General features: G+C 72.1%; 51 protein-coding genes, 3 tRNA genes and 1 pseudogene (2 of these 55 only partly in view). 38 read left to right on the top strand and 17 right to left on the bottom strand.

Annotation, left to right across the window (positions count from 1 at the left end):
* Window positions 1-22: transfer RNA gene (locus tag MOPEL_RS09145), tRNA-Arg, on the bottom strand; it reaches 54 nt to the left of the window's first position.
* 98 nt (window positions 23-120) lie between these two features.
* Entirely contained in the window at window positions 121-1,287 is a 1,167-nt protein-coding gene (locus MOPEL_RS09140; RefSeq protein ID WP_009482610.1) for a sulfite oxidase, read from the bottom strand.
* 331 nt (window positions 1,288-1,618) lie between these two features.
* Between MOPEL_RS09140 and MOPEL_RS09135 the strand changes: the two genes are divergently transcribed.
* The 4 genes from MOPEL_RS09135 to MOPEL_RS09120 all read left to right on the top strand — a co-directional run bounded on the left by MOPEL_RS09135 (window position 1,619) and on the right by MOPEL_RS09120 (window position 8,704).
* Entirely contained in the window at window positions 1,619-2,557 is a 939-nt protein-coding gene (locus MOPEL_RS09135) for a PfkB family carbohydrate kinase (protein ID WP_009482609.1), read from the top strand.
* Window positions 2,558-2,958: 401 nt separating this feature from the next.
* Window positions 2,959-4,359, top strand: a complete 1,401-nt coding sequence (locus tag MOPEL_RS09130; protein ID WP_009482608.1) for a phosphodiester glycosidase family protein — start codon at window positions 2,959-2,961, stop codon at window positions 4,357-4,359.
* A gap of 104 nt (window positions 4,360-4,463) precedes the next feature.
* Entirely contained in the window at window positions 4,464-8,465 is a 4,002-nt protein-coding gene (locus tag MOPEL_RS09125; RefSeq protein WP_141631268.1) for a PDDEXK-like endonuclease domain-containing protein, read from the top strand.
* Window positions 8,462-8,704 carry a hypothetical protein gene (locus MOPEL_RS09120; protein ID WP_009482606.1) on the top strand — a complete coding sequence of 81 codons (243 nt, stop codon included), beginning with the start codon at window positions 8,462-8,464 and terminating at the stop codon, window positions 8,702-8,704. Before MOPEL_RS09125 ends, MOPEL_RS09120 begins: the two co-directional genes overlap by 4 nt.
* Before the next feature lie 145 nt (window positions 8,705-8,849).
* On the opposite strand, the gene mscL is transcribed toward MOPEL_RS09120, so the two are convergent.
* The 5 genes and pseudogenes from mscL to MOPEL_RS15985 form a co-directional block, all read right to left on the bottom strand.
* A complete protein-coding gene (mscL, locus tag MOPEL_RS09115; protein WP_009482605.1) occupies window positions 8,850-9,260 on the bottom strand; it encodes a large conductance mechanosensitive channel protein MscL in 411 nt (136 codons plus the stop codon).
* Window positions 9,261-9,351: 91 nt separating this feature from the next.
* On the bottom strand, window positions 9,352-9,999 hold the full coding sequence (locus MOPEL_RS15990; RefSeq protein ID WP_083841808.1) for an SAF domain-containing protein: 648 nt from the start codon (window positions 9,997-9,999) through the stop codon (window positions 9,352-9,354).
* A gap of 43 nt (window positions 10,000-10,042) precedes the next feature.
* Window positions 10,043-10,339: a hypothetical protein gene (locus MOPEL_RS16665; protein ID WP_306305770.1), complete on the bottom strand. Its 297-nt coding sequence runs from the start codon at window positions 10,337-10,339 to the stop codon at window positions 10,043-10,045.
* A pseudogene (locus MOPEL_RS18840) lies at window positions 10,330-10,422 on the bottom strand (FmdB family zinc ribbon protein); the annotation flags it as partial. The pseudogene MOPEL_RS18840 and the gene MOPEL_RS16665, both read right to left, overlap by 10 nt.
* Window positions 10,423-10,597: 175 nt before the next feature.
* On the bottom strand, window positions 10,598-11,494 hold the full coding sequence (locus MOPEL_RS15985; RefSeq protein WP_009482602.1) for a 5-formyltetrahydrofolate cyclo-ligase: 897 nt from the start codon (window positions 11,492-11,494) through the stop codon (window positions 10,598-10,600).
* Window positions 11,495-11,669: 175 nt separating this feature from the next.
* Between MOPEL_RS15985 and glp the strand changes: the two genes are divergently transcribed.
* From glp to MOPEL_RS09050, 9 genes are all read left to right on the top strand, one after another.
* The gene (gene glp / locus MOPEL_RS09090) at window positions 11,670-12,986 is read left to right on the top strand and encodes a molybdotransferase-like divisome protein Glp (RefSeq protein WP_009482601.1); all 1,317 of its coding nucleotides are present in this window, start codon (window positions 11,670-11,672) and stop codon (window positions 12,984-12,986) included.
* Between the two features lie 53 nt (window positions 12,987-13,039).
* A complete protein-coding gene (gene moaC / locus MOPEL_RS09085) occupies window positions 13,040-13,558 on the top strand; it encodes a cyclic pyranopterin monophosphate synthase MoaC (RefSeq protein ID WP_051992276.1) in 519 nt (172 codons plus the stop codon).
* Complete coding sequence (locus MOPEL_RS09080; protein WP_009482599.1) at window positions 13,555-14,172, top strand: MogA/MoaB family molybdenum cofactor biosynthesis protein; 618 nt, start codon at window positions 13,555-13,557, stop codon at window positions 14,170-14,172. Before moaC ends, MOPEL_RS09080 begins: the two co-directional genes overlap by 4 nt.
* The gene (locus MOPEL_RS09075) at window positions 14,172-14,813 is read left to right on the top strand and encodes a GNAT family N-acetyltransferase (RefSeq protein ID WP_009482598.1); all 642 of its coding nucleotides are present in this window, start codon (window positions 14,172-14,174) and stop codon (window positions 14,811-14,813) included. The genes MOPEL_RS09080 and MOPEL_RS09075 overlap by 1 nt, the downstream gene beginning before the upstream one ends.
* Window positions 14,814-15,065: 252 nt before the next feature.
* Window positions 15,066-15,986, top strand: coding sequence for a SepX/GlpR family protein (locus tag MOPEL_RS09070; RefSeq protein ID WP_009482597.1), 921 nt, complete (start codon window positions 15,066-15,068; stop codon window positions 15,984-15,986).
* Window positions 15,987-16,079: 93 nt separating this feature from the next.
* A tRNA-Ala gene (locus MOPEL_RS09065) sits at window positions 16,080-16,155 on the top strand.
* Between the two features lie 103 nt (window positions 16,156-16,258).
* Window positions 16,259-16,921: an alpha/beta fold hydrolase gene (locus tag MOPEL_RS09060; RefSeq protein ID WP_009482596.1), complete on the top strand. Its 663-nt coding sequence runs from the start codon at window positions 16,259-16,261 to the stop codon at window positions 16,919-16,921.
* A gap of 117 nt (window positions 16,922-17,038) precedes the next feature.
* Window positions 17,039-17,734 (top strand): PH domain-containing protein, encoded by a 696-nt coding sequence (locus MOPEL_RS18520; protein ID WP_009482595.1) that lies wholly within the window; start codon window positions 17,039-17,041, stop codon window positions 17,732-17,734.
* Window positions 17,731-19,299 carry a PH domain-containing protein gene (locus MOPEL_RS09050; RefSeq protein ID WP_009482594.1) on the top strand — a complete coding sequence of 523 codons (1,569 nt, stop codon included), beginning with the start codon at window positions 17,731-17,733 and terminating at the stop codon, window positions 19,297-19,299. Before MOPEL_RS18520 ends, MOPEL_RS09050 begins: the two co-directional genes overlap by 4 nt.
* Window positions 19,300-19,384: 85 nt before the next feature.
* Here the strand turns inward: MOPEL_RS09050 and MOPEL_RS09045 are convergent, their stop codons facing one another.
* On the bottom strand, window positions 19,385-20,962 hold the full coding sequence (locus tag MOPEL_RS09045; RefSeq protein WP_009482593.1) for a dolichyl-phosphate-mannose--protein mannosyltransferase: 1,578 nt from the start codon (window positions 20,960-20,962) through the stop codon (window positions 19,385-19,387).
* 101 nt (window positions 20,963-21,063) lie between these two features.
* Here MOPEL_RS09045 and rsmI point away from each other — a divergent pair, with 101 nt between their 5' ends.
* The 5 genes from rsmI to MOPEL_RS09020 all read left to right on the top strand — a co-directional run bounded on the left by rsmI (window position 21,064) and on the right by MOPEL_RS09020 (window position 27,059).
* Window positions 21,064-21,936, top strand: coding sequence for a 16S rRNA (cytidine(1402)-2'-O)-methyltransferase (rsmI, locus tag MOPEL_RS09040; protein ID WP_051992275.1), 873 nt, complete (start codon window positions 21,064-21,066; stop codon window positions 21,934-21,936).
* Window positions 21,937-22,183: 247 nt separating this feature from the next.
* Window positions 22,184-23,299: an alanine dehydrogenase gene (gene ald, locus MOPEL_RS09035; RefSeq protein WP_009482591.1), complete on the top strand. Its 1,116-nt coding sequence runs from the start codon at window positions 22,184-22,186 to the stop codon at window positions 23,297-23,299.
* 288 nt (window positions 23,300-23,587) lie between these two features.
* The gene (locus MOPEL_RS09030) at window positions 23,588-24,286 is read left to right on the top strand and encodes a succinate dehydrogenase cytochrome b subunit (RefSeq protein ID WP_040633730.1); all 699 of its coding nucleotides are present in this window, start codon (window positions 23,588-23,590) and stop codon (window positions 24,284-24,286) included.
* Window positions 24,287-24,297: 11 nt separating this feature from the next.
* Complete coding sequence (locus MOPEL_RS09025; RefSeq protein WP_009482589.1) at window positions 24,298-26,310, top strand: fumarate reductase/succinate dehydrogenase flavoprotein subunit; 2,013 nt, start codon at window positions 24,298-24,300, stop codon at window positions 26,308-26,310.
* Window positions 26,307-27,059 (top strand): succinate dehydrogenase/fumarate reductase iron-sulfur subunit, encoded by a 753-nt coding sequence (locus MOPEL_RS09020; RefSeq protein ID WP_009482588.1) that lies wholly within the window; start codon window positions 26,307-26,309, stop codon window positions 27,057-27,059. The genes MOPEL_RS09025 and MOPEL_RS09020 overlap by 4 nt, the downstream gene beginning before the upstream one ends.
* Window positions 27,060-27,160: 101 nt before the next feature.
* Here MOPEL_RS09020 and MOPEL_RS09015 read toward each other — a convergent pair whose 3' ends face one another.
* From MOPEL_RS09015 to MOPEL_RS09005, 4 genes are all read right to left on the bottom strand, one after another.
* Window positions 27,161-28,156, bottom strand: a complete 996-nt coding sequence (locus MOPEL_RS09015) for a TAXI family TRAP transporter solute-binding subunit (protein WP_009482587.1) — start codon at window positions 28,154-28,156, stop codon at window positions 27,161-27,163.
* Window positions 28,153-30,342 carry a TRAP transporter permease gene (locus MOPEL_RS09010; protein WP_009482586.1) on the bottom strand — a complete coding sequence of 730 codons (2,190 nt, stop codon included), beginning with the start codon at window positions 30,340-30,342 and terminating at the stop codon, window positions 28,153-28,155. The genes MOPEL_RS09015 and MOPEL_RS09010 overlap by 4 nt, the downstream gene beginning before the upstream one ends.
* A gap of 146 nt (window positions 30,343-30,488) precedes the next feature.
* On the bottom strand, window positions 30,489-30,629 hold the full coding sequence (locus MOPEL_RS17240; protein WP_009482585.1) for a methionine/alanine import family NSS transporter small subunit: 141 nt from the start codon (window positions 30,627-30,629) through the stop codon (window positions 30,489-30,491).
* Window positions 30,626-32,347 (bottom strand): sodium-dependent transporter, encoded by a 1,722-nt coding sequence (locus MOPEL_RS09005; RefSeq protein ID WP_009482584.1) that lies wholly within the window; start codon window positions 32,345-32,347, stop codon window positions 30,626-30,628. Before MOPEL_RS09005 ends, MOPEL_RS17240 begins: the two co-directional genes overlap by 4 nt.
* A 239-nt stretch (window positions 32,348-32,586) precedes the next feature.
* On the opposite strand from MOPEL_RS09005, the gene metG reads away from it, so the two are divergent.
* The 7 genes from metG to MOPEL_RS08970 all read left to right on the top strand — a co-directional run bounded on the left by metG (window position 32,587) and on the right by MOPEL_RS08970 (window position 39,268).
* Entirely contained in the window at window positions 32,587-34,437 is a 1,851-nt protein-coding gene (gene metG / locus MOPEL_RS09000; protein ID WP_009482583.1) for a methionine--tRNA ligase, read from the top strand.
* Window positions 34,430-35,290, top strand: a complete 861-nt coding sequence (locus tag MOPEL_RS08995) for a TatD family hydrolase (RefSeq protein ID WP_009482582.1) — start codon at window positions 34,430-34,432, stop codon at window positions 35,288-35,290. Before metG ends, MOPEL_RS08995 begins: the two co-directional genes overlap by 8 nt.
* Window positions 35,291-35,432: 142 nt before the next feature.
* Complete coding sequence (locus MOPEL_RS08990) at window positions 35,433-35,954, top strand: DUF2243 domain-containing protein (protein ID WP_040633727.1); 522 nt, start codon at window positions 35,433-35,435, stop codon at window positions 35,952-35,954.
* Window positions 35,955-35,967: 13 nt separating this feature from the next.
* Entirely contained in the window at window positions 35,968-36,747 is a 780-nt protein-coding gene (locus MOPEL_RS08985; protein WP_009482580.1) for a cytochrome c oxidase assembly protein, read from the top strand.
* A gap of 34 nt (window positions 36,748-36,781) precedes the next feature.
* The gene (rsmA, locus tag MOPEL_RS08980) at window positions 36,782-37,657 is read left to right on the top strand and encodes a 16S rRNA (adenine(1518)-N(6)/adenine(1519)-N(6))-dimethyltransferase RsmA (protein WP_009482579.1); all 876 of its coding nucleotides are present in this window, start codon (window positions 36,782-36,784) and stop codon (window positions 37,655-37,657) included.
* Window positions 37,658-37,768: 111 nt separating this feature from the next.
* A complete protein-coding gene (locus MOPEL_RS08975; protein WP_009482578.1) occupies window positions 37,769-38,308 on the top strand; it encodes a hypothetical protein in 540 nt (179 codons plus the stop codon).
* Window positions 38,309-38,329: 21 nt separating this feature from the next.
* Window positions 38,330-39,268: a 4-(cytidine 5'-diphospho)-2-C-methyl-D-erythritol kinase gene (locus tag MOPEL_RS08970; RefSeq protein ID WP_009482577.1), complete on the top strand. Its 939-nt coding sequence runs from the start codon at window positions 38,330-38,332 to the stop codon at window positions 39,266-39,268.
* Between the two features lie 166 nt (window positions 39,269-39,434).
* On the opposite strand, the gene MOPEL_RS08965 is transcribed toward MOPEL_RS08970, so the two are convergent.
* Together MOPEL_RS08965 and MOPEL_RS08960 are read right to left on the bottom strand one after the other, a co-directional pair.
* A complete protein-coding gene (locus MOPEL_RS08965; protein ID WP_009482576.1) occupies window positions 39,435-39,992 on the bottom strand; it encodes a hypothetical protein in 558 nt (185 codons plus the stop codon).
* Window position 39,993: 1 nt separating this feature from the next.
* Window positions 39,994-40,200: a helix-turn-helix transcriptional regulator gene (locus MOPEL_RS08960; protein ID WP_009482575.1), complete on the bottom strand. Its 207-nt coding sequence runs from the start codon at window positions 40,198-40,200 to the stop codon at window positions 39,994-39,996.
* A 221-nt stretch (window positions 40,201-40,421) separates the two neighbouring features.
* On the opposite strand from MOPEL_RS08960, the gene MOPEL_RS08955 reads away from it, so the two are divergent.
* The 4 genes from MOPEL_RS08955 (at window position 40,422) to MOPEL_RS08940 (ending at window position 44,411) form a co-directional block, all read left to right on the top strand.
* Entirely contained in the window at window positions 40,422-42,218 is a 1,797-nt protein-coding gene (locus tag MOPEL_RS08955; protein ID WP_009482574.1) for an ABC-F family ATP-binding cassette domain-containing protein, read from the top strand.
* A gap of 387 nt (window positions 42,219-42,605) precedes the next feature.
* Window positions 42,606-43,577, top strand: coding sequence for an iron-containing redox enzyme family protein (locus tag MOPEL_RS08950; protein WP_169316298.1), 972 nt, complete (start codon window positions 42,606-42,608; stop codon window positions 43,575-43,577).
* Window positions 43,478-43,774, top strand: coding sequence for a CDGSH iron-sulfur domain-containing protein (locus MOPEL_RS18835; RefSeq protein ID WP_306305769.1), 297 nt, complete (start codon window positions 43,478-43,480; stop codon window positions 43,772-43,774). Before MOPEL_RS08950 ends, MOPEL_RS18835 begins: the two co-directional genes overlap by 100 nt.
* The gene (locus tag MOPEL_RS08940; RefSeq protein WP_009482570.1) at window positions 43,761-44,411 is read left to right on the top strand and encodes a methyltransferase; all 651 of its coding nucleotides are present in this window, start codon (window positions 43,761-43,763) and stop codon (window positions 44,409-44,411) included. Before MOPEL_RS18835 ends, MOPEL_RS08940 begins: the two co-directional genes overlap by 14 nt.
* Before the next feature lie 52 nt (window positions 44,412-44,463).
* Here the strand turns inward: MOPEL_RS08940 and MOPEL_RS08935 are convergent, their stop codons facing one another.
* Both MOPEL_RS08935 and MOPEL_RS08930 read right to left on the bottom strand, forming a co-directional pair.
* Window positions 44,464-45,003 (bottom strand): MarR family winged helix-turn-helix transcriptional regulator, encoded by a 540-nt coding sequence (locus tag MOPEL_RS08935; RefSeq protein WP_051992272.1) that lies wholly within the window; start codon window positions 45,001-45,003, stop codon window positions 44,464-44,466.
* A gap of 68 nt (window positions 45,004-45,071) precedes the next feature.
* On the bottom strand, window positions 45,072-45,701 hold the full coding sequence (locus tag MOPEL_RS08930; RefSeq protein ID WP_009482568.1) for a TetR/AcrR family transcriptional regulator: 630 nt from the start codon (window positions 45,699-45,701) through the stop codon (window positions 45,072-45,074).
* 187 nt (window positions 45,702-45,888) lie between these two features.
* Between MOPEL_RS08930 and MOPEL_RS08925 the strand changes: the two genes are divergently transcribed.
* The 9 genes from MOPEL_RS08925 (at window position 45,889) to MOPEL_RS08885 (ending at window position 55,820) form a co-directional block, all read left to right on the top strand.
* Window positions 45,889-45,967 (top strand) — tRNA-Gln (locus MOPEL_RS08925).
* Window positions 45,968-46,055: 88 nt separating this feature from the next.
* A complete protein-coding gene (locus MOPEL_RS08920; RefSeq protein ID WP_009482567.1) occupies window positions 46,056-47,228 on the top strand; it encodes a bifunctional UDP-N-acetylglucosamine diphosphorylase/glucosamine-1-phosphate N-acetyltransferase GlmU in 1,173 nt (390 codons plus the stop codon).
* Between the two features lie 2 nt (window positions 47,229-47,230).
* On the top strand, window positions 47,231-48,211 hold the full coding sequence (locus tag MOPEL_RS08915) for a ribose-phosphate diphosphokinase (protein WP_009482566.1): 981 nt from the start codon (window positions 47,231-47,233) through the stop codon (window positions 48,209-48,211).
* Between the two features lie 359 nt (window positions 48,212-48,570).
* A complete protein-coding gene (locus MOPEL_RS08910; RefSeq protein ID WP_009482565.1) occupies window positions 48,571-49,248 on the top strand; it encodes a 50S ribosomal protein L25/general stress protein Ctc in 678 nt (225 codons plus the stop codon).
* Between the two features lie 448 nt (window positions 49,249-49,696).
* Entirely contained in the window at window positions 49,697-51,091 is a 1,395-nt protein-coding gene (locus tag MOPEL_RS08905) for a sugar transferase (protein ID WP_009482564.1), read from the top strand.
* A gap of 99 nt (window positions 51,092-51,190) precedes the next feature.
* Window positions 51,191-51,778: an aminoacyl-tRNA hydrolase gene (gene pth, locus MOPEL_RS08900; RefSeq protein WP_009482563.1), complete on the top strand. Its 588-nt coding sequence runs from the start codon at window positions 51,191-51,193 to the stop codon at window positions 51,776-51,778.
* Window positions 51,779-52,131: 353 nt separating this feature from the next.
* Window positions 52,132-53,547 (top strand): sugar transferase, encoded by a 1,416-nt coding sequence (locus tag MOPEL_RS08895; protein ID WP_245544750.1) that lies wholly within the window; start codon window positions 52,132-52,134, stop codon window positions 53,545-53,547.
* 120 nt (window positions 53,548-53,667) lie between these two features.
* The gene (locus tag MOPEL_RS08890; RefSeq protein WP_009482561.1) at window positions 53,668-54,990 is read left to right on the top strand and encodes a glutamate-1-semialdehyde 2,1-aminomutase; all 1,323 of its coding nucleotides are present in this window, start codon (window positions 53,668-53,670) and stop codon (window positions 54,988-54,990) included.
* Window positions 54,991-55,169: 179 nt separating this feature from the next.
* The gene (locus MOPEL_RS08885) at window positions 55,170-55,820 is read left to right on the top strand and encodes a GNAT family N-acetyltransferase (RefSeq protein WP_009482560.1); all 651 of its coding nucleotides are present in this window, start codon (window positions 55,170-55,172) and stop codon (window positions 55,818-55,820) included.
* Window positions 55,821-55,954: 134 nt separating this feature from the next.
* On the opposite strand, the gene MOPEL_RS08880 is transcribed toward MOPEL_RS08885, so the two are convergent.
* On the bottom strand, window positions 55,955-56,254 hold the end of the coding sequence (locus tag MOPEL_RS08880) for a methyltransferase C-terminal domain-containing protein (RefSeq protein WP_009482559.1). It continues 816 nt past the right edge of the window; the window shows 300 of its 1,116 coding nt (coding positions 817-1,116); the start codon falls outside the window, past its right edge — the gene reads right to left on this strand; its stop codon occupies window positions 55,955-55,957.

The following is a 56,254-nucleotide window of genomic DNA, read 5'->3' as shown; positions in this document are numbered from 1 at the left end:
CTATCCCCTGAGCTACGAGGGCTGGGCGGCACGCGGTGCCGCTGCGCGGACCATCCTCCCACACGTGCCGGTCGGACCCGTGCCGTCGGGGAGTCGGCGCCGACGGGGTCGATGCAGGGGTCAGCGCACCCGGACCGGCAGGCGCGCCCACGAGTTGTTCGCGTACCCCTTCGGGTTCCACAGTGACGCGGCGTGTTCGGGCTGCAGGGCGCCGGTGTCGTCCCAGGCGCGCGCGAGGATCGTCACCTTGCCCACCTCGACGGGCACGGTGCACCGCCACAGACGCCACGTCCACGGATCCGCGTCGCCCAGGAGTTCGGCCTGCGCCCACGTCGTGCCGTCGTCCACCGACACGTCCACCCGTGCGACGACGCGATCCCCGCCGGCGTAGGCGTAGCCCCGCACCTCGAGCGGACCCGCGTCGACGACCGCACCCGGCTCTGGGTCGAGCACGTCGCAGTTCAACGCCACCGGCCCCAAGGGGATGCCGTCGCCCGGGCCCGCCTCGTCGGGGCCGGCGTCGGCGGGCAGTAGACGGTACGAGTGCGCCTGGAAGAAGTTCTCCGACGGCTGCGCACGCACGTCGATCCGCGTCACCCACTTCACGCTCCGCGCCCCGACGTACCCCGGCACGACGACCCGCACGGGTGCACCGTGCTCCGGCGTCAACGGATCCCCGTTCATCTCCACCGCGAGGAGCACCTCCTCGCCCCACGCCTTCGACAGGGGGATCGACCCGCCGAACTCCTGCGGCGGATCGGCCTGCTCGCTCACGTCCGCACCCGTGAACTCCACGTGGGCCGCCCCGGCGGTGGGCGCGACGGCCGCGAGCACGTCCCGCAGCCGCACCCCGCGCCACGTCGCCGTGCCCGTCGCGCCCGGCCCCCACGGCGTCTCACCCGGGATGTCACGCACCCCGAGGAACCCCGACCGGCGGTTGCCCGCACACTGCACCGTCGCCGTCACCTCGTGCACCTCGAACCGCTCGACGAGCTCACACGCGGAGAGGTCCAGGGGGTGTTCGACGAGCCCTCCCACGCGGATCGGGGCATCGTCACCCCGCGTCGGCACGGGCCCGTGGCTGCGGACGTAGAACGCCTCCGTCGGCGTCACCGGGCGCCCCACGAGGGCCGACGCGCGAGTCTCGGCGTTGAGCGGCGACTCCTCGTGCACGACGAGCGCACTCTCGTCGGGGGTTCCGGTCGCGGCATGCGCGCCGGCGGTGCCGCCGCGGACCTCCGTCTCCTGGGCGGACGTGGCCTCGATGGGGGTGTCGTCGGGACGCATGCGTCGAGCGTGCCACCCGGCCTCGCGTCCTGGGTGGCGAACAGGCCGCCTCCCTGGCACGCGGGGACAGGGCAGGGCGTCGCCTCGGCTCGGGCCGAGGGGTCGCCGCCGGTGGTCGTCCGCAGGTGTCCCCGACCGCCGCTCGGAGAGGGCGCTCGGTTCGCGGGTGTCGACCGGAGGACCGGAGGCGAGGAGCTCATGGTCCCTGGGCCGACCGGCCCGAGGGGGAGCGGCGATGTTTGCGCACGGCCACCGGTTTACCCGGCTCCCCTCGCGACCCGGCGCGCCGTAGGGTCGGACGCACGACATCCCCCGGTGAAGGCAGGACGCCATGACCCATCGCACACTCGTCGTCGGCGAGGCTCTCGTCGACGTGGTCCACCGCACCGACGGCAGCGTCGACGAGCACCCCGGCGGTAGCCCTCTCAACGTCGCGATCGGTCTCGCCCGCCTGGGCCACCCGGTGCACTTCGCCGCCCGGTTCGGCGACGACGTCCACGGGCACATGATCCGCGCCCACCTCGAGCGCGAGCCGAACATCACCCTCACCCGCGGCACCGCGTCGGCACCGACGACGTCGACGGCCACGGCGACCCTCGACGAGTCGGGCGCCGCCACGTACGACTTCGACCTCACGTGGGACGTCGCGAGCGCCCTCGACACCGAGCCGACCGGTCACCTCCACACCGGCTCCATCGCGGCGACGCTCGCGCCCGGCGCCGACGCCGTCCTCGAGGCCGCGCGTCGCGCCCACGAGACCGGCACCGTCTCCTACGACCCCAATGCCCGCCCGACCCTCATGGGCAGGCCGGAGGAGGCCCGGGCCCGGGTGGAGGCGCTCGCCGCGGTCGCCGACGTCGTCAAGGCCAGTGACGAGGACCTCGCGTGGCTCTACGACGCCCACACCGTCGACGAGATCGACGCCTGCATGCGGGGATTCGCGGAGCTCGGCGCGGCGCTCGTCGTCGTCACCCGCGGTGGCGACGGGTCCCGCGTGTACGTGCCCGCGACGGAGGAGTGGACCGACGTCGCGCCCGTCGTCGGAGTCGTCGTCACCGACACCGTCGGCGCGGGGGACTCGTTCATGTCCGGGCTCGTCTCGGGGCTCCTCGATGCCGGACTCCTCGCCAGCCGGGACGCCGCCGAGGCCCTGCGCCGCGCCGACCTCGCCGCGGTGCTTCCCGCCGTCGACCGCGCCACCCGCTGCGCCGCGATCACCGTCTCCCGCGAGGGTGCGAATCCGCCCACGAGGTCCGAACTCGGCGCCTGATCCCTTTCGGCGCGGCACGATGGGCCTGCGGTCGCCCGCCGCGGGTCCTTCGTGTATTCGGTCCCGTCCCGGGCAGGCAGCCTGTCGACGGGGCTCGTGCGGGCGCGGCCCGGTATCGAGGGTCGGCCTCGGCCCGCGGTCGTAGGACGACGAGCAGTGCGCGCGACCTCCGTGGCCGACTCGCGTTCTCGGTGCACCGAACACGCGCACGGCACCGACCTCGTCGTCTGCTCCGACGCCGTCGCCATGGTGCGCGTCGGCGCCCCGGTGGCGTCGGGCCCGGTGGGCACGGGTGCATCGTCGCGCACGTGATTCCTAGGCCGGGGCGCCGTAGCCCCGTACGGTGGACGGACGTGGCCGACGGGGGAGTCGGCCGTCGATGCCGAGCCAGGGGGCCCGCCATGACCCGTCCGTCCTCGATCCACCGTGCCGGGAGCTCCGTCGGCGCCGCCGACACCGTCGTGTCCGGCACCGCCGGCCCCGACGCCACCGCGCGGCGTACCCGTGGTGGTCGGCGCCCGACCGGAGCCGCATGTCTCGCGGCGGCCGTCGCTTCGCTCGTCGCCGCGCCCGCCGTCCTCGCTCCGGTGAGCGCGACAGCCGTCGGTGCCGGCACCGCCACCGGCGCCGCGTCGACGCAGCGCACGGCGGTCCGGGCGGCCCCGCGTCTCGACGTCGGTGAGCGTGGCCTCAAGGAGACACGGCGTGTCACGCGGCTCGCGCCGGGCGTCACCCTCACCTCGATCGTCCGCGGCGACAAGCCCGCGACGAACGGGACCCGTGGCACGACGCAGAAGGGCCCGTGGCGGGTGCAGGTGGCGATGATCTCCCCGTCCGCGAAGGGGCAGTTGCGCACGGCGATCGGCACCGACATCGCCCGCACCGAGGGTGTCTCCACGCTCGGTCGGTGGAGCGGCGCCCTCGTCGCGGTCAACGGCAGCTTCTTCTCCCAGGGGCGGCGCACCGCGCCCGGCGACATGGTCGGCCTCGCCGTCAACGGGGGCACGGTCGTGAGCGAGCCGCAGCGGGTGGCGGGGCACACGCCCGTCCTCATGGATTCGCGTACCAAGGCGCTCCGCATGGACGACATGACGTGGACCGCGACCCTCGCGAGCGATGCGGGCCGGGTGCGCCTCGACGCCGTCGACACGCCGCTCGCGGTGCCGGCCGGATGCGAGAACGTCGATCCGGCGCGGTGCCCCACCCCGGGCCGCACCGTGCGGTTCACCCCCCACTACTCGCTTCGGACCCCGAGCGGCCCCGGCGCCGAGGTCGTTCTCGGCCGTGACGGCTGCGTCGTCTCCGCGAGGTCGGGGCGGGGGACCCGCATCACCGCCGCACAGGTCTCCTACCAGGCGACCGGCACGAAGGCCGCCGAGATGCTCCGCGTCGCAGGCACCGGCTGCCCCACGTTCGCCGAGAGCCTCACGACCAAGGACGGCAGGCCCGTTCCGCTCACGTCGACGACGTACGGCGTCGTCGGCCGGTACCGGCTCGTCCGCGACGGCCGCATCGTCACGTTCCCGTACACGACGGGCTTCTTCGCCCGCCAGCCGCGCACGTTCATCGGCCGAACGGCGGGCGGTTCCGTCGCGCTCGTGACGATCGACGGACGCTCCACCCGCAGCGTCGGCGCCACCCTCGCCGAGGAGGCCCGCATCGCCGCGTCCCTCGGCCTCGTCGACGCCGTCAACCTCGACGGTGGCGGCTCGACCGCGATGGCCGTCCGCGGCCGGCTCGTCAACACCCCGGCGGGCGGCCGGGAACGTTCCGTGGGCGATGCCGTCGTCTTCATGCCCTGACCTGCGAATTCGCCGTCGGCGGAGGGATTTCCCACGCCGGCTCCTTACGCGACGTTGACGCGGGAGGGGAGGGGTTGTCGGCGCCCGCCGGTACCATCGCAGGCGTGAGTCGTAGCCCCTCCCTCCCCGAGCCGACGCCCCTCGGACCGTCCCCCGTGCCGCCCACCGTCGACGCACCGCCGTCGACGCAGGTCGCGGGCGCCGACGTGCCCGCCGCCGGTGTCGCGGGCGAGGCGCGGGACGACGTCGTGGCCCCCGCTCCCACCACCTACGACGAGCGGCCCCAGGCCCCCTCGGGCGGGTTCCGCGACGAGATCGTCGCGGACGTCGTCAAGGGGTGGCGTCACGAGCTCGCCGACCTCGGCGGCCCCAACACGCTGCTCTGGTATCGCGATCTGCCCGCGGGCACCCTCGACCTCACGACCGTCCACCCCGGTGGCGTGTCGATGCTCATGGCGGGCGGCTCCACGCGCCTGTCGCACCTCGTGCGTGAACGCAGCGCGTTCGTCGAGGCCCGCCGCCGCGCCCACGCGATCCGCGAGAAAAGCCTCGAGCTGCGCGAGGAACGCGGCCTCGTCACGTGCTTCATGGCGCTCGGCATGGCGACGTGGGACGCCCCCGGCCCGCGCGCGCCACAGGCGCCGGTCCTCCTGCGCCGCTGCGAGATCCACCCCGTCGACGCGGCCGGGTCCGACTTCGACCTCGACCTCGGCACCGACGTCGAGGTCAACCCCGTGCTCCTCAACTACCTGAGCTTCGAGCAGGGCATCGACCTCGACCCCGTCGCGCTCGCCGCCCTCGCCGCGGTGTCGACGCGGTTCGACCCCATGCGGGTGTTCCGCGAGCTGTCCCGCGTGTGCTCGTTCCTCCCCGGGTTCACCGTGCACGACCGCCGCGTCGTGTCGACGTTCTCCTACACCAAGCTGCCGATGGTCTCCGACCTCACGCAGCAGGGCATGGCCCTCGGCGACCACGACGTCCTCGCGGCGCTCGCCGCCGTCCCCGGTGCACCCCGGCTCGACGCCCCCGTCGAGGACGGCCCCCTCGACCCCGGTGAGGAACTCCTCGCTCTCGACGCCGACAGCACCCAGTCGCGTGCGGTGCTCGACGTGCGTCGTGGCCGCGACATCGCCCTCGTCGGCGGCCCGGGTACGGGCAAGAGCCGCACCGTCGCGAACATCGTCGCCGCGCTCGCCGCGGAGGGGAAGAGCGTCCTCTACGTCACGTCCGCCCGCCGCAACCTCCAGGCGGTCACCGCGCGGCTCGACGAGGCGGGCCTGTCCGGCTTCGTCCTCGACGCCCACGGCGACCTGCCCGACGCGCAGGCCGTGGCCCGCGAGGTCGTCACTGCCCTCGATCGTCGACGCCCCGCCCGCGAACCCGACACCCGTGGTCTGCGCGAGCAGCTCCGCGACGTGAGTGCGGAGGTCGACAGCGCCCTCGCCGCCGTCCACGCCCCCCGTGCCCCGTGGGGCGTGAGCGTGTTCGAGGCGCGCGGGGCCCTCGCCGCCCAGAACGAGCTCCCCGACCCGCCCACCTCGGACGTCGTCCTCACCCCCGAGGTCCTCGCCGGTGTCGACGCCGACCAGGTCCGCGTCGTCGGTGAACTTCTCGCCTCCGTCGCCGCAGCCGACGGGTGGAGCGCCGACTGGCCCGCCGACCCCTGGTACCGCGCCTGGGTCGTCGACGAGGAGGAGGCCGCCAAGGCCCGTCGCCTCGTCGAGGAGCTCGCCGGTGGTCGCCTCGCACGGGCCCGCGCCGCCCTCGACGCCACCCTCGTCGAGGCGGGGCTACCGCCCGCCGAGACCCCCGACCACTGGGACGGCGCGCTCGACCTCATGTTCGGCGTCCGCAAGACGCTCCAGGTCCTCCCCGAGGACGTCTACCTCCAGCCGCTCGACTACCTCCTCGGCGCCACCGCCGACCGGCAGTACCGGCAGGAACGCGGGCTGTTCATCAGCTGGCGCACCCGCCGCGACCTGCGCCGACGCGCCGAGTCGCTCCTCAACCCCGACACCCCCGTCGACCAGCTCCACGACGTGCTCAGCGCCGCCCACGAGCAACGCACGGCCTGGATCGCGTGGAGCGGCACCGACGACCCGCCGCGCGTGCCCTCGACCCTCGACGCCTCGCGTCGGCTGTGGGACGACCTCGAGGCCGACCTGCGGTGGCTGTCGGAGCGTCTGGAGACGACCGCCGCCGGTGGTGATCTCTTCGCGGTCACCGTCGACGAGCTCGTCGCCCGCATCGACGACCTCGCCCGCCACAGCGACCGCATCGCCGTGCTCCCGCGCGTGTCCGCCGCGCTCGACCGTGCGCTCGCCGCCGGATTCGGCGCCGTCGTCACCGATCTCGCGACGCGGCACGTACCCGCCGCACGGATCCCCGCCGAGGTCGAGCGCATCTGGTGGCGCTCCCTTCTCCACCGCATCGGCACCGAGGACCCCCGCGTCGGCGCACACGACGGCGACCGTCTGCGCGGCCTCGTCGACGAGTACGTGCGTCTCGACCACGACCACCTCCGCGCCTCCCGCGACGAGGTACGTCTCGGCGTCGCACGGCGTCTGCACGACGCGGCCGAGGGTCATGCCCGCGAGCAGCAGATCGTGCGGTACGCGGCCTCCGGCACGGGCGCCGGCGTCTCGGCCACGGAGCTCTTCGCACAGACCCACGACCTCCTTCTCGACGTCAAGCCGTGCTGGGCGATGAGCCCCCAGGTCGTCGCGTCGCTCGTCCCCGTCGGCCGCTGGTTCGACGTCGTCGTCGTCGACGAGGCCGCGCAGCTCCTCGTCTCCCACGCCGTCTCGGCGATCTCCCGTGCGCGCCACGTCGTCGTCGTCGGTGACGACCGGCAGCCCGCGCCCCTGCCGTACTCGACGGTCTCGGCGCAGCTCGGCGAGGAGGCAGACCCCGACGAGTCGGTGCCGTTCGCCGCCGGACCGACCCTCCTCGACGCTGCCACCGACGTGCTCGGGGTGCGGCGGCTCACGACGGTCCACGCCGAGGTCGACGAGTCGCTCCTGTCCTTCGCCAACCACGTCGTCTACGACTCGACGCTCGTCACGACGCCCGGCACGCGGCCCACGTCGCCGCTGCAGCTCGTCGTCGCAGGCCGCAACGAGGTCGAGAGCGAGACCGAGGCCGGTGTCCTCACCGTCCCCGGGCGGGACGGCGACGTCATGCTCGACGCGCCCGCCCTCGAGAGCGCGGAGGCCGCCACGGTCATCCGCCTCGTCCGCGAGCACCTGCGGCAGCGTCCCGAAGAGTCCCTGCTCGTCGTCACCCTGAGCAGCGGCCGTGCCGAAGGCATTCGCGCCGCGATGGAGACGGCCGCCGAGCTCGACACCGACCTGCGCGCCTGGCTCGCGGGCCCCGGCTCGGACGCCGACCGCATCGTCCACGTCGACCGGGTCGTCGGCGCACGCTGCGACGCGGTCATCCTCGCGCTCGGTTATGCCCCCGGCCACGACGGGTCGCTCCCGCGTCGCTTCGGGCGCCTCGAGGCCGAGGGCGGGGACCGCGTCCTCGCCGCGGCACTCGCCATCGCGACCCGTCGCGTCACCGTCGTGAGCGAGATCGCCCCGGAAGACTTCGGCGACCGCCGCCCCTCGACGCCTGGTGCGGCGCTCCTGCGCGACTTCCTCGCCCACATCGAGCTTCAGCACCACCGGGCCGAGGTGGCTCAGCAGCCCGGCGCGACCGATCCGGCGGCACCGCCGGCCGCCGCCACGGCCACCTCGGGCGAGACGTCGCTGTTGCTCCGCGGCCTCGCCGCAGCCCTCGACGAGGACGACCTCGAGGTCCACCCCCGGTTCGGCACCGGTCCGCGACGTGTCGATCTCGCCGTCGGCGAACCCGACGCGCCGAGGCCGGTCGTCGCCGTCCACCTCGACGGTCGCGAGCACGCGTCGATCACCGACATCCGTGACCGCGAGCGGGTCCGCGCCGAGCTCCTCAACCGGGCCGGATGGGAGGTCGTCCGCGTGTGGAGCGCCGACCTGCTCGACGATCCCGCTGGCGCCGTCCCGATGATCCGCGAGGGCATCCGGGCCGTCGACGCCCGCACCGTCCTCCGCCGTCGACGCACGAGCGGGGGCCACGCATGAGCGGGAGCTCGCACGAGACCTCGTCCGGTTCGACGTCGGAGTCCGCGGCGGCCGACGTCGGCGCGGCCGGTGCCGAGGCTCCGGAGGCACGTGCGTCTCGCACGACGAAGCCCCGACGGGCCCGTGCCCCCGAGCAGACGCGCGACGACACCGACGAGGGCTGGGGCGACTGGCGCGAACGCGTCGACGAGGGCCACGACCGGTGGCTCGAGGAGCAGCGCCCGCCCCACTGGGGCTGACGTACGACCCGCACCGGACACGACGAAGGCACCCACCAGGACGGTGGGTGCCTTCGTCGTCTCGTCCGCGACGCTGCGGTCGGGCCGGGCGCGCCCGCGGGGCGCGGGCCGGGCCCACCGGTTCGCGGGTCGGGCCGAGCTCGGATCAGAGGCGGTGGTCGCCGCGCTCGGTGCGGAGCAGGTCGCGGATCTCGCGGAGCAGGGCGACGTCCTCGGAGACGGCCTCGGCCTCGGGCTCCTGGCCACGGTTGCGACGCTCGGCGAGCTTGTTCATGGGCAGCACGAAGGCGAAGTACACGACGGCGGCCGTGAGCAGGAAGACGATGAGCGCGTTGATGATCGCGGAGACGTCGAGGTAGGTCGCCTTCGCCATGTCGGGCCGGATCGAGAAGCCGAGGCCCTCGGTCTGCGGGTTGCCAGCAGCGTTGATGACGGGGGTGACGAGGCTGGTCACGACGGTGTCGACGACCTTCTGGAACGCCGAGCCGATGACGACGGCGACGGCGAGTTCGATGACGTTGCCGCGGAGGACGAAGTCCTTGAAGCCCTTGAGCACGTGGGGTCCCTTCGATACGAAGAACGGTGGGGCCCCGCATTCGAGTGCGAGGCGAAGATCACTGTAGGGGGCGGGAGCGGGTGTCCCCGCCCTACGGGTTGCGCAACGTGGGGGTGACGCCGGGGCCGTTGGCCGACATCGCCGGCACGAGAGCCGTGACGGCGGTCTGCGGGACGGCGACGACGAGTCCGTGGCCGCTCTTCTCTGCCGCCGGGTCGTCGACCCCGAGGACACGCACCGAGGAGGCGACGACGCGGCCGGCGCCGGCCTCGACGAGGTCGACGTGATCGCCGGGACGGAGCGTGAGGAGGGCGCCCGGGTCGGCGACGGGGACGTGAACGGCCCGCTCGGTGGGGGAGAGGGTCGAGGTGTGTGCGAGGGCACCGCCGGTGAGGATCTCGCGCGCCGAGACGGGGCGGGCGAGCCGTCGACCGTTCACCGCCGCGGCGTCCGTGAGGGCACCGGCGGGACGCACCTGGTCGGCGACGCGCACGGTGGTCACGTCGGCAGGGGCGAGGACGTGCCCGGCGGGCAGGTCGTCGACGGGGGTGAGGACGGTGTGCGGCGGCGGCTCGGGGAGCAGGAGCCCGACGACGAGCCACGTGGCGAGGAACGCGCACGTCGCCGCGGCGAGGAGGCGGAGCCGACGCACCGGGAGGCGTCGTCGCGGCGCCCCGACCCGTCGCGCGGCCGGCGGCGGGGCCTCGGTGAGCCAGGGCAGCGTGGGAGCGGACGGCATGTCCGCACGCTAGGGCGGTCGCACCGTGCTCGGCCGGAGCGGTTCACCCGCCTGTGGACGGGGAGATCAGCTCGCCGAGGGTGAGGACGAGGAACTCGACGTGCCCGAGGAGGACGTGCTCGAGGACGAGGACGAGGTCGAGGTCGACGACGAGGTCGAGGTCGACGACGTGGAGCTCGAGGAGCTCGAGGAGGAGGACGTCTCGGAGGACGACGTCGGCACCGAGGCGGAGCCCCCCTTGCCGTCGCTGCGGGAGTCGGTGCGGTAGAAGCCCGAACCCTTGAACACGACGCCGACCGAGTTGAAGACCTTGCGGAGACGGCCCTCGCACTGCGGGCACGTCGTCAGCGCGTCATCGGTGAAGGACTGGACCGCGTCGAAGCGGTGTCCGCACTCGGTGCAGGCATAGACGTAGGTGGGCATGGGCTCCTCTTCCGGTGGATCGGCTCGTGCAGTGTAAGGGCGGCGGCGGGCCGGGCATTCCCGGCGTCTGCCGCGCCCCCGTCCTGCCCCGGCCGACGCCGGTCGCCCCGACGCCTCGCCCCGACGCTCGCGACGGCCGCGCGCCGGGCCGTGCGCCGGGCCTCGCGAGAGGTGCTCAGGCGTCCCCGAGGCGACGCCACCCACCGCCGGGGGTGACGACGGCGGGGACGGGACGGTCGTACCCGGAGAACGGCACCGCGTCGACGACCTCGTCGTCGAAGAGGAGGACGGCGTGGCACGTGTCGGGACGCATCCGCGGCAGCGTGCGGTCGTAGCAGCCGCCGCCCTGCCCGAGGCGGCGTCCGCACCGGTCGACGGCGATGCCGGGGAGGATCATCGCGGTGATGTCGCCGACGGCGTCCAGCCCGAGCGCCGGGCCCTCGTCGGCGGTGCCGTCGTCGGCGGGGAGCTCGGCGCGGCCGTCGGCACGGCTGGCCGCGCCCGGCGCCTCTCCGTCGGTGCGCGATCCTGTGGGGGCCGTTGCGGGGGTCGTCGCGGGGGCCGCGGCAGGTGTCTCGGCGGCGATCGCCTCCGGCGGCGTGCCGGGCGACGGGGTGGGGGCCGAGACGGCTGTCCCAGCAGGCGCCACCGCGGGGGCGTCGGGAACCGCGGTGGACCCGCCCGCCTCGCCCGCGGGACGTCGTCCGGGCGGGAGGAGTTCGTGCCAGTCGAGGGCGAGGTCGTCGCGGGTGCGGGGGACGAGGACGCGTACGCCGCGCTGCAGGAGGGTGTCGAGGAGGACGGAGGTGTCGGGCTCGCTCGGGGTGGAGCGGAACGCGGCGATCGTCGCGCCGGGCGTGCCCCAGCCTGCCGCGCCGGCCTCGGGGCAGGCGTCGAGGTGGGCGAGGACCGCTGCCGCGATCGCCTCGGCCTCCTCCGCGCGGGCCTCCGGGCCCTGCTCGCGGCGCCGGGCGGTACGCGCGGCGCGGATCCGTCGCCGCACGTCCTTCTTCTCGGCCGTGACGTCGACCTCGTCCGTCGTGGATCCGACGGTGTTCGTCTCCTCGCTCATGCCCTCAGTGTCGCCGAGACGGAGCGCCCGCGCCGCCCGGTTCGTCCGGGTCCTCCCGGGCGGGCATCGACGAGCGCGCCGGGGGAGAGGGAGGTTGCCGTTATCGTCGTTCCATGAGGTCGGACAGGGTGAGTGACGTGCGCGCGACGGGCGCCGATGGTCGAGGGGTGGCGTCGTGATCGGGGTCGAGGAGCATCTCTCCCGCATCCTCTCGACGGTGGGCGTGCTGCCGCCGACACGTCGTTCGCTCGACAACGCGCAGGGGTGCGTCCTCGCCGAGGACCTCCGCAGCCGCGTGTCGCTGCCGGGTTTCGACAACTCCGCGATGGACGGGTACGTCCTCCTCGCCTCCGACACGGAGCGGGCGACCGAGAAGTTCCCCGTGCGTCTGCCCGTCGACGGCGACATCGCCGCGGGCGACACGACGCGTCGTCGTCTGCGTCCGGGGCACGCGTTCCGCATCATGACCGGCGCACCGGTGCCCGAGGGGGCCGACGCCGTCGTCCCCGTCGAGCAGACCGATGCGGGCGTCGAGCGCGTGACGATCTACCAGGGGCCGGGTCACGGCGCCCACATCCGTCCCCAGGGCGAGGACGTGCGGCAGGGGCAGGTCGTCCTCCGCGCCGGGACCCGCCTCGGGCCGCGCCAGCTCGCGCTCGCGGCCGCCGTCGGCCACGGCGACGCCCTCGTCGTGCCGCTGCCGCGGGTCGTCGTCGTGAGCACCGGTGACGAGCTCATCGCGCCCGGATCCGTTCCCGGTTTCGGTGAGGTCGTCGACAGCAACGGCCCGATGCTCGCCGCGGCCGCGCGTGACCTCGGCGTCGTCGCGAGTCGCATCGGCGGGGTCGCCGACGAGCCAGAGACGGTCGCCCGTGTCCTCCGCCAGCAGCTCTCCCGCGTCGACGCGATCGTCACGACGGGCGGGGTGAGCATGGGCGCCTACGACGCGGTCAAGGCCGTCCTCTCCCAGCTCGGCACGGTGCAGTTCGACCGCGTCGCGATGCAGCCGGGCAAGCCCCAGGGCTTCGGCGTCCTCGGCGAGGAGGAGATCCCCGTCTTCACGCTGCCCGGCAACCCCGTGAGTTCGCTCGTCTCGTTCGAGGTGTTCGTCGCGCCCGCGCTGCGGCGCATGGCGGGGCGGGCCCCGTTCGAGTCGGCGCCGGTCGTCGCCCGGGTCGAGGAGGGGTTCCGCTCGCCGGCGGCGAAGACGCAGTTCGCGCGGGTCGTCGTCACCTCTCACGACGCCGAACCGTTGCGGGTGCGTCTCGCGGGCGGGCAGGGTTCCCACGTCCTCGGCAGCCTCGCCGAGGCGCACGCCCTCGCTGTCGTCCCGCCGGACGTCGCGCAGGTCGAGGCGGGCGACGAGCTCCTCGTCCTCGGTCTCGACGGCACGAACCCCGGCGACCGCACCCACGCCGCCACCGCGGGGGAGACCGCCGGACGCCCCTGGTTCGGCGCCGCCGCCGTTGCTGCGGCAGGATCGGCCGGGTGAGCACTCCGAACGCCCCGCAGCACCCGCAGCACCTCGCCTCACCTCTCGATCCCGTGCCCCCCGCCACGCAGGCGCCCGAGAGGGCGGCCACGCAGACGCCCCCGCGGCTCACTCACGTGCGGGCCGACGGCACCGCGCACATGGTCGACGTGAGCGCCAAGGCCGTCACCGCCCGCGAGGCGAGTGCCGCAGGTCGGGTCCTCCTCTCGGGCGAGGCGGTCGCGGCGCTCCGCGACGGCACCGTGCCCAAGGGCGACGCCCTCGCCGTCGCGCGCATCGCGGGCATCCAGGCCGCCAAGCGCACCCCCGACCTCGTGCCGCTCGCACACCCCGTCGCGATCCACGCCGTCGCCGTCGATCTCGACGTCGTCGACGAGGGCGTCGAGATCACTGCGACCGTGCGCACCGCCGACCGCACCGGCATCGAGATGGAGGCCCTCACCTGCGTGAGCGTCGCCGCGCTCGCCCTCGTCGACATGATCAAGGCCGTCGACAAGCACGCCCGCATCACCGACGTGCGCGTCACCGCCAAGTCCGGCGGCCGCTCCGGACACTGGCGGGAGGGCGTATGACCGACGCGATCGCCCCCGGCGACCCGGCCGCCCCGGCGGCCACCCCTGCAGCGGCCCCCGATCACCCGGCGGCGTCCGTGGACCACTCGGAGCCTGCCTCCGACCCCACCGTGGTAGGCCCCGAGGATGGTGCCCGCGCCCCGAGACGCGCCCTCGTCGTCACGGCGTCGACGCGCGCCGCGGCCGGGATCTACACCGACCGTTCGGGTGCGATCGTCGTCGAGCGACTCCGGGCATGGGGCTTCGACACCCCCGACGCGGTCGTCGTCCCCGACGGTGTGGCCACCGCGGCGGCCCTCCACATCGCGCTCGCCGCGGCTCCCGACGTCCTCCTCACGACGGGCGGCACCGGCCTGCGTCCCGACGACCGCACCCCCGAGGTCACCCGCCCCCTCCTCGACGTCGAGGTCCCCGGGATCGCCGAGGCGATCCGTGCCGCGGGCGTCGCGAAGGGCGTCCCGACGGCGATGCTGTCGCGGGGGATCGCCGGGGTCGCCGGTGGCACACTGCTCGTCAACCTCCCCGGTTCGACCGGGGGAGTGAAGGACGCCCTCGACCTGCTCGAGGCCGTCGTGCTGCACTCCGTCGACCAGATGAGAGGGGGCGACCACTGATGGCGGGACTCTGGCCGAGCCTGCTCACCATCCGTCAGGCCGACGGGCCCGACGTGCAGATGCGCGCGCTCCGCCCCCGCGACCGTGCCGAGTGGCAGGATCTGCGCGCCCGCAACCGCGCCTGGCTCTCCCCGTGGGAGGCGACGAGTCCGCATCACCTCGGACCGGTGAGGTTCCGCACCCTCGTGCGGAGGTACGACCACGAGGCGCAGGCGGGGCGGTTGCAGCCGTTCGTCATCGAGGTCGGTGGCCGACTCGTCGGCCAGATGCACCTCTTCAACATCTCGTGGGGGTCGATGCGCAGCGGCAGCGCCGGCTACTGGGTCTCGGAGGACATGGCGGGTCGCGGTCTCGCGCCCCTCTGCCTCGCCGCGCTCGTCGACCACGCCTTCTACGGCCTCGGCCTCCACCGCGTCGAGGTCGACATCCGCCCGGAGAACGCGGCGAGCCTCCGCGTCGTCGAGAAGCTCGGGTTCCGCGACGAGGGCGTGCACACGCGTCTGCTCCACATCGACGGGGCATGGCGGGATCACCGCTGCTTCGCGCTCACCGTGGAGGACCTCGACGGCGGGTCGCTCGTCGCCGCGTGGAACGCCCGTCGCCGCGGGGAGTCGGCGACCCCGGAGTCGACGGGGGTCTGACCTGCCGGGCCGCCCGAGGCGACCCGGTCCGAGGATGTCCGCCAGGCGAGACCGGTTGCGAGACGCCTGCGGAGTCCGCGGCGCGGCCCGGGGGGCGGCTCCTCGGACGGCGCCTCGGCCCGTGCCTGGCGGTTCATCAGGACGAACGTTCGACCGCGGGGGTCCGGGCGAGGACTTACACGGATGTGATTTTCTCGGGACACGCCCGCTCGGGGGCCAGCCGAACCGTGCGAACGTATCTAAGGTTGGGGTGTGTCGCCAAGCAGCCTGATCTTCGTCGCCGTCGTCGCCGTGTGGGCTGCCTATCTCGTCGTCGACACCAGCCGTCGCCGCGAGTACCTCGCCACGGCCCGCACGGTGGAACGCTTCTCCGCCTCGATGCGCGTCCTCCAGCGTCGCGCGGTCCGTCGCGAGAGCGCCGAGGCGTTCGAGGCGAGCAGCGCGCCGATGCGCAGCACGTCCTCCGTCCTCCTCCACCGCCCGCAGCCGTCCCGCGCCGCCATCGAGGCCCGTGCCGCAAGGGCCGGTGCCACGGTCGCCCCGGCTCGCACGGGTGGGGCCGCCGCCCTGGCCGACCGGCAGCGTGCCGCCGCCCGTCTCCGCCGGGCGCGTGTCCTCGCCGCCGTCACCCTCCTCGTCCTCGTGACCACCCTCGTCACGGGTGCGTTCGCGATCCTCGGTCACCTCGCCTGGTCGACGCCCGTCATGGGGACGGCCACCACCGGGCTCCTCTTCGTCCTCATGCGACGCAACGCCGTGGCCGCCCGCCGCAGCGGCCCGCGTCCCTCGCGGCCGGCCGCCCCGGCCCGCCGACGCACCGGCGCCGCCACCACCACGACCGGGCACGGCGGGACGACGGACGCGGATTCCGGGACCGACGTCCTCACCACCGCTCAGGCGGACGTGCCGTTCGACTATGCGCGGGTCGTCGAGCCGTCGATCACGGCCGAACACGCGTACGCCCAGCGGGTCGCCGCTCGGGCCGAGGACGCCGACCTGCTCGACGAGGCGGCCTGGGCCCCCGTGCCCGTGCCCCCGCCCACGTACACGCTCAAGGCCCGCGCCGAGCGGCCCCTGCCCCCGCCGCTCGAGGTCGAGGAGATCCCCGTCCCCGTGGACGAAGAATGGGAGGACCTCGACGCCCTCGCCTACGGGCGGGCCGCGGGGCAGTGACCTCCGCCGCCCGGCATCGGATGTGACCCGCCGTCTCCCGGCTGCGGATTCGAAGCATCGCTGAGCAGGTGCTATCGTGATGTCTCGCATCAAGGGGCTGTGGCGCAGCTGGTAGCGCACCTCGTTCGCAACGAGGGGGTCAGGGGTTCGAATCCCCTCAGCTCCACCAGAAAAACCCCGCCGGACTTCCGGCGGGGTTTCTTCGTCCCCGAACACTGCCGGCCCCTCCGCGTCCCTGGGCCTCCGGCCCGGCCGCGCCTAGACTCGCACGGGTGACGACCGCCAAGCCGATGCTCATGTTCGTGCACGGGCTGCTCTCGACCCCGCTCGACTTCTCCGACCAGGTCGCGGCGATGCCCGACGACCTCCAAGGGACGGCGCCGTGGCTGCGAGGTGCGCGTCCGGGCGCCAAGGGGGAGACGTTCGACCTCGTCTCCGCCGCGGCCGACCTCGCGATGACGATCGAGCTCTCCGGCGCACCGCGCACGACGTGCTTCGGCGTGGGTGAGGGCGCCCTCGTCTGCCTCGAGATCGCGTCGAGCCGGCCGGAGCTGCCCGTCGACCTCGTCCTCGTCGGTCCCGCCCTCGCCGCGTCGGCCGGGGCCCGCACCCAGCGGCGGCTCACCTCTCTCGTGCCACGCCGGATGCTCGCCGCCCGGGGTGTCGACAAACGACGGGCTCTCGACGGCCTCGCCGAGATCGCCGATGCCGACCTCTGGGGCCGGGTCTCCGAGCTGCGGTCCCGGGTCCTCCTCCTCGTCGGCGAGAAGGACCGTGCCGCCCGCGCGGCCGCAGAGGCCTTCACCGCCCGTGCCACCGCAGCGGACGTCCGTACGTGCGTCGTCCCCGGCGCGGGCGCCTCGCCGCACACGCAGCGTCCGCAGGAGTCCAACGCGGCCCTCTACGACTTCATCGGGGTCACGCCCCGACGGTGAACGGCGGACGCATCCGTCACGCGTCCCTGACGGCTGCGGCGTTCCGGCCAGGCGTGCGACGCTGGAGGGGTGCGCCGTCGTCGCGGCGCCCCATCCGTGAACGACCAGGAGGGCCCGATGGATTCGTCGACACCGGTGACGGACATGCCGCTCCCGCCCGACTCCTGGCCCGGCGCGGGTGGGCGCCGCTCGGTCGCCCCCGAGGTGCCCGGTTGGCCCGGTCAGCGGCCACACTCCGAGACGCCGGGGGCGTCCTGGCCCGGCGCCGCCTCCGCGGCCTCCACACCTGCCGCTCCTGCACGCGATCTCGACGACGCCGAACTCCGCGAACTCACGCTGCGTCGCCCGGCCAACCGGGTGAGCCCCCGGGCGATGACGATGTGGCGACTCACGACGATGCTCCTGTGGCTCGTCCCGCTCGTCGCCGTCGTCGTGTGGATGGTCCTCGACGACGCCCACCGTTCGTGGCAGATCCCGGCGGTGGGACTCGTCGTCGTCCTCGGTCTGCTCGGGGTCTTCCTCGTGCCGTGGTGGCGCTACCGCGTCCACCGCTGGGAGGTCACCGACACGGCCGTCTACACCCAGAGCGGCTGGCTGTTCCAGCAGCGACGCATCGCGCCGATCTCGCGCATCCAGACCGTCGACAGCGAGTTCGGTCCTCTCGAGCAGCTCTTCGGCCTCGGCACCCTCACCGTCACCACCGCCTCCGCCGCGGGACCTCTGCGGGTCTCCGGGTTGGAGAAGGGGACGGTCGATATCCTCGTCTCGGACCTCACCCGCATCACCGCGAAGGAGCGTGGCGACGCCACATGACCTCCGACGGCATCGTCGCCGACACGACACGGCCGGACTCGTCGTGGCGGCGGCTCGACCGTCGGATGCTCGTCGTCCAGCCGCTCGAGGCATTCGGCCACTTCCTGCCCGCCATCGTCGTCGTCCTCGTCGCCGGGGGCACCGGGAGCGAGGCGCCGTGGTGGACGAACCTCTGGGTCGTCGTCCTCCCTCCCGTCCTCGGGGTGTGGGCATGGTTCACGACCGAGTACCGCATCACCCGCGAACAGCTCACCCTGCGGCGCGGTCTCGTGTCCCGCAAGACGCTCACGGCACGTCTCGACCGCATCCGCACCGTCGACGTCACCGCCTCCCTCCTCCAACGGCTCCTCGGGCTCGCCGCCGTCAAGGTCGGCACCGGCACCGAGACCCCGTTCGTCCTCCCCGGCCTCGCCGCGGCCGACGCGCACGCGCTGCGGGCGCAGCTCCTCCACGTCGCCCGTGAGGAACGGGGCGAGGCGGCTCCGGGCCCGAACGCCGCAGGCTCTGGAGCCCCCGCCGACGGGGCGGCCCCGGGGCCCATGGCGCCTCCGCCAGCGGAGGAGACGGCGCTCGCCGTGTTCTCCCCGTCATGGGTGCGCTTCGCGCCGTTCACCCTCACCGGTCTCGTCACGGTGCTCGCCGGTGTCGGCGCCATCGCCCAGTTCCTCGACGACCTCGGCGAACGCATCGTCGAGTCCGACCTCGGCCACTCGGCGATCGACCACGTCCTCGGACTCACGACGACGATGCTCGTCGTCGGGGGCGTCGGGCTCGGTCTCGCGCTCGTCGTCGTCGCAGCGCTCGTCTCCTACGTCCTCCGGTTCTGGGGCTACCGCCTCACCCGGCACCCGCGGGGCACGTTGGGCATCAGCCGGGGGCTCCTGTCGACGCGGCACATGACGATGGAGGAACGACGCCTGCGCGGGGTGAGCCTCGAACGGCCGTTCCTCCTGCGTCTCGTCGGTGGTGCCCGTGCCTCCGCCCTCGTCACCGGGCTGAGCGGCGCCACCGAGCAGGGCTCCGCCTCGGACATGCTCGTGCCGCCCGCCCCGCTGGAGGAGGTGCGGCGCGTCGTCGCCGACGTCCTCCGCGCGGAGACGCCGTGGCAGGCCACGCTCCGCGCCCACGGACCGCGTGCGCGTCGTCGCCGCCACACCCGCGCCCTCGCCGGAGGCCTGCTCCTCGCGGTCCCCGCCGTGCTCGCCGTGTGGTGGTTCGAGCTCGCCCCGGCGCTCCTCGCCCTCGCCGCGGTGCCGGTCCTCGTCGCGCCGTTCCTCGCCGAATCCCGCTACCGGCGCCTCGGGCACACCGTCGTCGACGGGCACCTCGTGAGCCGTGTCGGACTCTTCCCCGAGACGACCGACGTCGTCCGTACGAGCGCGATCATCGGCTGGAACGTCGACGAGACGTTCATGCAACGGCGCCTCGGGCTCGTCACCCTCGCCGCGACGATCGCCGCCGGCGACGACTCGATCGGGATCCCAGACGTGCCGCTCGCCGAGGCCGAGGCCGTCGTGCGGTGTGCGACACCCGGCCTCGCCGAGCAGTTCATGGACCGCGCCTGACGTGCCTGCCCCTCGCGCACGCGTGTCGACGGGGTGTGAGCGCGTGGACGCGGCCGAGGGCCGGGATGGGGATCGGCGCGGCGCGTCAGATCCAGGAGCGGAACCACATCCGCATCGACCAGTCGTCGCGCGGGATGACGTCGCCGACGTAGATGGGCCAGAAGAACGCGAACACGGCGATGGCGAGCACCAAGAACGCCGCCCAGCCGAGAAGCCCGAGGCGGTGCCGTCGCGCGGAGTCGTCGGGCCTGCCGAGGACGAGCGACAGCAGGTAGACGACGGCGAGGACGACCCACGGCACGAACGCCACGGAGTAGAAGGTGAAGATCGTGCGCTGCTGGTAGAGGAACCACGGCAGGTACCCGGCGGCGAACCCCGAGAGGATCGCGCCGGCACGCCAGTCGCGGGCGACGGCCCACATGAAGAGGAGCACGGGCAGCGCCAGGGTGGCCGTCCACCAGATCGCGGGGTTGCCGAGGTCGAGGATCGCCCGGCTGCACTCGGTGACGGTGCAGCCCTGCTGACCGGCCTTGGGGCCCTCGTAGAAGAACGACGTCGGGCGCGTCTGCAGCATCCACGACCATGGGTTGCTCTGGTAGGTGTGCGGCGTCGAGAGCCCGACGTGGAACACCCACATGCGCTCGTGGTAGTCGACGAGCGACCGCAGCGGGTCGGGCACGAGGCGCGCGAGGCCGGTCGCCGGGTGCGTCGCCGCCCACTGGCGGTTCCACCCGCCGGAGGTGGCGAACCAGCCCGCCCACGTGGCGACGTACGTCGCGATCGCGCCGCCGACGAGCGTGAGGGCGGCCTGCGGGGCGTCGCGGAGCATCGCGCCCCGCCACCACTCGCGGATCCCCGCGGCGCGGCGGGCGCCCATGTCCCAGAACACCGTCATGAGGCCGAACACGGCGAGGAAGTAGAGCCCCGACCACTTCGTGCCGATGCACAGGCCGAGCGAGACGGCCGCGACCCACCGCCACGGGTGGAGCCCGAGCCACGGGCCGTAGCGGAGCACCGGGGCGTACGGGCTGCCGCCGGCGTCGAGGTGCCCGCCGACCTGGCGGGCGAGGATCTCCCGCGAACGGTCGCGGTCCAGGAGCAGCGCGCAGAACCCGCCGAGCGCGAAGAACATCACCGACATGTCGAGCAGGCCGGTGCGGGAGTGGACGAGGTGCTGGCCGTCAACGGCGAGGAGCAGCCCCGCGGACAGGCCGAGCACCGTCGAGCCGAAGAGGCGCCGCGCCGCGAGGGCGAGCATGAGGATCGAGAGGGTGCCGAGGGCGGCGACGCCGAGGCGCCAGCTCGTCGGGTCCTGCACGCCGAGGAGACGCTCGCCCGCGGCGATGACCCACTTGCCGACCGGCGGGTGGACGACGAAGTCGGCCGCGGTGCCGAACACGTCGGGCGTGCCCGCCGCCCACAGGCGGTCGACGCCGTCGGCCACCTCCGGCCGCACCTTGGCCTCGTACCCGTGCGTGAGCAGCGACCACCCCTGCTTGACGTAATAGGTCTCGTCGAAGACGAGGGTGTTCGGCTGCCCGAGGCGCCAGAAGCGCAGCACGCCGCCGAACACGGCGACGAGGAGGGCGCCGAGCCAACCGGCCAGGGTGTCGGTAGGGCGATGGCCGAGCAGCCGCGCTCGCAACCGGTCGGTCTCGCTCATGCCTGCCATCGTACGGGGGACCACCGACGACGGCGCCGGCCCGCGGCTGCGCCACGCCCGCGGTGTCGGACGCGGGGGCCGGCCTCGCTACGCTCGACGACATGGCCGACCCGTCCACCGCCCCCGCCCGTTCCCGCACGACCGGGGCGGGTCTGACACTCGCGGCCACCCCCATCGGCGATCCGCTCGACGCGAGCCTCCGACTCGTCGCCGCGCTCCAGCAGGCGAGCGTCATCGCCGCGGAGGACACGCGGCGCGTGAAGAAGCTCGCGTCGATGCTCGAGATCCCGCTCCACGGGCGAGTCGTCGCCTACCACGAGCACAACGAGGCGTCACTCACCCCCGAGCTGGTCGCCCTCATGCAGGCGGGGGAGCGGACCCTCCTCGTCACCGATGCAGGGATGCCGTCGGTCTCCGACCCCGGCTATCGGCTCGTCACCGCGTGCGTCGAGGCGGACGTGCCCGTCACGTGCCTCCCCGGCCCCAGCGCGGTGCTCGTCGCGCTCGCCCTCTCCGGTCTGCCGGTCGACCGGTTCTGCTTCGAGGGGTTCTGCCCCCGCAAGCCGGGCGAACGCCGCCGTCGCCTCGAGCAGGTCGCCGACGAACGCCGCACGATGGTGTTCTTCGAGGCGCCCCACCGGCTCGCCGCCACCCTCGCTTCCATGGCCGAGGCGTTCGGCGAGGACCGTCGTGCCTCGGTCTGCCGGGAGCTCACGAAGACGTACGAGGAGGTCCGCCGCGGCGAACTCGGAGAACTCGTCGAATGGGCCGAGGGGGAGGTGCGTGGCGAGATCACGATCGTCGTCGAGGGTGCGAGCAGCCGGGCGGTCGATCCCGACGCTGCGCTCGCCGACGTCCTCGCCCGCGTCGAGGCCGGGGAACGACTCAAGGACGCCTGCAAGGCCGTCGCGGGCCCGAGCGGCATCCCCGCCCCGCAGCTCTACGACGCCGCCGTCGCCGCCCGTCGCCGCTGACCGGCCTGCCGCCCGCGGGGCCGTGAGGTCCTGCTGCCGGCACCGATCCGCCGTGTCGACCACGGCCCCCGGCACCCCCCGAAGAGGCCCCGACGACCGTTCGGCGCACAGCCGCGACGACTTCCTGCAAACCCCGGGACGCGCCCGGGGCGCGGGTTTAGCGTCGGCGCATCGGTTCGCGTGGCAAGACCGCGTGGGCCGCCGGAGCAGCGTCGCTCCGGGCCGGGCAGTATCGAAGGAGAGTGCCATGAAGATCGGTGTCCCCACAGAGGTCAAGAACCGCGAGTACCGCGTGGCCATCACTCCCGCGGGAGTCCACGAACTCGTCGAGCACGGCCACGAGGTGCACGTACAGAAGGGAGCCGGGCTCGGGTCGTCCATCCCCGACGAGGCCTACGTCTCCCAGGGCGCGACCGTCGTCGACTCCGTCGACGACGTGTGGGGCGACACCGAGATGATCCTCAAGGTCAAGGAGCCCATCGAGCAGGAGTACCAGTACCTGCGCAAGGGCCTCACCCTCTTCACCTACCTCCACCTCGCCGCCGACCGCCCCCTCACGGAGCGGCTCCTCGAGTCGGGGACGACCTCGATCGCGTACGAGACCGTCCAGCTCTCCAACGGGACGCTCCCGCTGCTCTACCCGATGTCCGAGGTCGCCGGGTGCCTCGCCCCGCAGGTCGGGGCCCACCACCTCATGCGCGCCTACGGCGGCCGCGGCGTCCTCATGGGCGGCATCGGGGGCGTTGCGAGCGCCAAGGTCGTCGTCCTCGGCGGCGGCGTCGCGGGCCAGAACGCGGCGAACATCGCCGTCGGCATGGGCGCCGACGTCACGATCCTCGACACCGACCTCGAGAAGCTGCGGCAGACCTTCTGGCGTTGGTCGGGCCGCATCCACCAGCTCGCCTCCAACAAGCTCACGGTCGCCGAGCAGGTCGCGGACGCCGACCTCGTCATCGGGTCGGTGCTCATCCCGGGCGCGAAGGCGCCCAAGCTCGTCACCGACGAGATGGTCGGCGGGATGAAGCCCGGATCGGTCCTCGTCGACATCGCCATCGACCAGGGCGGATGCTTCGAGGGTTCCCGGCCCACGACGCACGACGACCCGACCTTCGCGGTCCACGACTCCACCTACTACTGCGTGGCGAACATGCCCGGGGCCGTGCCCCACACCTCGACGTACGCCCTCACGAACGCGACGATGCCCTACACCGTGGCGCTCGCGGACCGCGGCTGGCGGGCGGCGCTGGCCGAGGACCCGGTGCTCGTCCCGGGCCTCAACACGCACGAGGGAATGCTCACCTACGGGGCCGTCGCCGAGGCCTTCGGTCTCGAGCACACCCCCGTCGAGGACGCGCTCGCCTGAGCGGGAATCTCCCGTCGCCGCCGTCTCCGGCACCTCCGCCGGAGGCGGCGGCGACGTGTGCTCTCCGTTCCACGGACAGGACCTTCCCCGCCGCGGGCCGCGGCGGTGTGACGGAATCGCAGGGGACCAACGTCCGCAGACCCGCGCTCCCACGCACTACGATCGGGAGGGGCATTACGCTGGCGCCGGTGCTCGACCGTGCAGCGGCCGCAGCGCGACTCCCTCCGCCCCGGCGTGGAGGGCGCACGACCCACACATTCGACTCGCAGAACAGGGCAGGCTTCGCTCGTGGCTACAACGACTCTGACAAAGCAACGGAGTTCGGCTCGGTCGTCCATCGGTCTCAAGATCATGATGGCCGTCTCGGGTCTGTACTTCGTCCTCTTCGTGCTCATGCACATGTACGGCAACCTCAAGATCCTCGCCGGTCATGAGCAGTTCGACACCTACGCCCACCACCTCCGCGTCCTGGGCGAGCCGATGCTGCCCTACTCGGGCTTCCTCTGGATCTTCCGCATCACGTTGATCATCGCGGTCGTCGCGCACGTGTACTCGGCATTCAAGCTGTGGGGCCGCGCGAACAGCGCGCGCAGCAACCGTTACCTCGTCAAGGACGCGATGCACACGCCGGTCTCCTCGCGCACGATGCGCTGGGGCGGCATCGCCCTCCTGCTGTTCATCGTCTTCCACCTGCTCCAGTTCACGCTGCGTTCGTTCTACGTCGGCACCGCGCCGGTGAGCTCGCCGGCCGCCATGGTGATCGCCGCGTTCCAGACCCCGTGGCTGACGCTCATCTACGTCCTCGCGATGATCGCCCTGGGCCTGCACCTCCACCACGGCGTGTGGAGTGCCTGCCAGACCCTCGGCTTCACCAACACCGCCAAGGCGCGCGGCACGGCGAAGGCGGCCTCGACGATCGTCGCCGCCCTCGTCGTCATCGGGTTCCTCATCCCGCCGTTCGCCATCCAGCTCGGCATGATCAAGTAAGGCGACCGCACATGTCACACACGTATACCGAGGAGACCCCCTCCACCGCAGGCGACGGCGATCTCGTCAACGGGCTGTACCGCGAGGGTGAGCCCATCGCCGACACGAAGGCGCCCCAGGGGCCGATCCAGGGCCGTTGGAGCCAGCGCAAGTTCGACGCCAAGCTCGTCAACCCGGCCAACCGCCGCAAGCTCTCGATCATCATCGTCGGCACCGGCCTGGCCGGTGGCGCCGCCGCCGCCACGCTCGGCGAGGCCGGCTACAACGTCAAGGCGTTCTGCTACCAGGACAGCCCGCGTCGCGCGCACTCCATCGCCGCGCAGGGTGGCATCAACGCCGCCAAGAACTACAAGGAGGACGGCGATTCGATCTACCGTCTCTTCTACGACACGGTCAAGGGTGGCGACTACCGCGCTCGCGAGACGAACGTGTACCGCCTCGCCGAGGTGAGCGCCGCGATCATCGACCAGTGCGTCGCGCAGGGTGTGCCCTTCGCCCGCGAGTACGGCGGCCTCCTCGACAACCGTTCCTTCGGTGGCGTCCAGGTCTCCCGTACCTTCTACGCCCGCGGCCAGACGGGTCAGCAGCTCCTCATCGGCGCCTACCAGGCGCTCGAGCGGCAGATCGCGGCCGGCACCGTCGAGATGTTCGCCCGCCACGAGATGGTCGAGCTCATCGTCGTCGACGGTCAGGCGCGCGGCATCGTCGCCCGTGACATGGTCACCGGTGAGATCGAGACGCACCTCGCCGACGCCGTCGTCCTCGCCTCCGGTGGGTACGGCAACGTGTTCTTCCTCTCGACGAACGCGATGGGCTGCAACGTCACCGCGACGTGGCGTGCGTACCGCAAGGGCGCGTACTTCGCGAACCCCTGCTACACGCAGATCCACCCGACCTGCATCCCGGTGCACGGCGACCAGCAGTCCAAGCTCACCCTCATGAGCGAGTCCCTCCGCAACGACGGGCGCATCTGGGTGCCCAAGCGCAAGGAGGACTGCGACAAGGATCCGCGGCAGATCCCCGAGGAGGACCGCGACTACTACCTCGAGCGCATCTACCCGAGCTTCGGCAACCTCGTGCCCCGTGACATCGCCTCCCGTCAGGCGAAGAACATGTGTGACGAGGGTCGCGGCGTCGGTCCGGAGATCGAGGGTCAGGGGCGTCGTGGTGTCTACCTCGACTTCGCCGAGGCCATCGGCCGCATGGGTCGGGACGCCGTCTCGGCCAAGTACGGCAACCTCTTCGACATGTACGAGCGCATCACGGGTGAGAACCCGTACGAGGTCCCGATGCGCATCTACCCGGCCGTGCACTACACGATGGGTGGCCTGTGGGTCGACTACGACCTGCAGTCGACCATCCCGGGTCTGTTCGTCGCCGGCGAGGCCAACTTCTCCGACCACGGCGCCAACCGTCTCGGTGCGTCGGCCCTCATGCAGGGTCTGTCGGACGGGTACTTCGTGCTGCCGAACACGATCCGTGACTACCTCGCCAGCGGCCCCTACCCCCACGTCGACGAGAACCACCCCGCGGTCGTCGAGGCCGCGGAGAACGTCCGTCGCCGCATGGAGCACTTCCTGGGCTGCAACGGCACCCGCTCGGTCGACAGCTACCACAAGGAGCTCGGCCACATCATGTGGGAGTACTGCGGTATGGAGCGCACCGAGGAGGGCCTCAAGCACGCGATCGGTCGTATCCGTGAGCTCAAGAAGGAGTTCTGGAGCAACGTCCGCGTGTTGGGTTCCGGCGAGGGCCTCAACCAGAGCCTGGAGCGTGCGGGCCGGGTCGCCGACTTCTTCGAGCTCGGCGAGCTCATGTGCATCGACGCCCTTCACCGTCGCGAGTCCTGCGGCGGTCACTTCCGGGCCGAGAGTCAGACGGAGGACGGGGAGGCGCTGCGTCACGACGACGAGTACGCCTACGTCGCTGCCTGGCAGTTCGCAGGCGACGACGAAGCGCCGGTCCTGCACAAGGAAGACCTCGTGTACGAGTTCATCGAGATGAAGCAGCGGAGCTACAAGTGAACATCACCCTCAAGATCTGGCGTCAGCGCGGGCCGCTCGAGGAAGGCCACGCCGAGACCTACCAGCTCGACAACGTGTCGGAGGACAGCTCCTTCCTCGAGATGCTGGACATCCTCAACGAGGAGCTCAACGAGCGCGGCGAGGAGCCGATCGCGTTCGACAGCGACTGCCGTGAAGGCATCTGCGGTCAGTGTGGCCTCGTCATCAACGGCAAGCCGCACGGCAACGACGGCACGGGCGGCAACACGACGACCTGCCAGCTGCACATGCGGTCCTTCCACGACGGCGACACGATCACGATCGAGCCGTGGCGCGCGAGCGCGTTCCCCGTCATCAAGGACCTGGTCGTCGACCGCAGCGCGCTCGACCGCATCATCCAGGCGGGCGGGTTCATCTCCGCGAACACCGGTGCTGCGCCCGAGGCGCACGCGGTGCCCGTGCAGAAGAGCAAGGCCGACCGGGCGTTCGAGGCTGCGGCCTGTATCGGTTGTGGTGCGTGCGTGGCGGCCTGCCCGAACGCGGCGGCGATGCTGTTCACCGGCGCGAAGGTCACCCACCTCGGTGAGCTTCCGCAGGGTCAGCCGGAGCGCTGGCAGCGTGCGCTCGCGATGATCAACACGCACGACGCCGAGGGCTTCGGTGGCTGCACGAACATCGGCGCCTGCGCCGCGGCCTGCCCGAAGGACATCCCGATGGATGTCATCTCCACCCTCAACGCCGACGTGCGCAAGGCCCCCAGCCGGGTCTGACGCCCACCGGTCGTGCGAACGGCCCGGATTCCCTCGCGGGGGTCCGGGCCGTTTCGTGTGCGGGCCCCTCCTCGTCTTCGTGGTGAGGGTGCCCGCGACGGTCATCGAGAGGTGAGCCCGGCGAGGGCGCGCTCCGAGCCGGGGTGGAGGCGGATCGGTGCGGTTCGGTCGGCCTCGTCCACGCGGATGTCCTTGCCTGCTGGGTGTGCCGCGCCGAGCGCTTGCCTGTTGTCGTAGACGAGAGTGGTGAGGGCGCACGCCAGGTTGGCGGGCATGTCGTCCCTGACGAGGAGGACGTTGGGGACGGCGATCGTGGGGACGTCGGCGGGCAGGTCGTACGTCGCCTTGGGGATCGTCGCGGTGTCGTAGACGGCCGACTTCTTCTTCATCTCGGGCAGCAGCGGCGTGGGATCGATCATCCGGAGATCCTCGGAGCCCAGGGTCGTGTAGAGGTCGGTGAGGGCCGAGGTGGGGAGTCCGCCCGACCAGACGAGGCCGTCGATGGAACCGTCCTTCATCCCGTCCACGGTCTTCGTGAGGTCGAGACGTTGACGATTGACGTCCAACTCGTCGAGGCCTGCGGCGTCGATGAGCTTCGTCGCGATCGCCTCTGTTCCGGAGAGGGGGGAGCCCGTGGAGATGGTCTTGCCCTTGAAGTCGGCGACGGTACGGATCCCGGAGTCGGCCCGGACGACGATCTGGGTGTAGTTCGGGTAGATGCGCCCGAGGGTGCGGATCTTCTGCGGTTCCCCGAAGGGGCTCGTGCCTCGGACTGCCGCGTCGGCGGCGTCTGCCAACGAGAACGCCACGTCGTAATCGCCCGCGACGAGTTGGCGGATGTTCTGCACGGAGGCCCCCGTCTCGGCGGCACCCGCGCGGACGTCGGTGTGTCCGTTGACGAGGCGCGCGAGGGCCCCTCCCATGACGTAGTAGACGCCGGTGGAGTTGCCGGTGGCGATGGTGATGCGTCCGGAGCCCGCGGCGCAGCTTGCCGGGTCGGCGTCGGAGCCGGGAACGCGAGCCGTTTGCCCGCCGAGACCGGCGGCGCCGAGCGCCGCGATGGTGAGCCCGACGACCCAGGGGATGTTGACCTTCATCGTGTGCCCTTTCGGGTGCGGTGGACGTGGAGCACGCAGGAGACGAGGAGGATCCCGCCCCCGATGCCGATGCTCAGCGGGTGCAGGTAGAGGAGGAAGACCGCCGCGAGGAGGAATCCCAGCCGTTCGATGCGGGTGACGGGTCCGCGCAGCCATCCGCCTGTCGCCACTGCGAGAGACGCCACCGCGACCATGCTCACGAGGACGGAGGCGACGACCGGGCCCGGCGCGCCGGCGAGGAGCAGGTGTGCTCCCGCGGGGGTGACGACGAAGGCGATGGGGGCCAGGAACGCGGGCAGGGTGTACTTGCAGGCCTGCCACATGGTGTCGACGACCTTTCCGCCGGTGATGGCGGCGGCAGCCACCGCTGCGAGGGCTGTCGGGGGCGAGACCTCCGACAGGACGGCGTAGTAGAAGATGAACATCGCGACCGCGGGCGGGGCGACGCCGAGCGAGATGAGGGCGGGGCCGATGACCACCCACGCGAGGATGAAGGACGCCGTCACGGGGACCGCGAGGCCGAGGACGAGGATAGCGGCCGCGGAGAAGACCGCACTCAGGATGAGGAGCACGGTGGGGTTCGGTGCGATCGCGTCGGCGATGGCGACGAGGAACTCCGACAGGACCTGGGCCAGGCCGGTCTTGGCGATGGCGGAGGTGATGACGCCGGCCGCCGCGCAGACGGCGATGACGGGGAGGGCCGTGCGAACCCCGTCGGAGAGGGCGCGGAGGATGACGCCGGCGAACTCGCCCAGTCCGCCACGGGTTCCGCCCGGCTCGGTGCCGTGAGTGTCCTCGTCGAGGACGGAACCGGGGAGGTGGCCGGTGAAGAGCACCTCGAGGAGACCGAAGGCGAGCGCGACGAGGGTGGCGTAGACGACGGCCTTGAACGGCGGGATGCCGACGGCGAGGAACAGGACGATGACGCCGAGGCTGACGAAGTGGTAGCCGAAGCGACGGAAGATGTGCCACGCCGGGGGGATGCGGACGTCGACCTCGTGGACACCGAATCGCTTCGCGTCCATCTCGACCGCGAGGAAGATCCCGAGGTAGTAGAGCAGCGTGGGCACGATGGCCCACGTGAGCACCTGCATGTAGGGGACGTTGAGGTATTCGGCGATGATGAACGCTGCGGCGCCCATCGTCGGCGGGGAGAGGATGGCGCCGATGCCGGAGGCGGCGAGCATGCCACCGGCGGCCTCGGCGGGGTAGCCGGCGCGGCGGAGTATCGGCCAGGCGAACGAGCCGAGGGTGACGGCGGTGGCGGTGCCGGATCCGGAGACGGTTCCCAGGAGGAACCCGGAGGTGGCGACCGTACGTCCGGGGGCGGCGCCGGAGCGGCGGAAGAGCGCGAGGCTGAACTCGACGAAGAACCCGCCGGCGCCGATGCGGTGGAGCACCGAGCCGTAGATCGTGAAGAGGACGATGTAGGTGGCCGCGACGTCGAGCGGCACGCCGAAGAATCCGCTCGTCTCGTTGAAGAGGCTGTTGACGATCTGCGAGAGGCCGAGGCCCTGGTGGGCGACGTCCCAGCTCATGGGCAGCCAACCGCCGAACCACGCGTAGGCGAAGAAGAGGAGCGCTGCGGTGGGCAGCACCCAACCTGTCGTGCGGTTCGCGGCTTCGAGCACGAGCACGAGGAGAAGGGCACCGGCGACGACGTCGAGCGGGAGGAGAGATCCCTGCCGCCCCAGGAAGGCGCCGAATCCGCCGCCTCCGAGGGGGCCGGCGGGGAGGGGGAGCACGGGGTAGAGCGCGACGAAGGCCGCGAGGACGGCGAGGCCCCAGTCGAGCCACGACGGGCGGTCGTCCGTAGGCGTCGCGCGCGGTCCGTCGGATCGGCGGAGGAGCGGATCCCCGCGGTAGACGAGGAAGACGAGCGGGAGTGTGACGCCGAGGAAGACGACGAGGTAGTAGTGGCTGCCCTGCGGGAGCGGCAAGAACACCTGACGCACGACGAGGATCGCGACGAGCAGGCACCATCCGAACACGAAGCGGTCGAGGCATCGTGGGAGCCGTCGTGCGGGCTGTTCCTCGTCGAACTGGGCGATGAGTTCGTCAGCGGACGGCACGTGGTCCTGCGTGGTCGGCACGTCGGATGCGGTCGTGGTGGATGCGGTGTCGATGCGACCGGGGTGCGTCGGCGTGGTGCCGTCGGCCCGGTCCGGGGGAATGGTCGCCGGCATCAGATCACGCTAGCGATCCGGCCGTGGCAGTAGGCGATTGCGAGAGGGCGAAAAGCCCACCGATCCGTCGGGCGGTCGGGGGCGCACGACGAGCGGGCCCCGACGACCGGTGTCGTCGGGGCCCGCTGTCACGGTGAGGTGAGGGATCAGGCCCGGTGGTGCGCCTCGGGGGTGTCGGACACGTCGGGCTCGTTCGAGCTGCGGACGAGCGCGACGATCGAGAGGGCGAGGCCGCCCCACACGAGGAGGATCGACAGGACGAGGAACGTGAGGGCGATCGGGGTCATCGGTCGTTCTCCTGCGGGTCGTGCCGCTCGTGGCGGCGGTGGAGACGGGGCGGACGGGCCACCTCGGGGTCGGTCCCCGCGTGGTAGACGACATCGGGGTGGTGGCCGTGCGGGTGCTCGTAGGCGGCGTCGTCCACGGGCGTCGCGGCGACACCGGCCGGCTCGTCCTCGTGGTCGTGCGCCGAGGGCGCGTCGACGTCGGTGCGCCACGGGACGAACGCGAGGACGAACGCGAGCACCGCCATGAGGGCGACGACACCCCACCCGAACGTGTTGGTGAACGCCGCCGGGTACTCGCCGTAGCCGTCGCGGAGCAGCTCGCGGACGGTCGCGACGAGCATGACGACGAGCATCACGGGCGTGACCACGCCGACGAGCACTCGCCACCAGGCCCCGATGGGCAGGCTGGAGATGCCGTTGAGGTGCCGCTGCAGCACGCCGAGGCGACGCAGCACGTACGTGACGACGACGGTCATGACGATCGCCGAGACGACGATGCCGATCTCGTTGACCCACTTGTCGACGACGTCGAGGAGGTTGAGGCCGTTGACGGTGGCGAAGAACAGGATCGAGAGGACGGACGTCGTGCCGCCGACGGCGCCGACGGCGGTGAGACGACCGAGGTCGAACTTCTCCTGGACGGCGGCGGTGACGACCTCGAGGAGCGAGATGATCGACGTCAGACCGGCGAGAACGAGCGAGAGGAAGAACAGCACGCCGAAGATCTCGCCGCCGGGCATCTCGTTGATGAGCGCCGGGAACGTCATGAACGACAGGCCGACGCCGGTGAGTCCCTCGAGCTGGTCGATGGTCGTGCCCTCCGCGCGGGCCATGAAGCCGAGCGCCGCGAACACGCCGATGCCGGCGAGGATCTCGAAGGAGGAGTTGGCGAACGCGGCGACGAGGCCGGTGCCGCCGAGGTTGGCGCGGCGGGGCAGGTAGCTCGAGTAGGTGAGCATGATGCCGAACGCGATCGACAGCGAGAAGAAGATCTGGCTGTAGGCCCCGATCCACACCGACGACTTGGCGAGCGCGGAGAAGTCGGGGGTGAAGAACGCGTTGAGGCCGTCGACGGCGCCCGGGAGGGTGAGGCCGCGGACGACGATGCCGAGGAAGAGGACGATGAGCAACGGCAGGAACACCTTGTTCGCGCGCTCGAGGCCCTTCTGCACGCCGCCGGCCATGATGACGAGGACGACGATCCACACGCCGACGAGCGGGGCGAGGACGCCGGGGACGAAGTCGAACGTCACCGCCGGGTCGCCGACCTGCAGGTAGTCCTTGACGAGGAACGAGACCGGGTCGGGCCCCCACGCCTTCGTCGCGGAGAAGTACACGTAGGACGCGGCCCACGCGATGATCGCCGCGTAGTACACGGTGATGAAGAACGCGATGAGGACCTGGAACCAGCCGAGTGCCTCGGCGCCACGGTGGAGGCGGCGGAACACGGCGGGCGACGAGCCGCGGTAGCGGTGGCCGAGCGCGTAGTCGAGGAAGAGGATCGGGATGCCGGCCGTGAGCAGCGCGACGAGGTAGGGGATGAGGAACGCCCCGCCACCGTTCTCGTACGCGACGCCGGGGAACCTCCAGATGTTGCCGAGGCCGACGGCGGAGCCGATGGCGGCGAGGAGGAAGCCGAGTTGCCCCGACCACTGCTCGCGGGGAGCGGCGCCGCCGGTGGCCGGCGGGTCGGGGGTGGGGGAGGCAGATCTGCTCATGGAACCTTCCTTCGGGAGGGGCGTGCGTGGCGGGGGCGGAGGATCTGGTCGTCGTGTGCGGCCCCCGGTGACGCGTCGGCCCGGTCGGAGGGAACTCCTGCGCGGTGGCGCCCGGGGACGTGTCCTGGCCCACCGTAGGGGCGCGCGCGGGGCAGCGGGGGGCTGAGCGGGTGCCGGAAGCGTCCGATCTGCGAGCGGACGGTCGGATCGCCGAACGGACGAACCGTAGGATCGTGGGTATGAAGGTGCTCTCCGCTGTCGCTTGGCCCTACGCCAACGGTCCCCGTCACATCGGTCACGTCGCCGGCTTCGGCGTGCCCTCGGACGTCTTCAGCCGATACATGCGGATGGCGGGGCACGACGTGCTCATGGTGAGCGGCACCGACGAGCACGGCACGCCGATCCTCGTCGCCGCCGACGAGCGCGGCATGACGCCCATGGAACTCGCCGACGAGAACAACCGGATCATCGTCGAGGACCTCGTCGGGCTCGGCCTCTCCTACGACCTCTTCACCCGCACGACGACCCGCAGCCACTACGCCGTGGTGCAGGAGCTCTTCCGGGCCGTGCACGCCAACGGCTACATGGTGGAGAAGGCGACGTTCGGGGCGATCTCCCCGTCGACGGGCCGCACGCTGCCCGACCGCTACATCGAGGGCACCTGCCCCATCTGCGGCGCGACCGACGCCCGCGGCGACCAGTGCGACACGTGCGGCAACCAGCTCGACCCCACCGAGCTCGTCGACCCGAAGAGCCGCATCAACGGCGAGACGCCCGAGTTCGTCGAGTCCCAGCACTTCTTCCTCGACCTGCCCGCGCTCGCCGGCGCGCTGTCGGCGTGGCTCGACGAGCGGGAGGCCACGGGCACGTGGCGCACGAACGTCATCCGGTTCAGTCAGGGCCTGCTCAAGGACATGAAGCCGCGCGCGATGTCCCGCGACATCGACTGGGGCATCCCGATCCCGGTCGAGGGGTGGAGCGACCAGAACTCCAAGCGGCTCTACGTGTGGTTCGACGCGGTCATCGGTTACCTGTCGGCGTCGATCGAGTGGGCCCGTCGCATCGGTGACCCGGAGCGGTGGCGTGAGTGGTGGACGCCGGGCGCCGCCGAGGAGCAGGTCTCGTACTACTTCCAGGGCAAGGACAACATCACCTTCCACTCCCAGATCTGGCCCGCCGAGCTCCTCGGGTCGATGGGCAAGGGCGACAAGGGTGGCGAGCCGAGCGTCTTCGGCGAGCTCAACCTGCCCACCGAGGTCGTCGCGAGCGAGTTCATGACGATGGAGGGCAAGCAGTTCTCCTCGAGCCGCGGCGTCGTCATCTACGTGCGCGACATGCTCGCCCGTTACCAGCCCGACGCGCTGCGCTACTTCATCAGCGCCGCGGGACCGGAGACGCAGGACTCCGACTTCACGTGGGCGGAGTTCGTCACGCGCACGAACTCCGAACTCGTCGCGGGCTGGGGGAACCTCGTCAACCGCACGGCGGCGATGATCGCGAAGAACGTCGGCGAGATCCCGCCGCTCGGGTCCACCGAGCCGATCGACGAGGAGATCCTCGCGGCGGTGCGCGGCGGGTTCGACACCGTCGGCGGCCTCGTCGAGAAGCACCGTCAGCGGCAGGCGATCACCGAGGCGATGCGGCTCGTCGGCGAGGTCAACACGTACGTCTCCCGTACCGAGCCGTTCAAGCTCAAGGGCGAGGACCAGCGTGAGCGTCTCCTCACGATCCTCCACGTGCTCGCCCAGTGCGTGAGCGACCTCAACCTCATCCTCAGCCCGTTCCTGCCGCACGCGAGCAACCGCGTCGACGCGGTCCTCGGCGGCGACGGCACGCTCACGCCGATGCCGCGCATCGAGGAGGTCACCGATCTCGACGCCGGTGACCTGCGGCTCGTCGGTGGCGAGGGCATGCTCCCGCCCGTGCGCGACTACCCGATCATCACGGGCGACTACTCCGCGTTCTCGCGGTGGGAGTCCACGCCGGTGCGGGTGGGCGCGCCGATCGCGAAGCCGTCGGGGGTGTTCACCAAGCTCGATCCGGAGGTCGTCGAGCAGGAGCTCGCGCGCCTCCGCGGTGACGATGAGTGAGCCCCGCCCGGCGCCGACGCGGCCCGATCCGCTGCCGCTGCCCGTCGTCGACGACCACGCCCATCTCGACGTCCGTCGCGACGACGACGTCGCGGGTGCGGGGGAGGACCTCGCGGCGCACGTCGAGAGACTCGTCGCCGACGCCCGCGCCGTCGGCGTCGACCGCATCGTGCAGATCGGGTGCGACCTCGCCTCGGCGGAGGAGACCGTGCGTCTCGTCGACGTACATCCCGCGCTCCTCGGCGGGGTCGCGCTCCACCCCAACGAGGCGCCGCTCCACGCCGAGCGGGGCGACCTCGACGAGGCGTACGCGACGATCGAACGACTCGCCGCACATCCGCGCATCCGCGTCGTCGGTGAGACCGGTCTCGACTACTACCGCACCGGCGAGGACGGTCGAGACGTGCAGCAGGAGTCGTTCCGGTGGCACATCGACCTCGCCAAGCGCACCGGCAAGGTCCTCCAGATCCACGACCGCGACGCGCACGACGACGTCATGCGGACCCTCGCCGAGGAGGGCGCGCCCGAGCGCACGGTGCTCCACTGCTTCTCCGGCGACGTCACCATGGCGCGCGAGTGCGTCGAACGCGGCTACTACCTGAGCTTCGCCGGCACGGTGACGTTCAAGAACGCCCGCGACCTGCGGGACGCGCTCGCCGTCGTCCCCGCCGACCGGGTGCTCGTCGAGACGGACACCCCGTACCTCACTCCGGTGCCGCACCGGGGGGCCGCGAACGCGCCGATGCTCGTCGCCCACACCGTGCGCACGGTCGCCGACGTCCTCACGATGTCGGTCGCCGACCTCTGCCGCACGATCTCCGCGACCGCCGAGGAGCTCTACGGGCCCTGGTGACGGCTCACCCCGCCTCCGCCCGGAACGCGCGCGTGGCGGGCGGGCGTGAACGGCGGGCCGTGGGACGGCGGCGCCGCGTGCCCCGGAGTTCACCGGCGGCGGTCGCGCCGTCGGCATGCGTGCCGTGTCTAGGCTGTCCGGTATGACCGAGATCGCCACCACCGCACGTCGACTCGATCGCCGACTGCTCACCTCCGGGGTGATCTTCGGCGTCGGCGTCGCCGCGTTCGTCGACGAGACCGTGTTCCACCAGCTGCTGCACTGGCACCACTTCTACGACCTGTCGACGCCGGCCGTCGGGCTCGTCGCCGACGGCATCTTCCACGCGGTGGGGTGGTTCCTCGCCGTCGCCGGCCTGTTCCTCTTCGCCGACGTGCGTCGCCGCGGTGGGGAGGGCCTCGCGCGCTGGTGGCCGGCGGTGTTCGTCGGGATGGGCGCGTTCCAGCTCTACGACGGCACGATCCAGCACAAGCTCCTGCGTATCCACCAGATCCGCTACTCCGTCGTCCCCCTCGAGTCTCCGCACACGAGTGGCGAGTACCCGCCGGTGGCGAACCTCGCCGCGTACGACGTCGTGTGGAACGTCGTCGCGGTGCTCCTCATCGTGGTCGGCGCGTTCGTGTGGCACCGGTCGACCAGGCGCCGGGAGGCCGGCCGTGCATGACCACGGGATGCCGATGGCCGACCCTCTCGTGACGACGGTCGGCCTCGGTGGACTCGTCGTCGCGTTCCTCGCGGCGTACGTCGCGCTCGTCGTCGCGGGCGCGCGGCGAGGCCGGGCGTGGCCGTGGTGGCGGACGGTGTGCGCCGTGGCCGGGACGCTGGCGGTGCTCGTCGCCGTCGGCCCGATCGGCCTCGCCGGGCACCACGACTTCGTCGTCCACATGTGGGGTCACCTGCTGCTCGGGATGCTCGGGCCGCTGCTCCTCGTCCTCTCCGCGCCGGTGACGGTGGCGCTGCGCGGGCTGTCCGCCCCGCGGGCCCGCCGCCTGTCGGGCGCGCTGTCGTGGCCGTACGTGCGGTTCGTCGCGCACCCGGTCACGGCCGCGGTCCTCGACGTGGGCGGGTTGTGGCTGCTCTACACGACGCCCCTCCACGGGTGGATGCACGCGTCGACGCTCGGGCATCTCGTCGTCCACACGCATGTGCTCCTCGCCGGGTGGGTGTTCGCCGCGGCGATCCTGCAGGTCGACCCGGCGCCGCACCCGTACTCGCACCACTACCGCGCGGTCGTGCTCGTCGCGTTCATGGCGGCGCACGGCATCCTCTGCAAGGTGATCTACGCGCACCCGCCGACGGGCGTGCCGGTCGCGCAGGCCGAGTCGGGGGCGCAGCTCATGTTCTACGGCGGCGACTACATCGACGTCGTCCTCATCGCCCTGTTCTGCCTCGACTGGTACCGCCGCACCGCCCCGGCCGCACCAGCGCACGCCGGGGTCGTCGCCTCCGCGGCCTGACCGCCGTCCTCCCCGGCTCGCCTAGGCTGTGGCCATGACCGACGCCCCCTCCACCGAACCCTCCGGTCTGCTCGGGGCCGCGGCGATCCGGCGCCTCGCGGCCGAGCTCGACATCCGCCCGACGAAGCAGTGGGGGCAGAACTTCGTCGTCGACGCGAACACCGTGCGCCGCATCGTGCGACTCGCCGGGGTGGGGGAGGACGACGTCGCCGTCGAGGTGGGGCCCGGCCTCGGATCGCTCACGCTCGCGCTCCTGCCCGAGGTCTCCCGCGTCGTCGCCGTCGAGGTCGATCCCGCGCTCGCAGGCCGACTCCCCGCGACGGTCGCCGAGTTCGCGCCCGACCTCACGGGGCGGCTCGACGTCGTCCACGCCGACGCGCTCACCGTGACGACTCTGCCCGCCACGCCGACGGCCCTCGTCGCGAACCTCCCCTACAACGTCTCGGTGCCCGTCCTCCTCCGGTTCCTCGAACTGTTCCCGAGCATCGAGCGGGTGCTCGTCATGGTGCAGCTCGAGGTCGCCGAACGGCTCTGTGCCGCACCCGGATCGAAGGTCTACGGAGTGCCGAGCGTCAAGGCCGCCTGGTACGGGCGGGCGCGCCTCGTCGGCACCGTCGGCCGCTCCGTGTTCTGGCCCGCGCCCAACGTCGACTCCGGCCTCGTCGAGATCGTCCGACACGACACACCCCGTGGCGACGACGAGATGCGCCGCACCGTGTTCCGCGTCGTCGACGCCGCGTTCGCGCAGCGTCGCAAGACCCTCCGCGCCGCGCTCTCCGGCCTCGCCGGGGGAGGCCCCGCCGCGGAGGCGGCACTCGTCGCCGCCGACATCGACCCACGTACTCGCGGTGAACAGCTCGACGTCGACGCCTTCATCCGGCTCGCCGCGCACCTTCGACCCCACCTCTGACGCACCGCCGGGCGGGGATGAGTATCGAGGCCCAGGAGATCCACCCGCGAGCCGGGAAGCATGGCCGGTGACGAGCCGCGCACCCGCGACTCCCGACCGGTGAGGTGGACGATGACGTCGACACGCGCAACCCCGGAGGCGACACGGAATCGACGGGAGGACCCCGCCTGGTGGGCGCTCGTCGCCGCCGGCACGGTCCTCGGCGGGATCACGACGTTCTTCTTCTCGTTCTATCTCCTCGCCTGGCTCATGGCGACCGTCGATCTCCTCACCGATCCCGTCGGCACGGCCCACGAGGTCTTCCGGCCGGGAGGCGTCGCCTCCCAGATAGGTGGGCAGTCGGTGGGTTGCCTGCTCGTCCTCGTGCTCGTCGCGGGGGTCCTCACCCGGGTGTACCGCGCGCGTCACGGGCTCAGTGAGCGCGACGGCGTCGGACGTCTCCTCCTCGTCCTGTGGACCGCGGCGGTGACGGCCGTCGGCGGGGCCTGGACGGTGCTCTTCGTCGCGTTCTCGAAGCTCGACCTCGCCGACGACGTCGCACGCGTCGGTGCGATACGTGGCCTCGTCGGCCCCGTCCTCGTCCTCGTCGTGGTCGTCGTGGTCGTCGTCCTGTCGTGGCGTCGGCTCCTCCGGGGGCGGCACGCCGCGTGAGGTGCGGCATAGGGTGAGGCCATGACCTCGCACGTGGAGAACCTGCCCGGCGTCACGGTGCGTGTGCCGGCCAAGATCAACCTCGAGCTGCGGGTCGGGCCGCCTCGCCCCGACGGGTACCACGGCCTCGCGACCGTCTTCCACGCCGTCGACCTCGTCGACCACGTCACGGTCACGCCCGCCGAACGGTGGGGTGTCGACGTCGAGGGCACCGACGCGCACCTCGTCCCCGAGGACGACTCGAACCTCGCCCTCGCCGCCGCGAAGATGCTCGCGGGCGCCCACACCGAGAAGGCGTTCCCGGTGCACGTCCACGTGTGCAAGCAGATCCCCGTCGCCGGGGGCATGGCCGGCGGATCGGCCGACGCGGCCGGGGCGCTCGTCGCCTGTGACGCCCTCTGGGGTCTCGGCCTCGGCGTCGAGGGGCTCCACGAGTACGCGGCCCGCCTCGGCAGCGACGTGAACTTCGCGCTCGTCGGTGGCACCGCCGTCGGCTCCGGGCGGGGGGAGAACGTCGTCCCCGCGCTCACGGCAGGGCGGTACGAGTGGGTCGTCGTCCAGGCCGAGGGCGGCCTGTCGACGCCGTCGGTGTTCCGCGAGATCGACCGGCTCCGGGAGGGCCGTGAGGTGCCGGAGCCACGGCCTGCGCCCGAGCTGCTCGCCGCGCTGCGGCAGGGGGACGTCGAGGGTCTCGCGGCGTGTCTCTACAACGACCTCGAGGAGGCGGCGTTCTCGCTGCGGCCGGAGCTCGAGTCGGTGCGCGACGCCGGCCTCATGCTCGGCGCGGTGGGCGGGCTCGTCTCGGGGTCGGGCCCGACGATCGTGTTCCTCGCCCGTGACCGCCACAGCGCGTGCGACCTCGCGGCCGCACTCGTCAACTCCGGCGCCGCCACCCGCGTGCACACCGCCGTCGGGCCGGTGCCCGGGGCGCAGATCGTCGAGTCGACGCCGCCGGCCTGATCCGCGTCCTTCGCCCGTTCCACCCCTGCACGAAGGTCGGACGCCGTCCGGAGCCCTCTTTCGCCGCGCTGGTCAGCGGCTCAGGCCGTGGCCGGGGGGCGACGACGTCCGACGCCCGTGAGGGGGATGGCCGTCCGTCCGCGGCCGGTGGACCCCGGGGGGAGTGTCAGAACTCGTCGTCCGGCTCGAGGGCGTCCTCCTTCGCGGCCGCCGATCGCTCGCCACGGACCGTCTGGACGATCCCTCCGATGACGCCACCGATGAGCCCACCCATGGCCATGCCACCGAGCGCCGAGCGGGAGATGTCGGCGTCGAACCACCGGCCGAGCGCAACGAGGGGGTGCCCGGTGAACGCGTAGTACGCGAGGGCGCCGCACCACGCGGCCACGATGAACCACGTGACCGCCTGCACCCGCCGCGCCAATGAGCGATCGCGCATGGCCAGAACGGTGAAGTCGACGCGTCGACGCTTGGCGTACCAGGCCGCCGACATCGACGTCACGAACGACACGGCGAAGAACCCGATCGAGGCGCCGACGGCGCCCGCCGCAGCTGCGAGGACACCGGCGAGCATCGCCACGTAGGACCCGACGATCCATCCGAAACTGCAGCCCTCCAAGGTGATCCGGCGTTGTCGCTCGTCGCCGTAGACGACCGAGTCGAACATCATGAGGCGGTCGACGGCCTTGTCGAGACGCGACGGGGTGTGGGTGTGCGTGGACATGTCAGTCTTCCTCGGGAAGTGGGAACAGGGTGTCGACGGACGCGCCGAGGCTCCGGGCGAGCCGCAGGGCCAGGTACACGCTGGGGGCGTGTTCGCCGCGTTCGATCGAGATGATCGTCTGGCGGGAGACCCCCACGGCCGTCGCGAGCTCGGCCTGGGTCATCCGAAGGTGGCGGCGCGCCTCACGCACGCCGGCGGTCGTCTCCATGGACGCCAGACTCCGATCAGGTCGGGTTTTCTTGACTTCAGAAGGCAAGCATCCTTGACTTCTGAAGTCAAGAAAACCCGACATTCGGGAGGTCGGACGGTCAGGAGTCCCAGTCGGCAGGGCGCCGGGTGCGGTAGGTGCACGGTCGGAACGGTGGGAGGATTCCCCTCGACGTGGACACCCGCGCAGGCCGAGAACTGCGCATCGACGGAAGGCGACGAGTGGCGGCGCATCTGCTGGGGGCCGAAGGTCTTCACCTGGAGTACCCGACGAAGGTCGTGTTCGACTCGATCACGCTCGGCATCGAGGAGGGCGACCGCATCGGCATCGTCGGCCGCAACGGCGACGGCAAGTCGAGCCTGCTCGGCATGCTCGCGGGCCGCATCGAGCCGCAGGCCGGGCGGGTGACGCGTCGCAGCGGCGTGCGGTTCGGGGTGCTCGATCAGCGCGACGACCTCGACCCCGAACGCACCGTAGGACAGGCGATCGTCGGCGACCGTGCCGAGCACGAATGGGCCGGTGACGCCCGCATCCGCGACGTCATCGACGGGCTCGTCGCCGACGTGCCGTGGGGCGCCCTCGTCGGCTCCCTCAGCGGCGGGCAGCGGCGGCGCGTCGCGCTCGCCGCCCTGCTCATCGACGACTGGGACCTCATCGCGCTCGACGAGCCGACGAACCACCTCGACGTCGAGGGCATCGCGTGGCTCGCGAACCACCTCGTGAACCGGTGGCCGCGCCACACCGGCGGCCTCCTCGTCATCACCCACGACCGGTGGTTCCTCGACGAGGTGTGCACCGAGACGTGGGAGGTCCACGACGGCATCGTCGAACCCTTCGAAGGCGGCTATGCCGCGTACGTCCTCCAGCGCGTCGAACGGGACCGGATCCTCGCCGCGACGGAGTCGAAGCGGCAGAACCTCATGCGCAAGGAACTCGCCTGGCTGCGACGCGGCGCCCCGGCCCGCACGTCCAAACCCAAGTTCCGCATCGAGGCCGCCAACCAGCTCATCGAGGACGTGCCCCCGGTGCGCAACCCGATCGAGCTGCAACGCATGGCGGTCGCGCGGCTCGGCAAGGACGTCGTCGACCTCGAGGACGTCTCGGTGAGCTACGGCGACCACGAGGTGCTCCGCGACGTGACGTGGCGCATCGGACCCGGTGAACGCACCGGCATCCTCGGCGCGAACGGTGCGGGCAAGTCGACCCTGCTCGGACTCGTGTGCGGCACCGTGCAGCCCACGTCGGGGCGGGTCAGACGCGGCAAGACGGTGCGCATCGGCCTCCTCGACCAGCAGTTCTCCCAGCTCAGCGACATCGCGGACGACCGGGTGCGGGAGGTGCTCGCGCGGCACCGGACGACGTTCATGATCGACGGCAAGGAACACACACCCGCGCAGCTGCTCGAACGCCTCGGGTTCGACCGGGCGCACCTGTCGGCGCGGGTCGGGGATCTCTCCGGCGGGCAGAAGCGGCGGCTCCAACTCCTGATGCTCCTGCTGAGCGAGCCGAACGTCATCGTCCTCGACGAGCCGACCAACGACGTCGACGCCGACATGCTCGCCGCCACGGAGGACCTCCTCGACTCGTGGCCGGCCACGCTCATCGTCGTCTCCCACGACCGATACCTGCTCGAACGTGTCACCGACCAGCAGTACGCGATCCTCGACGGGCGTCTGCGGCACGTGCCCGGCGGCGTCGAGGAGTACCTGCGGCTGCGCGCGGCGCAGGAGTCCGCAGCGGCCGGGGGGCGGCCCGACCAGGCCACCGGTGCGGCGGCCACGACGGGCAGCGAGATCTCCGGGGCCGAGCGACGCGCGGCCCAGAAGGAGATGGGCGCGATCGAGCGGCGCATGAGCAAGATCAGCACCACGATCGAGAAGGTCCACGCCAAGATGGCCGCCCACGACCAGACGGACTTCGACGGCCTGCGCACCCACACCGACGAGCTCCGCATCCTCGAGGATGAGATGGCCGGTCTCGAGGAACAGTGGCTGGAGCTCTCCGAGCTGGTGGAGTGACGAGAACGCCCCGAGACCGGTGAGGTCGCGGGGCGTTCGTCACGGCCCGTCGTCGCGGGCGTGGGTGGGTCGACACGGGCGGACAGGCCCCCGGGGCCGTCCTGGGGGCCGTGGCCCGACGTGGTTCCGGGCCGGGGCGTGCCGCCGGGCGATGGCACCCGCGGGGTCCTCGGGGTTCGGACCGGAGCGGTTGGCGCCGGGCTCGCTGTCGCGCACGAGCCGGATGCTCATGACGATCCACCGAGGCCGCCCCGGGGGCGACATCTCTCCTCCCGCGGGGCGTCGGGGTGCGAGTCACCGTCGAAGGGGGGACGATCTACGCAGAGCCACACGACGGCTGCGTCGACGAACGGAGAAGCGATGCGCGTCCCCGAGCCCCGAGGGCCTGTGAGCAGTGCCGTCGCCGAACGACTGCGCGGAGCAGGCGCGGCGGCATGGCCGACCGTGCCCGACGCGGTACTCGACGACGAGGACTGTCAGCTCGCGCTGTGGATGCTCTTCGAGCTCCACTTCCGCGGGTTCGACGACGCGGACACCGACCTCGAGTGGGATCCCGACCTCATCGCGCTGCGGGGTGATCTCGAGGCCCGCATGGAAGCCGAGCTGCGCGCGGCGACGCGGGGGGTCGTCGACGGTGCGCCGGATTCCGGCGACCTCGCCGAGGACCTCTTCGCGTTCATCGGCGCCGACGACGCCCCCTCGGTCGCGTCCTACCTCCATCGGCACGCGACGGCGGAGCAGGTGCGCGAGTACTTGCGCGACAAGAGCGTCTACGCCCTCAAGGAGTCCGACGCGCACTCGTTCGTCCTCGGGCGGCTCGACGGGCCGGCCAAGGCGGCGCTCGCCGAGATCCAATACGACGAGTACGGCAGCGGACGCCCGGAATCGCTCCACTCGACGCTGTACGCGCAGACGCTCGAGGCGGCCGGTCTCGACCCCACCTACGGGGCCTACCTGCACGAGATGCCGGTCGAGACGTTGGCCGTGAACAACCTCCACCCGCTCCTCGCGATGCGTCGCCGTCTCCGGGGTGCGTCGATGGGGCAGATGGCGACGTTCGAGGCGACGAGTTCGTCGCCCTGCCGACGCATCGCCGCGGGCATCGAACGGGTCGGGCTCCCCGCGGAGGCCGCGGTGTACTTCCACGAGCACGTCGAGGCCGACGCCGTCCACGAACAGGTGGCGCTGCGTGACGTGTGCGCCGGTCTCGTCCAGGCCGATCCGTCGCTGCGGGAGGACGTCCTCTTCGGCGCCGCCGCGTGCCTCCACCTCGACGGGGTGTGGGCCCGGCGGATCCTGGCCCGGTGGGGCGCGCTCCCTGCGTTCGCGTCCACGACGTCCGTGCAGGTCGCGTCGTGAGGGCGCCGCGGGAGGTGAGCGTGCGGGTCACCCCGAACGGTCCGCTGCTCGTGCGGGGCGCCGAGACCATCCGCGACGAGGAGGGTGTGGCGCACGAGACGACCCGCCCGGTCGTCGCCGTGTGCGCGTGCGGGAAGTCGGGCCGCAAGCCGTGGTGCGACGGGACTCACAAGGTGGTGCGACGTGGACGAGCGTGAGGCGACGCCGAACGTGGAGACCATGCGGTTCGGGCCGCTCACGATCTCCTCCGATCCGCGGGTGCTTCGTCCGCGGGAGTGGACGCTGACTCAGTCCGAGTGGGCCGCAGACCTGCTCGTCGATGCCCCCGAGGGGGACGTGCTCGAGTTGTGCACCGGGGCCGGGCAGATCGGGCTCGCGGCGCTGACCCTCGCCGAGGACGGACGACGGCTCGTCGCCGTCGACGCCGACCCCGTCGCCGTCGGTTTCGCCCGCGCCAACGCCCACACCGCCGGACTCGCCGACCGCGTCGAGGTGCGGCAGGGGGAGTTGGGCGAGGCCCTCGAGGAGTGGGAGTCGTTCGCGCTCGTCGTCGCCGACCCGCCCTGGGTGCAGGCCGACGAGGTCGACACCTTCCCCGAGGATCCGACCTTCGCGATCGACGGCGGCGAGGACGGTCTCGCAGTCGCCCGCGAGTGCGTCCGCGTCGTCGAGGCGCATCTCGCGCCGGGAGGTTCGGCGATCCTCCAGCTCGGCGACGCCGACCAGGCCGACACGCTGCGGAGCGAACTCGACGAGGCATCTCCGCTGCGGTTCGGTGAGGTGCGCAGGTTCGAGCGAGGGGCTCTCGTGCGGATCGATCGCCCCGCCCGCTGATCGCCCGGCGTCGTGTCGGCCGGATCTCGTCACCGGGACCGGTGTCGCGTCGTCAGTGCGTGTCGAGGGGGAGGAGGAGCCGCCGGAGGGAGTCGGCGAGGGCTCTGCGTCCGTCCGCGTCGAAACCGGAGAGCATCGTCTCCTCGTGCGTGACGAGCGTCCGCATCGCGCCGTCGACGGCGTCCGCGCCCGGCGGCAGGAGGCGCACCTTGACGCTGCGACGGTCGGTCGGGTCGGGGCGTCGCTCGACCAGGCCGCGCGCGGCGAGGCGGTCGATGCGGTTCGTCGTCGTGCCGCTCGTCGACAGCGTCTGCTGGACGAGGGTGCCGGGGGAGAGCTCGTACGGGTCGCCCGCGCGGCGCAAGGCGGAGAGGACGTCGAACTCCCACCCCTCGAGGCCGTGCGCCGAGAACGACTCGGCACGGGCCCGTTCGAGGTGGCGGGCGAGGCGCGTCACCCGGGAGAGGACCTGCATCGGGGCGACGTCGAGCTCGGGCAGTTCACGGCCCCAGGCGGCGACGATGCGGTCGACCTCGTCGCCGGGGGAGGGATCGACCGGTCGCACTGCACGCCCTCCCTCGTCGCCCGCCATGGTGGGTGCAGTCTACGGCCGCGCCGCGGTCGACACCGGGACGATGCGGCGGGCCCGCGAGCGGCGTCTCAGCGGTTCGTCCGCAGCGAGGGGTTCGCCTCCATGCCGGCGAGGCCGTTCCAGGCGAGGTTGACGAGGTGGGAGGCGACCTCCTCCTTGGCGAACGTCGGGGAGTCCAGCCACCACTGCCCGGTGAGGGCCACCATGCCGACGAGCATCTGGGCGTAGATCGGCGCCGACGCCGCGTCGAGCCCCCGCGAGGTGAACTCGGCGCCGAGGATGTGCTCGACCTGGCTCGCGACGTCGCTGATGAGGGAGGCGAACGAGCCGGTCGACTGTCCGGTGGGGGAGTCGCGCACGAGGATGCGGAACCCCTCGCTCGAGTTCTCCACGTAGTCGAGGAGGGCGAGCGCCGCGCCTTCGAGGAGGGCACGGGCGTGGGCGCGTCCCTCGAGAGCGCCGGTGATCGCGTCGAGGAGCGTCTGGATCTCCCGGTCGACGACGACGGCGTACAGCCCCTCCTTGCCGCCGAAGTGCTCGTAGACGACGGGCTTGGACACCCCCGCGCGTGCGGCGATCTCCTCGACCGTCGTTCCCTCGAACCCGTTGTCGGCGAACACGGTCCGGCCCACGGCGACGAGTTGCTCGCGGCGCTCGCGTCCCGTCATGCGGGTGCGTCCGCCGGTGCTCCTGGTCATGCCCACTCCTCGTTCGATCCTGCACGGCGTCGTGCATGGACGGGTGCCTCGTAGGGCGCGCCCGCGGTGACGCCGTGCCCCCATGATGCCGTGCCGACCTCGAAGGCCGTGGCGTGGAGTCGCGGACGGAGCGCGTCGACTAACCTGGACGCACGGACGAGCCGCCCACGAGGCCGGCCGCCCACCCTCCCCGGTTGGTCTGTTGGCAGGGCCCGCCTGACTTTGAATCAGGACAAGCGACGTAGGTTCGATTCCTACCCGGGGAACCGAACGGGCCCCTCGGCCCGGCGGATCCGGTCGCCCGAGGGGGGACCGGACGCGGTCCGTGCCGGGCCGCCGACGCCGCTGGGTAGCATGACCAGCGTCGCCGGGTCCGCCGGCGGCGTAGCTGACGAGCACGTATGGGAGAAGTACGTGAGTCCCACTCGACCCGCCGCCGCCGCCGTCGTCGTCCTCGCCGCAGGTGCCGGCACCCGCATGAAGTCGGAGCTGCCGAAGGTCCTCCACCCCCTCGCCGGGCGGTCCCTCCTCGGGCACGCGCTCACCGCGGCCCGGGCCTGCGACCCCGAGCATCTCGTCGTCGTCGTCCGTCACCAGCGTGACGCCGTCGCCGCCCACATCGAGGAGATCTGTCCCGGCACCCTCGTCGCCGACCAGGATGAGGTGCCCGGCACCGGCCGTGCCACCGAGTGCGGCCTCGACCTGCTCCCCGCCGACCTCGCCGGCACCGTCCTCGTCACGTACGGGGACGTGCCGATGCTCACCGGCGACACCCTCCGCGCCGTCGTCGCGATGCACGAGGACGGCGGCCACGGCGTCACCGTCATGACGGCGAACGTCGACGACCCCACCGGTTACGGCCGCATCCTCCGCGACGAGGCGGGCGACGTCACCGGCATCGTCGAGCAGAAGGACGCCTCGGCCGAGCAGCAGGCGATCACCGAGATCAACTCGGGCATCTACGCCTTCGACGGCGCGCTCCTCCGCGAGTCGCTCGCCGAGGTCGGCACCGACAACGCGCAGGGCGAGAAGTACCTCACCGACGTCCTCGCCATCGCCCGCAGCCGTGGCCGCCGCGTGGCCGCCTACGTGTGTGACGACCTGTGGCAGACCGAGGGCGTCAACGACCGCGTCCAGCTCGCCCGCATGGGCGCCGAGATGAACCGCCGCATCCTCGACCGGTGGATGCGCGAGGGTGTCACCGTCGTCGACGTCTCCTCGACGTGGATCGACTCCGAGGTCACCCTCGGTCGCGACTGCCGCCTCCTGCCCGGCACGCAGATCCTCGGCGCGAGCACCATCGGCGCGAACGTCGAGATCGGCCCCGACACCACCCTCGCCGACGTCGAGGTCGCCGACGGCGCCGTCGTCGTCCGCACCCACGCCCACCTCGCCGTCATCGGCGCGAGCGCCCACGTCGGGCCGTTCGTCTCCCTCCGCCCCGGGTCGACCGTCGACGCCGCCGCCACCGTGGCGCCCTTCACCGACCTCACCGCCACCACGACCGCCACCCCCACGGAGGCCTGAACATGACCGGCATCAAACGCACCACCGAGAAGAACCTCATGGTGCTCTCCGGACGAGCCCATCCGGCGCTCGCCGAGGAGGTCGCCTCGGGTCTCGGCATCCCCCTCGTCCCCACGACCGCCTACGAGTTCGCGAACAGCGAGATCTACGTGCGGTTCGAGGAGTCGGTGCGCGGCTCCGACGCGTTCGTCATCCAGAGCCACACCGCCCCCATCAACGAGTGGGTGATGGAGCACCTCATCATGGTCGACGCGCTCAAGCGGGCCTCCGCCAAGCGCATCACCGTCGTGCTCCCCTTCTACGGGTACGCCCGCCAGGACAAGAAGCACCGCGGCCGCGAACCGATCTCCGCCCGTCTCATGGCCGACCTGTTCAAGGCGGCCGGTGCGGACCGCCTCATCTGCGTCGACCTCCACACCGCCCAGATCCAGGGCTTCTTCGACGGCCCCGTCGACCACCTCCAGGCGCTGCCGATCCTCTCGGACTACGTCGCCGAGCACTACGGCGACGAGGAGCTCGCGATCGTCTCTCCGGACGCCGGCCGCATCAAGGTCGCCGAGCAGTGGAGCAAGCGTCTCGACGACGCGCCGCTCGCGTTCATCCACAAGACGCGCGACATCAACCGGCCCAACCAGAGCAAGGCCAACCGCGTCGTCGGTGAGGTGCAGGGCAAGACGTGCATCCTCGTCGACGACATGATCGACTCCGGCGGCACGATCTGCCAGGCCGTCGAGGCGCTCATGGCGGCCGGCGCGAACAGCGTCGTCATCGCCGCGACCCACCCGATCTTCTCCGGCGAGGCCGTCGAGAAGCTGCGGGGCTCCTCGGCACGGGAGGTCATCGTCACGAACACCCTCCCCATCCCCGAGGAGAAGCGGTTCGACAAGCTCATCGTCCTCTCCATCGCCCCGCTCATCAGCCAGGCGATCCACGAGGTCTTCGAGGACGGCTCGGTGACGAGCCTGTTCGACCTCAACCGCTGAGCCACCGCCGCGCGGTACGACGCCGCCTCTCTCCGCCGGGGAGGGGCGGCGTCGGCGTTCCGGAGGCCAGTCCATGCCGGGCACGGTCTCGGCGCTCGGCAGGTTCCGTGCCGGGATTTCGCCGAGCCGGGGGCTCGTCGGTAGCATGGCGGGGTTGCCTCGGCGAGGGCCGTGCCACGATCGGGATCCTGCATCGCGTGAGCGATGCGGACGCTGCATCGGACACGCGCCGTGATCGACGCGGCGGCGCTCCGCGAATCGCGTGTGCCGTCCCCGTCGTGCCGTGACCCGCGTCGAGGCCGCCGTCCGACTCAACTGCATCGCGCGCAGGCGCGATCCACGACTTCGAGGAGACCGACGTGGCCGACCAGCCGCAGATTCCCGCTTCGCTCCGCACCGAGTTCGGCAAGGGCGCCGCCCGCCGCATCCGCCGCGACGACAAGATCCCCGCCGTGCTCTACGGCTCCGGCACCGACCCGGTGCACCTCACCCTCCCGGGCCACGAGACGATGCTCGCCACCAAGGTGGACAACGCGCTCCTGGAGCTCGACATCGAGGGCAGCAAGCAGCTCGCGCTCGTCAAGGACGTCCAGCGCGACCCGATCAAGCCGATCATCGAGCACGTCGACCTCGTCGTCGTCAAGCGTGGCGAGAAGGTCACCGTCGAGGTCGCCGTCACCGTCACCGGTGAGGCCGCCCCCGAGACCGTCGTCACGACCGAGAACAACACCCTCGAGATCGAGGCCGTCGCCACGAACATCCCCGAGGTCCTCGAGGTCTCCGTCGAGGGTGCCGAGGCCGGCACGCAGATCCTCGCCGCGCAGGTCGAAATGCCCGAGGGTTCCACCCTCGCCAGCGACCCGGAGCTGCTCGTCGTCAACGTCACGCAGGCCCTTTCCGAGCAGGCGCTCGAGGCCGAGCTCGAGGCCGCCGAGGCCGAGGCCGGCATCGAGAAGGACGAGTCCGACGAGGAGTCCGGGGGCGCCGCCGAGGGCGGATCCGAGGGTGCCTCAGAGGAGTCCTCCGACAGCGAGTGACGCCGTGGGATGATCCCCACCGCGCCGCAGACGTCTGCGACGAGCGGGCCCGTTCCCTTTCGGGGAGCGGGCCCGCTCGCGTGCGCGTGGGGCCCTTCCGGAGGGAGGTGGCGCGTTGACGGGGGCGGACACCGCGGGCGCACAGGCCGGTTCGTCGCCACGGGCGTCCCCGAGGTCGACCCGTACGGACGAGATGGACGGTCGTCCTGGACGCCGGTACTGTAGGCGTGATCGGCAGAGCCATCGCGCTCCGGGGGAGCCGTTCTTCGTCGAGTAGGGCACCACTTTCATGACTCTCACTCCACGGCGTGCAGACCATGCGCCGTCGTCGTCCCGCCTGCGCGCCCGTCGGCCGAGGCAGGTCCAGCGACTCACCCTCCCGCCGCCGACGGATCCTTTCGCGCCGTCGCTCGCGCCTGTCGCCGAACGCCGTCGCCGTGACTCGTGGGTGGCGCAGTACGTCCGCCGTCTCCTCCTCGCCGACTTCCTCCTCGGGGTCCTCGCGTCGGCGCTCGCCGCCGGTGCGCGGTTCCTCTTCGACCCGCCCGTCCCCATGGAGCTGCTCTCGCTCGTGCTCCCGTTCGCGTGGGTTCTCGCGGTCTCCCTCGGCGACGGCTACGAGGGCCGTTTCGTCGGCCAGTCCGGGCCGGAGGAGTACCGGGCGGTGTGGCGCGGGGTCCTCTACCTCTTCGCCGGTCTGTCGATCGTCTCCTTCACGGGTGAGCTGCGCCTCTCGCGGGCGTACGTCCTCATCGCGCTCGTCGTCCTCGCCACGGGTGGGTTCGTCGTGCGCAAGGTGATGCGGACCGCCCTCGCCCGATGCCGGGCCCGCGGCTCCTCTGTGCAGCGCACGCTCCTCGTGGGGCGTGCCGACTCCGTCGCGGCCCTCGCGGCGAGCATGGCCGCGGACTCGTCGCTCGGTCTTCGCCCCGTGGCTGCGTGTGCCGTGGACCTCGACGGACGCCCCCTCGAGCCCGAGGCGATCCTCGCCGGGGTGCCCGTCGTCGGAACGCCCCGCGAGGCGGTGAGCGCGGTCGACCTCGTCGGCATCGACACCGTCGCCGTCGCTTCGCACCCCGACCTCGCCGGGGCCGCGCTCCGCCGGCTCACGTGGGCGCTCGAGGAGCGCGGGGTCGACCTCGTCGTGAGCCCCGGGCTGCTCGACGTCGCCGGCCCGCGCATGTCGATCCGTCCGTCGACCGACCTCTCCCTCCTCCACGTCGAACGGCCCGCGGCACTCGGGCGGAGCGTCCTCGCCAAGGCGATCGTCGACCGTGTGGTCGCCGCTCTCCTCCTCTTGGTGTTCTCCCCGGTCTTCCTCGTCGTCGCCCTGCTCGTCAAGCTCGACGACCGGGGCCCGGTGTTCTACCGGCAGGAGCGCGTCGGGGTGCGCGGCGAGCTGTTCGGCATGGTGAAGTTCCGCTCGATGCGGGTGGGGGCCGACGCGATGATCGCCGCCCTACAGGCGGAGAGCGACGGCGACGGGGTCCTTTTCAAGATGCGGGAGGACCCACGCATCACGCGTGTCGGCATGGTCCTGCGCCGGTACTCGATCGACGAGCTTCCCCAGCTCGTCAACGTCGTCCGCGGTGAGATGTCCCTCGTCGGCCCGCGGCCGCCGCTCCCGCGCGAGGTGCTCGAGTACGAGTCCGACGCGATCCGGCGACTCCACGTGCGCCCCGGTATGACGGGCCTGTGGCAGGTCAGCGGCCGCAGCGATCTCAGCTGGGAGGACTCGCTACGCCTCGACCTGCGCTACGTCGACAACTGGTCCCTGGTCACCGACCTGCAGATCCTCCTCCGCACGGTCCGCGCCGTCCTCGGCCACCGCGGCGCCTACTGAAGGGCCGCGCACCCCCTCGGCTCCGGTGTCGCGCGTGAGCATGTGCCCGCGTCGCGACGGGATTCGGGGGCGGACGGCGGCGGATCGTAGGCTTCCCGCATGGACACGTGGCTGCTGGTCGGGCTGGGCAACCCGGGACCGTCGTACGCGGGCAACCGCCACAACGTGGGGGCGATGGTCGTCGACGAACTCGTGCGTCGGGGCGGGACGTCGCTCTCCCGGCACAAGACACGGGCCCAGGTGGCCGAGTTCCGCCTCGGCGTGATGCCGGGCGGTGCTCCTGGGCCCAAGGTGGTCGCCGCGGTGCCGCTGTCGTACATGAACGAGTCGGGCGGGCCGGTGAGTGCGCTCGCGCAGTACTTCTCCGTGCCGCCGGAGCGACTCGTCGTCATCCACGACGAGTTGGACATCCCCTTCGACGAGGTGCGCCTCAAGCGCGGTGGCGGGGAGGGCGGCCACAACGGCCTACGGTCGATCACGAAGAGCATCGGCACGAAGGAGTACACGAGGGTCCGCGTCGGCATCGGCCGCCCGCCGGGCCGCATGGACCCGGCCGATCACGTCTTGCGCAACTTCTCCGCCACGGAGCGCAAGGTCCTGCCGCTCCTCCTCGACACCGCCGCGGATGCCGCGGAGGCCGTCGTCATCGAGGGTCTGACGGCCGCACAGCAGCGATTCCACTCCTGATTTCCGGCCCCTCCACGGCGTGCCCGTTTGGTCCGAAGCGACCTGCACGGTTGGCCGATTCCGTTGGGGTCTGTAACAATTCGACATACGCGGGTGCGGGCGCCGGGGTCTTTGGCGCCCACGACGGGGTGGCTGTGGGGGGCCTTCGTCTCGTCTCCGGGCACCGCGGCGCGGACGTGATCGACGCCCGCGCCACGTCCACGGGAAGCCCGCCCCCAGTCTGTCGAAGGGATCCTCAGGTGACGTCCGAGCCGCGTGTGCGCCCACAGCGAGTCCGCCACGGAAAGCGCCCCGACCGCGTGTCGGTACCCCCGAGCGATCTGCCGTTCGCCCCGACGCTGGGATCGACGGCCGTGCGCACGCCGTCCACGCCGGCGTGGGTGCGCGCATACCTCGTCCGGCTCGTCGCGTGCGACGTCGTCGTCGGTGTCATCGCCGCCGTCCTCGCCTCCATACTCCGGTTCGGGCAGGAGGTGCGGTGGCAGTACCTGGTCGTCAGCTTCCTCATCCCGCCGATGTGGCTGCTCGCCCTCGGACTGTCCAACGCGTACGAACGTCGCTACCTCGGCGTGACGGTCGAGGAGTACCGCGCGGTGACGCGGGCCGTCATCGGCGTGCTCGCCGTGCTCGCCGTGGCGGCGTTCGCGCTCAACGTGCTCCTCGCGCGCCTCTACGTCCTCATCCTCCTGCCGGTCCTCCTCGTCGGTGGCCTGCTCGTCCGGTTCGTCATGCGGCGGTGGCTCACCGCGCGCCGCCTGCAGGGCGACCTCATGCAGCGCACCGTCGTCGTCGGTCGTGCCGACGCGGTCGCCTCCCTCGTGCGGAGCATCAAGGCCGAACCGACCCAGGGGCTGCTGCCCGTCGCCGTGTGCGCGTCCAGCCTCGACGGCGACTGGAACACGGCCCCGGCGATCGAGGGCGTCTCCGTCGCGGGGCGTCCGCGTGACGCCGTCGCCGTCGCCGACCGCATGGGCGCCGAGATCGTCGCCGTCGCCTCCCACCCCGACCTCGCCGGCAAGGCCCTCCGCCGACTCGCGTGGGCGCTCGAGGAACGGGGTATCGACCTCATCGTCAGCCCCGGCCTCCTCGACGTCGCCGGGCCGCGCCTGTCGATCCGTCCGTCGTCCAACCTGTCGCTGCTGCACATCGAGCGGCCCGCGGCGGGACCTCGCAGCGTCGTCCTCAAGCAGGTGATGGACCGCACCCTCGCCGCGCTCCTCGTCCTCGCCCTCTCCCCGCTGCTGCTCGTCACGGCGCTCGCCATCAAGCTCACGGACAACGGCCCCGTGTTCTTCATGCAGAAGCGCGTCGGCATCCGCGGCGAGGTCTTCGAGATCTTCAAGTTCCGCACGATGGTCGTCGACGCGGAGGCACACCTCGCGGCACTCCAGGCCCGCAACGACGGCAACGGCGTCCTCTTCAAGATGCAGAACGACCCGCGCGTGACGAAGGTCGGCGCGATCCTACGGCGGTACTCCATCGACGAACTGCCCCAGCTGTTCAACGTCATCAACGGCGACATGTCTCTCGTCGGCCCCCGTCCGCCGCTCCCCGCCGAGGTCGAGCAGTACGAGCCCGACGCCCTTCGCCGCCTCCATGTCCGCCCCGGCATGACCGGCCTCTGGCAGGTCAGCGGCCGCAGCGACCTCAGCTGGGAGGAGTCCCTCCGCCTCGACCTCCGCTACGTCGACAACTGGTCCCCCATAGGCGACCTCCGCATCCTCCTCCGCACCTTCCAGGCCGTCGTCCGGGGGTCCGGGGCGTACTGAGCAGGCTCGACGTCTGCGCCTCGTCGGCCCCTCGACGTCACATCGCGGACCGGGCTGGTTGAATGCGGGGGACGCCCGTGCGGTGCAGGGAGCACGGACGGAAGGGCGAGGGGGAGCACGATGGGCGAGGGACGACACGCACGATCGGTCGAGGCTGCGGCACGGTTGCGCCTCCTCGTGCCCGGTGGAGCGCACACGTACGCCAAGGGGCCCGACCAGTACCCGCTCGACTGTGCGCCGATCATGGCGCGAGGCAAGGGCGCCCGGGTGTGGGACGTCGACGGCAACGAGTACGTCGAGTACGGCTCGGGTCTGCGGTCCGTCATCCTCGGGCACGCCCACCCCGTCGTCACCGAGGCGGTGTGTCGGGCGATCCAGGACGGGACGAACTTCGTCCGCCCGGCGATGCTCGAGCTGCAGGCGGCGGAGGCGTTCCTCGACGCAGTACCGACCATGGAGATGGTGAAATTCGCCAAGAACGGTTCCGACGTGACGACGGCGGCGGTCAAGCTCGCCCGCGCGTTCACGGGACGCGACGTCGTCGCGATCTGCACCGATCAGCCCTTCTTCTCCACCGACGACTGGTTCATCGGCACCACTCCGATGGATGCGGGCATCCCGCACGAGATCCGCGAGATGACGCTGGGGTTCCCGTACGGCGATCTCGATGCCGTCCGTGCCCTCTTCGAGGCACACCCCGACCGCATCGCGTGCCTCGTCCTCGAGGCGGAGTCGGGAGCGCTCGTTCCCCCGCCCGGCTACCTGCGCGATCTCGTCGATGTCGCCCACGAGCACGGCGCTCTCGTCGTCTGTGACGAGATGATCACCGGTTTCCGGTGGGCGTTGGAGGGGGCACACGCCCTCGCGGGAGCGGTCCCCGATCTGTGCACGTTCGGGAAGGGCATCGGCAACGGGTTCGCCGTCTCCGCGCTCGCCGGGCGCCGCGACGTCATGGAGCTCGGCGGCCTCGACGCGGACGCCGACCGGGTGTTCCTCCTGTCGACGACGCACGGCGCCGAGTCCGCCGGGCTCGCCGCCCTCATGGCGACGATCGAGGCGCACCGCGCGGAGGGCGTCTCCGAGCGGCTCTCGGCGAACGGCCGAATGCTCCGTGAGGCCCTCACGCCCGTCATCGCGGAGGCCGGTCTCGAGGAGCACCTCAAGATCCTCGGCCGCGACTGCAACCTCGTCTTCGCCACCCTCGACGGCGATCACCTTCCCTCGCAGCCGTTCCGCACGTTGTTCATGCGGCAGCTCATCCTCCACGGCGTCGTCGGCCCGTCGTTCGTCGTGAGCGCCGCGCTCACCGAGGAGGACATCGCGCGGACCGTCGACGCCGTCCGTGCGGCTGCACCCGTCTACGCCGCCGCCCTCGACCGCAGCGACGCGGGACCGGACCTCGGGGGGCCCTCGGTCAAACCCGTCTTCCGGCGTCGCGCCTGAACGCGCTCTGCGGCGTTGGACTTGCCCGGTGGCACGACCGGGGGTGACGATGTGGCCGCCGCCTGCGCTGAGGTGGTGTCGTCCTGGACGGGAGTGAACACATGCTGGGAGGACGCCGTGCCGCCGTCCGAACAGCGCTGCCCCCGTCGGTGATCCTTCGGGCGAGGTCAGCGCGTCGCGTGCTCACCGCCAGGTCCGACCCGTGGCTCACGCGGGGGTTGGGGCGGGCCGAGGCGCACGGGGTGCGCATGCGGCCCCTGGAACGCCGCCATGCCGACTCGTGGGGGGCGGCCATGCGGGCCAACTACCAGCGGATGAGCCCGTGGTGGTCATTGAACGAGGGCGAGATGGTGCGTACCACCGACCGCATCGCGTTCATGTCGCACTTCGTGGAGTGGGAGCGCCGACGCCGCGCGAGCGTCGGGATCTGCATGGTCTTCGTGGGGCCGGATGAGTCTGTCGTGGGCGAGGTTCAAGTGTGGCATGTGCGTCACGGGGGCCGCACTTGTGAGATCGGGTTGTGGTTGGCGCCCGATCAGCCGCCAGGGGTCACCCGTGGGGCCGGGGGCTGCCTGGGGCAGATGCTGGACCGCATGTTCGAGGTTCTCGACCTGGGGCGGGTGGATGCGCCGGTCGCGGCGGCGAACCCGCTGCCGCGAGCGTTCCTCGACATCGGCGGGTTCTGTCTCGACGCGCGGATCCCGCAGTGGCGTGAGTTGCACGGGGAACTCGTCGACTACGACCTGTTCGGTCTCACTCCGGAGCGGTGGCAGGAGCGTCGGCCGGTCACGTGGCGTGTCCTCGGTCCGTGGGGTTCCGTCGACGTCTGAGGCTACGGGGCGTCCTCGGCTCCGACTCGACCGGGGGCCGACCGGTCCGACGCGGTTCGACCCGACGCGTGCGGGTCGATCGGACATGTGCCGTCCGCACACCCGCAGACCGTGCGTGGCGGGGCGCCGATGGCTCAGTGACGGACGTGGACGCGCGGCAAGGGGATGACGAACGTCGTGTCGAGACCGGAGCCGCGCAGTTGTGCGACGACCTCCTCGGCGATGTCCCACGTGAGGACGACGACCTCGTCGGGGGCGCGTTCGACGAGCTCCTTCGGCGAGACGATCGGCACGGCGGCGCCTGGGATGCGACGTCCCTGCTTGGCGGGGGAGAGATCGGCCGTGTACGGCAGGAGGTCGGGGCCGATGCCCGCCGCACCGAGCAGCGTGCACGACTTCGAGCCGGCACCGTAGGCCGCGACGGATCGCCCGGC

The sequence above is a fragment of the Mobilicoccus pelagius NBRC 104925 genome (assembly GCF_000247995.1).
Lineage (GTDB): Bacteria > Actinomycetota > Actinomycetes > Actinomycetales > Dermatophilaceae > Mobilicoccus > Mobilicoccus pelagius.
The sequence above is the reverse complement of the archived record's forward strand: the minus strand, read 5'-3'. Positions and strand labels throughout refer to the sequence as shown.

Bases quoted from the DNA above. Each gene is read 5' to 3' on its own strand.
- MOPEL_RS09140 (WP_009482610.1), bottom strand. From the start codon at position 1,287: ATGCGTCCCGACGACACCCCCATCGAGGCCACGTCCGCCCAGGAGACG.
- MOPEL_RS09135 (WP_009482609.1), top strand. From the start codon at position 1,619: ATGACCCATCGCACACTCGTCGTCGGCGAGGCTCTCGTCGACGTGGTC.
- MOPEL_RS09130 (WP_009482608.1), top strand. From the start codon at position 2,959: ATGACCCGTCCGTCCTCGATCCACCGTGCCGGGAGCTCCGTCGGCGCC.
- MOPEL_RS09120 (WP_009482606.1), top strand. From the start codon at position 8,462: ATGAGCGGGAGCTCGCACGAGACCTCGTCCGGTTCGACGTCGGAGTCC.
- MOPEL_RS15990 (WP_083841808.1), bottom strand. From the start codon at position 9,999: ATGCCGTCCGCTCCCACGCTGCCCTGGCTCACCGAGGCCCCGCCGCCG.
- MOPEL_RS15985 (WP_009482602.1), bottom strand. From the start codon at position 11,494: ATGAGCGAGGAGACGAACACCGTCGGATCCACGACGGACGAGGTCGAC.
- MOPEL_RS09080 (WP_009482599.1), top strand. From the start codon at position 13,555: ATGACCGACGCGATCGCCCCCGGCGACCCGGCCGCCCCGGCGGCCACC.
- MOPEL_RS09075 (WP_009482598.1), top strand. From the start codon at position 14,172: ATGGCGGGACTCTGGCCGAGCCTGCTCACCATCCGTCAGGCCGACGGG.
- MOPEL_RS18520 (WP_009482595.1), top strand. From the start codon at position 17,039: ATGGATTCGTCGACACCGGTGACGGACATGCCGCTCCCGCCCGACTCC.
- MOPEL_RS09050 (WP_009482594.1), top strand. From the start codon at position 17,731: ATGACCTCCGACGGCATCGTCGCCGACACGACACGGCCGGACTCGTCG.
- MOPEL_RS09045 (WP_009482593.1), bottom strand. From the start codon at position 20,962: ATGAGCGAGACCGACCGGTTGCGAGCGCGGCTGCTCGGCCATCGCCCT.
- rsmI (WP_051992275.1), top strand. From the start codon at position 21,064: ATGGCCGACCCGTCCACCGCCCCCGCCCGTTCCCGCACGACCGGGGCG.
- ald (WP_009482591.1), top strand. From the start codon at position 22,184: ATGAAGATCGGTGTCCCCACAGAGGTCAAGAACCGCGAGTACCGCGTG.
- MOPEL_RS09025 (WP_009482589.1), top strand. From the start codon at position 24,298: ATGTCACACACGTATACCGAGGAGACCCCCTCCACCGCAGGCGACGGC.
- MOPEL_RS09015 (WP_009482587.1), bottom strand. From the start codon at position 28,156: ATGAAGGTCAACATCCCCTGGGTCGTCGGGCTCACCATCGCGGCGCTC.
- MOPEL_RS09010 (WP_009482586.1), bottom strand. From the start codon at position 30,342: ATGCCGGCGACCATTCCCCCGGACCGGGCCGACGGCACCACGCCGACG.
- MOPEL_RS17240 (WP_009482585.1), bottom strand. From the start codon at position 30,629: ATGACCCCGATCGCCCTCACGTTCCTCGTCCTGTCGATCCTCCTCGTG.
- MOPEL_RS09005 (WP_009482584.1), bottom strand. From the start codon at position 32,347: ATGAGCAGATCTGCCTCCCCCACCCCCGACCCGCCGGCCACCGGCGGC.
- metG (WP_009482583.1), top strand. From the start codon at position 32,587: ATGAAGGTGCTCTCCGCTGTCGCTTGGCCCTACGCCAACGGTCCCCGT.
- MOPEL_RS08995 (WP_009482582.1), top strand. From the start codon at position 34,430: ATGAGTGAGCCCCGCCCGGCGCCGACGCGGCCCGATCCGCTGCCGCTG.
- MOPEL_RS08990 (WP_040633727.1), top strand. From the start codon at position 35,433: ATGACCGAGATCGCCACCACCGCACGTCGACTCGATCGCCGACTGCTC.
- MOPEL_RS08985 (WP_009482580.1), top strand. From the start codon at position 35,968: ATGGCCGACCCTCTCGTGACGACGGTCGGCCTCGGTGGACTCGTCGTC.
- rsmA (WP_009482579.1), top strand. From the start codon at position 36,782: ATGACCGACGCCCCCTCCACCGAACCCTCCGGTCTGCTCGGGGCCGCG.
- MOPEL_RS08975 (WP_009482578.1), top strand. From the start codon at position 37,769: ATGACGTCGACACGCGCAACCCCGGAGGCGACACGGAATCGACGGGAG.
- MOPEL_RS08970 (WP_009482577.1), top strand. From the start codon at position 38,330: ATGACCTCGCACGTGGAGAACCTGCCCGGCGTCACGGTGCGTGTGCCG.
- MOPEL_RS08965 (WP_009482576.1), bottom strand. From the start codon at position 39,992: ATGTCCACGCACACCCACACCCCGTCGCGTCTCGACAAGGCCGTCGAC.
- MOPEL_RS08960 (WP_009482575.1), bottom strand. From the start codon at position 40,200: ATGGAGACGACCGCCGGCGTGCGTGAGGCGCGCCGCCACCTTCGGATG.
- MOPEL_RS08935 (WP_051992272.1), bottom strand. From the start codon at position 45,003: ATGGCGGGCGACGAGGGAGGGCGTGCAGTGCGACCGGTCGATCCCTCC.
- MOPEL_RS08930 (WP_009482568.1), bottom strand. From the start codon at position 45,701: ATGACCAGGAGCACCGGCGGACGCACCCGCATGACGGGACGCGAGCGC.
- MOPEL_RS08920 (WP_009482567.1), top strand. From the start codon at position 46,056: ATGACCAGCGTCGCCGGGTCCGCCGGCGGCGTAGCTGACGAGCACGTA.
- MOPEL_RS08915 (WP_009482566.1), top strand. From the start codon at position 47,231: ATGACCGGCATCAAACGCACCACCGAGAAGAACCTCATGGTGCTCTCC.
- pth (WP_009482563.1), top strand. From the start codon at position 51,191: ATGGACACGTGGCTGCTGGTCGGGCTGGGCAACCCGGGACCGTCGTAC.
- MOPEL_RS08890 (WP_009482561.1), top strand. From the start codon at position 53,668: ATGGGCGAGGGACGACACGCACGATCGGTCGAGGCTGCGGCACGGTTG.